Below are 51,930 nucleotides of genomic sequence, written 5' to 3'. Positions count from 1 at the left end.
GGATCTTGGACCCGGCCGCGGTCATGGACCCTGCACAGGCATTCACGCCGCCACCCGCCGACGAACCGGCCGAGTCGCGCGCCGGCGCGTGACGCCGGTGCGCGCGGCGGCGGTCAGTCGCGCCGTGCGCCGCGATGGTGGAACCAGCCGGCGAGCGCGGTAAACAGCAGTCCGGCCGCGCACATGCCGATCCAGCCGAATGCATGCCACGCGGCGACGCCGACCGACGAGCCGAGCGCGCCGCCGATGAAGTAGCACACCATGTACACGGTGTTCACGCGGCTGCGCGCGTCGGGCTTCAGCGCGTAGATACGCGACTGGTTCGAGATCTGCGCGGCCTGCACGCCGACATCCAGCACGATCACGCCGATCACGAGCCCGACGAGGCTCGTCCCCGACAGCGCAAAAATCACGAACGACGCCGCGAGCAGGGCGATCGCGAGCGAGATGATCGCGCGCGGGCCGCGCTTGTCGGCGAAACGGCCCGCGTAAGGCGCGGCCAGCGCACCGGCCGCGCCGACGATGCCGAACAGACCCGCGGCCTGCGGGCCGAGATGGAACGGCGCGCCGGCGAGCAGCAGTGTGAGCACCGGCCAGAACGCGCTGAACGCGGCGAACAGCGCGGCGCCCGTCAGCGACGCCTCGCGCAGCCCGCGCAGTTCGACCGCCAGATGCCACATCGAGCCGAGCAGCTTGCCGTACGACAGCGTCGACGTCGGCGAACTGCGCGGCAGTCGCAGCACGATCACCGCGGCCAGCGCGGCGAGCGCCGCGACCGACGCACCGAATACCGCCCGCCAGCCGAAATATTCGGCGACGAAGCCGGCCGCCGTGCGCGCCAGCAGGATGCCCAGCAGCAGGCCGCTCATCACGGTGCCGACCGCATGCCCGCGCTCGGCGGGCGGCGCGATCTCGGCCGCGAACGGCACGGCCTGCTGCGCGATCGTCGCGAGCACGCCGATCGCGAGGCTCGCCGCGGCGAGCACTGCCAGCGACGGCGCGGCCGCGGCCACGATCAGCGCGATCGACAGGCCCGCGATCTGCAGCAGGATCAGCCCGCGGCGATCGAAACGGTCGCCGAGCGGGGCGAGCAGGAACATGCCGGCCGCATAGCCGAGCTGGGTCGCGGTCGGCACCGCGCCGATCCACGACGCGCTGTCGGGAAAGGCCGAGCGGAAGCTGTCGAGCAGCGGCTGGTTGTAGTAGATGTTCGCGACCGACACGCCCGCGATCGTCGCGAGCAGCAACAGCAGGCTGCGCGAGTAGTGGGGCGAGGCGGCGTCGGTCGGACGGTCGGTGGAGGCGGCGGACATGGCGGCAACGGAACGGAGTGGGACGGCGTGGCGCGCGGCGCGGCGCGGCGTGGGCTGCGTAGGCGGCCGGGCGCCGATCGAGCGTGCCGATCATACCGGAGCACTGTGAATCATGCCGGGAGGGCGGCCAAGCGACCAAGCGGCCAAGTGGCCAAGTGGCCAAGTGGCCAAGTGGCCGGCAGGATCGGAGCTCGACGGCCCGCTATCGGCGCCGCTCGACCGCAACGGGCGCCGACGGGCCGCCGCCCGTCATGCGCGCGCGATGCGCGTCGTCAGTCGACGAGTTCCCCGCTCGGTTCATAGAACGGATAAGGCCCGTCGCCTTCGTCCACGTACACGTGATGGGACGTCATCCCCGTCTCCGGCGTATGGAGGTGCACCGCGAACGCGGGCGGCTCGAGCCGGAACGCCGACGGCGCGTCCGCGCGCAGGTCGAACGCAACCTGGTGCGCGGGCGCCGGCACGGCAGACGCGAGCGTGCCGCCGAAGCGCGTGAACATCGTCCGGTGCACGTGGCCGCACAGCACGCGTTCGACGTTCGGATAGCCGCGCAGCAGCGCATCGAGCTTCGCGGCGGCGTCGGGCGCGAGGCGCAGCGCGTCCATGTGCCCGATTCCGGACACGAACGGCGGATGATGCAGCGCGACGATCACCGGCCGGTCGCGCGCGGCGTCGAGCTGAGCAGTGAGCCACGCGAGCCGCGCGTCGCACAGGTCGCCGTGGCTCGCGCCGGGCACCTGCGAGTCGAGCGCGAGCACGCGCACCGCGCCGACGTCGAGCGCGTATTGCACGAACTCGCCGTCCTGCAATTCGGGGCGATCGGCGAACGCGCGGCGCAGCCCCGCGCGATCGTCGTGATTGCCGACCATCAGGTAATACGGAATCTCGAGCGGCGCGAGCAGGTCGCGCAGATGGCGGTATTCGTCGTCGTGGCCGAAATCGGTCAGGTCGCCCGTGACGAGCACCGCGTCGGGGCGCGGCACCAGCGCGTTCAGCTTCGCGATGCAGCGCGCGAGCGCGGCGGCCGTGTCGACGCGCCGGTACGCGAGCTGGCCCGGACGCTTGATGTGGAGATCGCTGATTTGAGCAAGCAGCATCGTCGTTCCTCGGAATGTCTGGTTATCGTGGGGCGCTGTTACGCGGCGAGCGCGATCAGGCCTTCCGCCGCGATCGTGATGCCGACCGCCGTGCCGCGTGCGAGCTCGATGCGGCCCGGCACGTCGATCACGAGCGCGTCGGGCGCCGCATGCTCGATCGTGAGCCGCGTGCGCTCGCCGAGGAACGCGCACGCGCCGATCGCACCGCGCAGCGGCGCATGCGCGGGATCGGCGAGCTGCGCGTCTTCCGGGCGGAAGAACCACTCGTCGGCGGCGTGCGGCGTGACGATCGCGCCACCCGTCGTCACGAGCGCGCCGTCACGCCATTGTCCCGCAAGCCGGTTCAACGTGCCGATGAACTGCGCGACCGTGCGGTTCGCCGGCCGGTAGTAGATGTCGCGCGGCGTGCCGATCTGTTCGATGCGGCCCGCGCCCATCACGACGATCCGGTCGCCGAGCTCCATCGCCTCGGCCTGGTCGTGCGTCACGTACACGGTCGTCACGCCGAGCTCGCGCAACAGCGCATTCATCTCGCGGCGCAGCACGTCGCGCAGCTTCGCGTCGAGCGCGGTCAGCGGTTCGTCGAGCAGCAGCACGCGCGGGCGCACCGCGAGCGCGCGCGCCAGCGCGACACGCTGGCGCTGGCCGCCCGACAGCTGATCGACCGGTTTGTCCGCGTGCGCGTCGAGCCGCATCATCGCGAGCAGTTCGTCGACGCGTTCGCGCAGCGCGCGCGGCTCGGTCTTGCGGATCTTCAGTCCATAGCCGACGTTGCCGCGCACCGTCAGGTTCGGAAACAGCGCGTAGTTCTGGAACACCATGCCGACCTGGCGGCGCTCGATCGGAAGCGGGGTCACGTCGTCGCCGCCGAATGCGATCGTGCCGCCGGCGTCCGGCGTGTCGAGGCCGGCGATCAGGCGCAGCGTCGTCGTCTTGCCGCAGCCCGACGGGCCGAGCAGCACGAGCGTCTCGCCCGCGCCGATCGACAGATCGAGCGGTTCGAGCACGCGCGTGCCGCGGAACGTCTTCGCGCAGCGGGTCAGGGTGATGGGCGTGGAATCGAGTTTCATGGGATCGGTAAAGTCAGCACAGGGTCAGCGCGGGCGGCGCTTCAGCGCGCGCGTGCCGGACGGATCGACGCCGAGCCACTGCATCGCGACGAGGAGCGGCAGCGTCATCAGCAGGAACACGATCGTGTAGGCGCTGCCGACTTCGAGACGCAGCGACGCATAGGTATCGGCGAGTCCGACGGGCAGCGTCTTCGTGTCGGGCGTGTGCAGCATCCACGTCAGGTTGAATTCGCCGATCGACAGCGTGAGCACCGCGAGCGCGCCCGCGACGATGCCGGGGCGCAGGTTCGGCAGCACGATCGTGACGAAGCGCGTGACGAACGACGCGCCGAGGCTCGCCGCGCCTTCCTCGAGCGTGCGCAGATCGGCACCCGCCGCGACGGCCGCGACCGCGCGCACCATGAACGGCAGCGTGAACACGACGTGGCCGACGACGATGAACCACAGGCTCATCCGGAAGGTGGTGAAGCCGCCGTACACGACCAGCAGCGCGAGCGCCGACGCGAGGCCCGGCAGCGCGACCGGCAGCACCAGCGCTTCCTCGATCGCGCGGGCGACGCGGCTCTTGCTGCGCGCGAGCGCATAGCCGGCCGGCACGCCGACGGCGAGCACGATCGCGAGCGTCGCGAATGCGACGCCGAGCGACAGCGCGACCGAGCCCTGGTATTGCTGCCACACCTGTTCGATCCAGCGCAGCGTGAGGCCGCTCGACAGCCCGCGGAAATAGTTGACGGTGAGGCCCGCGAGCACCGACATCACGACGGGCACGATCAGGAACGCGCACAGCAGCAGCGTGACGCTCCATTGCAGCGCGGCGATCGCGCGCGCGCCCGTGACGCGCGGCGCGCGTCGTGCGACGCCGTTCGCATGCGACGGAGCGGGCGCCGGCGACGGCGCGGACGAACCGGAAAGCGATTGCATGATGGAATCCTCAGGCCGCGGCGGCGGCGGTATGGCCGGTGAACCGGCGCGCGAGCGCGAGCACGGCCCACGTGACGATGCCGAGCACGATCGACAGGCCGGCCGCCGTCGCGATGTTCGCGTTCAGCGTGAACTCGGTGTAGATCGTCATCGGCAGCACGTTCAGGTCGGTCGCGAGCGTAAACGCGGTGCCGAACGCGCCCATCGCGGTCGCGAAGCAGATCGCACCGGCCGCGATCAGGCCCGGTGCGAGCGCCGGCAGCACGATGTCGACGAAGATGCGCCACGGCGACGCGCCGAGCGAGCGTGCGGCTTCCTCGAGCGACGCATCGAGCTTCGACGCGGCCGCGATCACGGTGACGATCACGCGCGGAATCGAGAAGTACAGGTAGCCGACGAACAGCCCGGCAACCGAATACGCGAACACCCACTTGTCGCCGGTCAGCTTCGCGGACAGCATGCCGATCAGCCCCTGCCGCCCGGCGAGCATGATCACCATGAAGCCGACCACGACGCCCGGGAACGCGAGCGGAAACGTGAGCAGCGCGAGCAGCACGCGCTTGCCCGCGAATTCGCGGCGCGCGAGCAGCAGGCCCGAGATCGTCGACAGCGCGAGCGTCGCGAGCGTGACGCCGGCCGACAACGCAACCGTTTCGCCGAGGCTCTTCATGTAGCGCGCGTTGCCGAGCAGCGTCGCGTACTGCGTGAAGAACGCGCCGTCGGCGGACACGTGCACGAGCGCCGCCATCGGCAGCAGCCAGAACGCGGCGAACACCGCGAGCGCCGGCGCGACGAGTGCGACGCGCCAGCGCAGCGGGAAAGTCAGATCGAGCATCGCGTGGTTCCGGCCGCTTACTGCATCACCTGCAGGTATTGCAGGCCGAACGCTTGCTGGCCGGCCGCCATCTTGCCGAAGTCGACCGGTTTCGCCCGTGCGTATTCGCTCGCCGGCAGGAACTTCGCGGCGACGTCGGCGCCGAGCGTCTGGGCGCGCACCGGACGCAGATACGCGTTGGCCCACAGTTTCTGGCCTTCGTCGGACAGCACGAAGTCGAGCACCTTCTTGCCGTTCGCGTCGTGCGGCGCGCCCTTCACGAGGCTCATCACGTACGGCACCGCGATCGTGCCTTCCTGCGGGATCACGAATTCGACGTTCGCGTGATCCTTGTACTTCGCGCGATACGCGTCGAAGTCGTAGTCGAGCAGGATCGGAATCTCGCCGGACAGCACGCGCGCATACGCGGTCTGTTTCGGCACGATCGGCGCGTTCGCCTTCAGCTTGTGGAACCAGTCGAGCGCCGGCTTGAAGTTTTCGAGGCTGCCGCCGAGCGCCTGGTTCACGGCGACCGCACCCGCATAGCCGACGAACGCGCTCGACGGATCGAGGTAGCCGACCATGCCCTTGTATTCGGGCTTCAGCAGATCGGCCCACGAGCGCGGCACCGGCTTGCCGTCGAGCGCGTCCTTGTTCACGAAGAAGCCGAGCGTGCCCGAGTGGATCGCGAACCAGTAGCCTTGCGGGTCCTTCAGGTTCGCGGGGATGTCGTTCCAGTGCGCGGGCTTGTACGGCGCAATCACGCCCTTGTCCTTCGCCTGGAACGCCGACGACACGCCAAGATAGACGACGTCGGCGACCGGGCTCTTCTGTTCGGCGATCAGCTGCGCGATCGCCTGCCCCGAGTTCTTGTTGTCGAACGGCACGCGGATACCGGTTTTCTGCTTGATCGCCGCGATTTGCGCGGCCCAGTCGGCCCATTCGGGCGGGCAGTTGTAGCAGATTGCGGATTCGTCGGCATGGGCGGCGGGCGCGAACGCGACGAGCGCGGCGCAGGCGATGGGCGCGGCGAGCACGCGCAGCAGCGAGGTCAGGCGAAAGGACACGGTGGGTCTCCGGGCGGGGTAAGGGTATTTCGCCGCGCGCGCTCGCGCGGCACACGCATTCAGGCTTGGTGCAACTGCAGGTTGGCGGCCGGCGGCGCGACCGTCGCGCCGTCGCGCACCGTGTGCGGCAGGATCAGCGAGGTGCGCTCGATCGTCGCGCCGCCGATGCATTCGACGAGGCGTCGCCATGCATGACGGCCGATGTCCTGGTTCGGCGTCGCGACGCTCGCGAGCGGCGGCGCGAGCAGCTCGCCGATCGCGATGCCGTCGAAGCCGAGCACCGACAAATCGTCGGGAATCGAGAAGCCCGCGCGGCGCAGGCCGCGCATCACGACCATCGCGAGGAGGTCGTTGCTGCAGAACAGGGCGGTGGGGCGCGTGGCGTGCGCCGTGAGGTGCGCGAGCACCGCGTCGGGCAGCTCGGCCGCGTTGAAGTCGACTTCGACCGGCGGCAGTGTCGCGACGCCCGCTTCCTCGAGCGCTTGCGCGTAGCCGAGATGACGCTGGCGGGCGCGATCCGACGCGGCGAGCGAGCCGGCCAGCATCAGCACGCGGCGATGGCCGCGCGCGGTCAGCAGACGGACGCCGTCGTAGGCGGCGCGCCGGTTGTCGACCGACACCGACGGGCGGCGTTGCGTGTCGTTGTGCATCAGCACGTAGTGCGGGCCATCGCGGTCGAGCATGTCGAGCAGCGGATGCGTGTCCGCGTCGGCAACCGTCAGGATCAGTCCTTCGACGCGCTGCTCGCGCAGCGTCTCGATCGCGTGGCGCTCGCGTGCCTCGTCGTATTCGGTCGTCATCAGGATCAGCTTGAAGCCGGCCGCGGTCGCGAGTTCGTCGATGCCCTGCAGGCAGTCGGCGAACACCGGGTTCGACAGCGTCGGCACGACGACGCCGATGAGGCGCGTGCGCTCGCCGCGCAACTGCCGGCCGAGCGGGCTCGGGCGGAACTGCAGCGTGTCGATGGCGGTGCGGATCGTCGTCAGCGTGGCGGGGCTGACGGTATGCGGCGCGTTGATCGCGCGCGAGACGGTGGCGATCGAAAAGCCGGCGAGCGCGGCGACATCCTTGATGGTGGGGGTCATGAAGTTACGCGATGTAAACGTTTTCGACCGAAGGATTATCGAAAATGTTTGTGACTTCGCGATGACTCACCAGACATCTGTTTCGTCAAAAATACGATACAAACATCAGACGTTTTGCGCCCGGCGAGCGGGGCGCAGTGATTGTATCGGGGGATGCTGCGGCGCGGGACGAAATCGATGACGGTGTCGCGTCGACGTCGTTGACTGGGTATTAATTCGGCCGCGGATGATGCAGGCAATCATGCTGCGTCAGCGATGCTGACGCGTGAATCAGGGAACGCATGCGCGAAGCAATGGTAGAATCGCGTCCGCCCTTTTGCCGGGGTGATGAAATTGGTAAACATAGCGGACTTAAACGATTGAGTGCCCGACCGGAAACGGTCGGTGCAGAACCCTTCAAATTCGGCGAAACCCCTGATGCGCGCATCGAGGCAACGCCGAGCCAAGCCTCGCGGTGAGATTGCTGCGAGGAAGGTGTAGAGACTAGACGGGGGGCGCCTAAGGCGCACGGGCGGCGATCACGCCCGCGCGCGACGGTGAAGGCATAGTCCAGCGCACGAACGGCATCGTTTCGACGACGTCGACTTCGAAAGAAGCAGTGTGACGAAAATCCGCCGCCTTAATTGGCTTGCCGGTTCAAGTCCGGTCCCCGGCACCAACATCGCTTTCGTTGTGATTCCACGAAGTTCCAAAGACCCGCGAGAAATAAGCGTCTCTCGCGGGTTTTTTGTTTTCATGGCGCTCCGTCGGGTGCATTTGCTGTCCGGGGCTACCGTGCTGATCCCGCGCAAGCGCAGTTCCTGGACCAACCGATCCTGCAACGTCAGATGTGCTCGCCCGCCATGCCTGTTCGCCGAGCTGCTGTTCGCGCAGAACGTGTCGATGTTCAACTCCACCGATGATCGCAACCATCGATCTCGATCAACTCGCCCAGGCATGCTCGCCATGCTCGCGGCTGATACACCTTCGGCGGACGCTGTCGGCGCGCCATTCATGGCCCAGCGTCGGTCATCAGCTTCCTGACCGTCTCCTTGGCCAGCCGGATACCGTGACATTCCCAGCGCTTCTCGCAGGCCAGCATGGTGGTGGCGGCCCGTCGCGTTGATGCAAGGAAGGTACCAACGAACGGGCGCATCTTGCGCAGCGCGCGCCGTGCCGACTCGGGCGGGGAAACACGTAGAGAACACGCGCGCTTGTTTCAGCGCGGATACACCGAAGTCGGTCCCGGTGCGTTGCGCGGCCGCGCGTATCGCAGTCCGCATGTCGGGCGGCATCCGACGCGTGCGTGTGCAACGGTTGTGGACGAGAGTCGGTTATCGGCTCTGCCGTCCGTTGCACCGGCCCGTTCGCCGCCCCGAGCCGCGCGCGCAAACGGCCCCGTCCGGTCCGGAAATCGGTGCGCGCTTGACGCGGCGCGCGTAGCAGATTTGAAACGAAAACGCGCTTTTTTGCCTCGCGATCCTCGTGCGCGCCGCCCTGTGTCCCTCAAACGGACTGGATTTCCGATGGGTGGCACGCTTCTCGCTGGCGCTCGAGGGTAATGCCACCGCCAGCGCCGACGCCTATGAGCGCTGTGCCTGCATGGCAGCGGTCCGCCCACCGAAAGGTGAGCGCTCACGCGTCCGCACTGCATTTCGCGGAACGCTGCGACCCTTGCGATCGTATGAATGGTCGGTGCTCGCATACACGCAACCTCGGCAGTGGTGCCCGTGCATTGCTGCCTTGATACGAAAAGGTATGACGCGATGTTACATAATCGACGTGAACGGGCGAAGGCGCCGGGGCTCGAATCCGGCGACAGGACGGCTCCTTGTCGACCAGTGGCCGCCGTGGCAGCGAGCACATCGTGGCTGGCGGTCCTGACCGTGGCGGCGGTCGTGCTGAACGGATGCGCGCTGTCGCCGGGCATGAGCTTCAGCGACAGTTCGGCAGGGGGCGCCGCGGCCACGGCACGGTTTGGCGACGCGTCGCGGGCGGTCCACGATGCCAGAGGCACTGGCGGGACGGGCTCGGGTGCATCCGCACGCGATGCGGCCCCGGCGGGCTCGCTGATCGAGATCAATGACGAGCTCATCCGTACCGAGCGCGCCGCCGTCGAATCGGGCATTCCGACGAAAGTGCGCAAACTGTTTGCCCGGCCCGGCCCCTATACGCTCGGTCCCGGCGATGTGTTGAGCATCGTCGTCTGGGATCATCCGGAGCTCAACATGCCGCCCCCGACGATCGGCGCCGGCATGGACGCAGCCGGATCGAACTCGGTCGTCGCCGGCTATACGATCGATTCCGGTGGCAACGTGCAATTTGCCTATGCAGGCCCGATCAAGCTGAGCGGCCTGACCGAGATGAAAGCGCGCGACCTGCTGGCGTCGAAGATCGCTCGCTACATCCGCAACCCGCAGGTGACGCTGCGCATACAGGCATATCGCAGCAAGCGCGTCTATCTCGACGGAGAAGTGCGCAACCCGGGCATCCAGATCCTCAACGACCTGCCGATGACGTTGCCCGAGGCGATCAACCGGGCTGGCGGCTTTACCGCCAACGGCGATCGTGCGGCGGTCGCGGTGACGCGCGGCGACGATACCGCCGTCGTCGACATCGCCGCGATGATCGAAAAGGGCATCAATCCGGACAAGATCCTGCTGCGCGACGGCGACCTCGTGCGCGTGTACTCCGTGAACGACCGAAAGGTGTTCGTGCTGGGCGAGGTGGGGCGCGCGACCTCGCTGCCGCTCAACAACGGACGGCTGTCGCTGAACGAGGCCCTCGGGTCCGCCGGCGGGGTCAGCCAATACTCGGGCGATGCCGGGCAGGTGTATGTCGTGCGCAGCAAGCGTCCTGGCAAACCGCAAATTTTCCATCTCGACGCTCGATCGCCGGTTGCAATGGCGCTGGCCAACGACTTCGAACTGAAGCCGAACGATGTCGTGTTCGTCGATGCGTCGCCGCTCGTTCGCTGGAGCCGCGTCATCAACATGCTCCTGCCGAGCGCGCAGACCCTCGCCACCGGTCGAAACGCTGCGTACTGACGGCGGACGGCATCCCGTAACCATTCGTTTTCCGATCATTCAGCGCGCCGCCAGGGCGGCGCGCTGAATGATCGCGTCCATCCCATCGATCATGTTGTTAGAACGACGAAGCGTACGCCTCATGTCATTGGTTGTTCATACACCTATATCGACGAATATCTCAAGACCTGGTCTCGCATCAGCGCTCGTATGCGAGTGTGCTCTAACACACCGTAACGGAGGCAACGTGCGCATAACCTTCTTCATTGAGATGCGTCACCTGATTCGATTCATCGAGTCCGGGCCATTTGCCCATGCGCACGAAGGCGTTTCCCCGTCGACCGATGCGCATGCCGGACTTTGACGGAACACGAAAGGGTGCCGACGGGATTCGGCGTATGAAAGACACAATCGATGGAGATGTTTCCATGTCGCACGGATACGATTCTGACCAGAAGGTCGCGGTTGTCGTGGTCGGCTGCTCGCTCAACGGGCTGGGCGTTGTCCGCTCGCTAGCCCGCGAGCGGGTGCCGATCGTCGCAGTGGACTGCAAACGAATCGGGCCGGCCTTATGGTCGCGCCATGTCCGCGGGCATTTGATCCGAAGCTTCGTGGGGCGGAAGTTTGTCGACGACATGGCCCGTCTCGGCGCGACGTTCGAGCGTCCCCCGGTGCTCCTGCTGACGGATGAGGATGCCGTTCATTCTGTTTCCGAGAACCGCGACGAGCTGGCGAAATGGTTCTGCTTCTGTCTACCCGAGGATCGCAACGTCAAGCTCCTGAGCAGCAAGTCGTCGTTTCATGAATTTGCGTTGCAGCACGGCTTCCCGGTTCCGCGCTCCGTCATTCTGCAGACTCACGCCGACCTCGGCCTGCTCGCCGAGCTGCGCTTTCCGTGCGTGCTGAAGCCCGACGACAAGCGCTACGTGCTGACGGGGAAGAAAGAGCGGGCGGTGCGCGTGCGGACTTTGAGCGAGGCGCGTGAACACGCGATCGTCATGCTCAGTTCACCGGGCGGCATCGTCGCACAGGAATGGGTCGAGGGGCCAGGCAGCAATATCCATTTCACGCTCTTCTATCGCGGAGCGGGCGGCGAAGTCGTCAGCGTGTTCACCGGCCGCAAGATCCTGAGCGATCCCCCCGACGTCGGCAATACGGCGATTTGCGTCGCCGCTGATGAAGCGCGCGACGTCCTCGAGCCAATGACGTTGGACTTCGCGGACTGCGCTGGCATGGTGGGCATGGGCAGCATGGAATACAAATGGGACGACAACTACAAGGAATTCGTGATGATCGAGCCGACCGTCGGAAGGACGGACTGGCAGGAGGAAATTGCGACGCTGTGCGGAGTCAATATTCCCGCGGCGGCGTATCGATATGAACTCGGCTTTCCGCCATTGCCCGATGAAACGAATCACGCAGCGGTCGCGTGGCGCGCGACATTCCTCGACCGGCCTCCGCCTCGCCTGATGGGTGCCGATACGAGGATGTTCGATGGCTACTTCCGATGGAACGATCCATTGCCGGCGTTGCAGTTTTACTGCGCGATCGCTCCTCTGCGCCGAGTAGTCAAGGGATGGCGGGAAAAAAGGCGTACCCGGATTGCGCGCCAGATACTCAGGGAGGCAAAGAATGCCATCGACTGACACGGTAATTATTGGCGCAGGTCCGTACGGCTTGTCGCTCGCGACGCATCTGAAGGCCGCCGGCGTGCCGCATCAAATCCTCGGTCAGCCGATGTGCGCCTGGCGAAACTACATGCCGCCCGGCATGCTCATGCGCTCGGAGGCATTTGCTTCGAATCTGTCTGCGCCACAACGCGGCTATACGCTGAAGGACTATTGCCGAGTGAAGGGCATCCAATATCAGCCGGTGGGCATGAAGCTGACATTGGAAACCTTCGTGGACTACGGGCTTTGGTTCCAATCGAACCTGGCCGCCGAGACTCGGCCGGTCGAAGTCGTCGACCTGCGCCGCAGCGACGATGGCTTCAACCTGAGTCTGAGCGACGGCAGTACGCTGGACGCGCGCAGGGTGGTGATGGCGCTGGGCCTCAAGGGATTTGCCCACACACCGCCGGTGCTGCAGGGATTGCCGGACACCTACGTGTCTCACTCCGAAAAGTACGGCAGCCTGACGTGGGCCGCCGGACGGGACATCGTCATCGTCGGTGGCGGGCAATCGGCGCTCGGGCTGGCTGCACTCCTGAACGAAGTTGGCGCAAGCGTTCGCGTGCTGGTGCGAGATCAGTCGGTGGAGTGGAATCCGACGCCGGAAACCGAGCGCTCGTTCGTGTCGAAAATGCTGAGTCCGGACGCGGGCCTGGGCCGTGGCTGGCGAACGCATGTGCTCTGCGAATATCCGTACGTCTTTCACGCGCTGAGCCAGCGATTGCGCAAGGACCTCATCGAACGATTGCATGGCCCGTCCGGCGCGTGGTGGCTGCATGATCGCGTCGTCGACAAAATCCCGATTGCCTTCGACGCCGAAGTGCGAAGCGCGGCAATCGATGACGACAAGGTGGCGCTGCGGGTCGCGAACGGGAACGGCGAGTCGACCGTCACGGCTTCGCATGTCATTGTCGCCACCGGATTCAAGACCGACATGACGCGGCACACTTTCATTTCGAAAGAAATCATGGATTCGATTTCACTCTTCAGCGGCGGGCCGGAGCTGACGCGTCACTTCGAGACGACGGTGCGCGGGCTTTACGTGATCGGGCCGGCTTCCGCGCAATCCTTTGGTCCGGTGATGCGTTTTGTCTACGGGGCAAAACACGCCGCTCCGCACGTGGCATGGCACATCGGCAAGGCGCACCGCAGAGAGACGGCGAAGATCGGATGGCGCGGCACGGCAGGCCAGCTCCTCGAGCCGACGAGCGAGCGAGACGGTTCGTTATAGGAAACCGGCACCAGCGCAACGTTGTTGAACGGAACCGTTCGAATCGGGTGCTCGAATGCGCAACGACACGGAGAGTCGACGATGATCTCGGGTAAAGCGATATTGAAAGAGATCCTTTCGCGATGTGTAATGATGTTCGGCATCGACCATATGGTTCGCGCTTTGCTATGGCGCGATCGCGTGGCGATCCTGCTCTACCACGACCCCGATCCGGCGACGCTGGATCGACACCTCACCTACCTGAGAACCATATGCGATCTCGTGCCGCTCGACGCACGAGGTTTGCCGGGGAACGGGCGTCCGCGCGCGGCCATCACGCTTGACGATGGACTTGCGGGGAATGCCCGCCTGCTGCCTATCTTCATCAAGCACAAGGTGCGGCCGACGATTTTCCTGTGCAGCCGTATTGTCTGCCGGCCGCGCAGACACTGGTGGTTGCATCCAGCCGCGGAGCGGCTTGGCGTCGAGCGCCTGAAGCGACTCGCGAATGATCAACGCCTCGCCGAGCTACGTGTCCACGGCTATGACCAGGATGGCGACGACGAGCCGACGGGGCTGAGCATGCAACAGCTCGAAGCGATGCGCCCATATGTGGATTTTCAGGCGCATACGCGCTTTCACCCGATACTGACGCGCTGCGGCGATAGCGAATGCAAAGAGGAAATCGTCGAATCCCGGCACGAAGTCGAGGCGTTGACCGGAAACCGTTGCGAACACTTCGCCTATCCGAACGGCAATTACGGCAAGCGGGAAATCAATCTCCTGAAAGCGGCGGGCTACAAGAGCGCGCGAACCTGCGATGTCGGCTGGAACGATCACCGTAGCGACGCGTTTCGTCTGAAAACCATCATCATCGACGATCACGCATCGCTCAGGTGGTTCATCTGCAATTTGACGGGCATCCCGCTGTTTTTGGGTTATCTGCGCAAGGGGGGCGGCTTGCGCGGGCATTTTCCCCAGTTCTGATCCGGCCGCGACCATGTCGATACGCCGGCGCGCCCGCGATATGGAACGTGCAATGTGCGCTGGTGAACATACACGGCGCCAGCCGATGACAGACTACGGATATCGCAAGACGAACAACTGTGGCTTGCAGATATTTCGGATATCGAAAAAGTCGTGCATAAGGAGTCTTCGACATGATTGCTCGACAGCTTGAAATGGGGACGATCGATGCCAGCGATGAAAACGGCGGTTCGTCTCCGAAGGAGATGATGCGTTTCGTCATCGACAACATCTGGACCGTCATCCTTATCACCGCGGCGGTTACGATAGCGGCGAGCCTTTACTGCGTGTTGGCCACGCGCGTTTACTCTGCCGATGCGGTTCTGCAGGTCGATCGATCGAATTCCGGCGGGCTGAGCATCGCTGCGCAGCCGAACCCGCAGACGCAGCAGCCCGCCACGCCGATGGCGCAGCTGAGCCAGACCGAAATACAAATTATCCGCAGCCGCTCGGTGCTGACGCCGATCATCGAGCAATACCGGTTGTTCGTGTCCGTTACGCCGCGTGTCGTGCCGGTGCTCGGCCAGATTGCCGAGCGATTTGCGACGCCCGGCCATCTCGCGGCGCCCTGGCTGGGACTGAGCGACTACGGGTGGGGCGGAGAGCGAGCCGATATTGCCGTCCTGGATGTGCCGCCCAGTCTCGAGAGCAAGGAACTGGAATTGATCGCGCTGCAACATGGCGGCTATCGGCTTGCCGATCCGAATGGGCGTGTGCTGGTGGAAGGGGCGGTGGGCAAGGAAGCGTCCGGCAATGGCGTGCGGATCCTGATTACGCAACTGGTGGCGCGGTCGGGGATGCGCTTTGGGGTCACCCGTTATAACGACATCGACGCCATGCAGCGCTTCTTGCGCGATCTGCGGGTGAGCGAGCAGGGCGCGGATACCGGCCTCATCAAGGTTTCCTACGAGAGTGCCGATCCCGCGCGTGCCACCGCGGTCGCCAACGCTATCGCGCAGAACTACATGGCCTCGCATGTTGCATACCGTCAGGACGAGGCCACCCGGATGCTGGCATTCGTCAACGGCGAGCTGCCGCGCCTGCGTACCGAGATGAAGGTGGCGGAAGACAAGCTCACCCAGCATCAGGCGACGACCGCTTCGCTGCAGCCGGCCAGCGAGAGCCAAGTCTACCTGCAAGGGATCATGGACTTCGACCGACAGATCGCGACGCTCACGATTCAGCGCACGCAAATGCTCGAGCGCTTCACGCCGGAGAGCACGCAAGTCCGGACTATCGATCAGCAGCTCGGCCAGCTCAACATGGCGAAGCGGAATTTCGAGGCCCGCTTTGCCAGCATGCCTGCCGCCGCGCGCCAGTCGGCCGATCTGACACGCGATGCGAAAGTGGCCGAGCAGATCTACGTGGCAATGGTCGGCAAGGCAAACGAGTTGTCGGTCACGCGTGCCGGCACGATCGGCAACGCGCACATCCTCGATGCCGCCGTGCGACCCGCGGCGCCGATCAAGCCGCAGAGCGCCTTCATCATCCCCATCGGCAGCGCGCTGGGGCTCATGTGCGGCGTGCTGTTCGTCACCGTTCCGCGCCGGTTCTCGTCGAAGATCGAAGATCCGGTTGCCGTCGAGCGGCGCTTCCGGCTGTCCGGTCTGGGCGTGATCCCGTTCAGCGAAGAACAGGTCAGGCTCTCGCGTTGCCTGCAGCAGGTCGATGCAATGCAACGCGAGCCGGATACGGGCGGCGATGCGCTGGCTCCCCGGATTCCGGACGGACGTGCAGGCGTCCCGGATGAAGCTGCGCAGCCGATGTGCGACTTGCGCTCCACGCTGCTGGCGATGCGGTGCCCTCAGGATGTCTCGGTCGAGGCGCTGCGCTGCGTGCGCACCGCGGTCGTGAGCGAGATGGCGGACGTGCCCGGCAAGGTGCTGGTGATAACGAGCCCGACGCCGTCGACCGGCAAGAGCTTCGTTGCGTCCAACCTTGCCGTGCTCCTGGCGGAAACGGGCAGTCGGGTGCTGTTGATCGACGCCGACTTGCGGCGCGGCAATCTCGCCGCTCGCTTCGGGCAGCCGCGCACATGCGGTCTTGCCGATCTGCTGGCCGGGCACATCGAAGCACGTCAGGCGATTCGGCCGATCATCGACGACCGGTTGTCGTTCATCTCGACGGGGCCGTATACCGCCAATCCGTCGGTATTGCTGTCGACGCCCCGGATGAACGAATTGCTGCACGAGTTCCGTGCCAGTTTCGACTTCGTCATCGTCGATTCGCCGCCGGTGCTGGCCGTCAGCGATGCGTCGATGGCAGCGCGCAGCGCCGACGCGACGATTCTCGTCCTGCGTGCAAACGTGCAGACCGAGCGCGAGATCGAGGAAACGCTGAGCCGGCTCGAGCGGGCAGGCGCGCGCGTGATCGGCCCGGTGTTCAATGCCGTCGCCATCCGGCGCAGCGACAAGCGCCTTTACCAATACACGACCGCCTATATCGACGACGAGCCGGCCAGGTGGCAAATCACGTAACGACGTCGCCGGCGCCCCGAGGGCGCTGGCGAGAACACGATCCGACACCATTCGAGCTGCTTCCCGTGGTCTACATCACGCTCATCGCGCTGCTTTTCAGCGTCACGAACTTCATCCCGGTCAGTGCGATCGGCTTCGCGCCGATTTGCCTCTGCGCGTGGCGCTTGTTCGACCGGCGCTATCCGCCGTTCGTGACATGTTTATCCGTCTTCGGGCTGTTGGCGTTGGGGTCGACGCTGCTTTACGACCCGCAAGCGTTGCTGTCGTACGATTTCTACCGCCACGACGGCAACTTCTTCGTGTCTTATGCGCCGATTCTTGCCGGTTGCCTGTATTCGCATGAGCTGGATCTCGACAAGGCGCTGAGACGCTTCTTCATGTTTGCCGTTCTCGCGAACCTGCCGCCCTATGCCGTCTATGTCGCGCAAAACGGCCTGTTGGCGATATTTTCGAACGCAAACGACTCGTTCGGCAGCTACTTCATTGCCCGTAACGCCGCCGGCGGTTTCCTCGCGATGCTGTTCTGTCTCGGCCTGTCCTGTTACGTGAAGCGCCCCGACAGGCTCGTGCTCGGGTTGCTCGTCCTCAACGCGATGTTCGTGTTTTCCACCTACAGCCGTGGATCGATGCTGGGGGTGGCGACCGCCATCGCGTACCTGTTGCTGGGCCGCAAGCGTTGGTTGGTGGCGGTGCTGATGGCCGGGGTAGTGGCGTTCTCCTTCGGCGCGGCCTGGAACAACACGCAACCGGCAGTCGACTACATGGCCCACGAGCACACGGTGCGGGATGCGGACGCAAAAACGGCCAATGTGGACGTGCGCTTCGGATGGCTCTGGCCGCGGGCATTGGCGTATTTCGAAGCAAGCCCGATCATCGGGATGGGTGTCGGGTCGTTCGACGACGAAGTGCATGACGTCGTGAACTATTTCGGTGTTGTTGGCCAGCCGCGGGACGTCACCGTGTTCCATACCGATGCGCATGCGCACAATTCCTACCTGCATATCGCCGCGGAGCTGGGCGTGATCGGTCTCGCGCTGATGCTGGCCTTCTATTGGTATCTCGTCAAATGGGCAGTGGAAGGCGCCGCATCGACGCTGCCTGCCCGCCGCAGCAGTGTCGGCGCGTATACGTTCGTCGAGTTGTCGTCGGTGTGCCTGCTCGCGATGGGCGTGACAGAGCACCGCCTGACCACGCCGTCGAATGTCCTGATCCTTGCGCTGGTCGTGTCGTTGCTGCTGTCCTGGCGCGTGCGGCGCGCGGGTGGGGGTGGCAAAAGTGGCGCGTCCCGCGACGCGCGGCGTGGCGCTTACGGCAGCGGCGTCACGACGAGATAGCCAAGACACGGGCACGGTTTGTCGTCGGCGCCGGGCCGCGGCTCCGGTACGTAGAAGCTGATCGAAAGGTGGCCGCCGGCCCAGGACGAGACGAGACGCGGTTCCGGAATCGGCGTGCCCAGGATGGCATCGACGTAATCGATGCGAAACCGGCCCGATGCCGGTGCCGGCAGGCCGTCGACCGAAAGCCATCTGCGCCCGGGCGTACCGCCGACCTGGAACACGATGCGTTCGCCGGAGATCAGCGCGTTGCCCGATAGTTCGGGGCTGAATTCGATCCGGTGATGAAACGGAGCGAGCGGGCCCGACAAGACGGACCTGAGCGTGATCAGCGAGCGCCCGGACGGGTTATAGACGCGGGTCGACCCGCGGTGCGTCAGCCGGTACGGCTCGCTGCCATCCCAGTGATAGATCATCGACACGTACTTGTCGGGGTCGTCCCAATTCCGGTCGAGCGCCCAGGCGGCAAGATCGAAAAAGTACGTTGGCAGGTAATTCGGATTGTCGATGTAGGTATCGCCCATCTCGGTCTGCCACAAGCCGCGCACCTTGCCGGTGGCGACGTAGCGCTGGTAAAGCCGGTCGAGGCTGTCGATGCCGAGATAATGTACGTCGAGATAGTCGACCCAATCGAGCATTCGGGCGTGAGCGGTGGGGCTGGTGTATTCGAGCCAGCGCATGTAGTTGTCGAGGCCGCCCTGGTCGGGCCAGCCGCCGTAGACGACGTACGCGTGATACTTGCGGATGATTCTGGCTGCCGGTATGTGAATCCGCTCGACATAGTCGCGCATCGCGTCGGCGTACGGGCGGGCCAGCGCCGGATTGCGGTTGTTGCCCGGTCCATGCCAGAACGACGCTTGAGGCGAGCCGCCCGAAAGCGGGCCGGCCGCCTCGTTCCAGATCTGGAAGTACTTGACGTTGTACGGCGGTGCCGAATACTTCTTCACGACGGCCTCGACATACCGTTCCCACACCGCGACGTCCTTCGGCGCGGAAAACCCGTCTCCGGGCGCGGACGCATTCCATGTCGGGGTATAGCCGACGAAGAGCAGGGACTTGATGCCGTTGCGGTTGTTGCGCAATATGATCGGTGGCAATTCCAGGCCGTAGCTTGGGCCCGTCCGGTCGATATCGATCCGGCCGTCGTGCGGGCCGGGCTGACCCGGGCCGACGGAATCGCGTCCCCAGCCAAGGCCCATGCGTTGCCAGTACGGAATATCTTCGTCCGAGCTCGGCCATCCATTGGCGCCGATCAGCTCCGTGATTCGGTGTCGCGCCGGCGACGTGCGCGACGCAGGATTCGTTTCGGCGCCGCTCCATGCCGGCAGGGCGTTTCCCAGTACCGCCAGCGCAAACGCAACGCACGCGCCGCGCGCTGCGCGCGTCATTTCAATGGGATGGCACATGGGCGGGCGCTCCGTTCGCGACCGGGTCGCGCGCTTCGGGGGGCAGCTCGGTGTTCGGCTCGCCGAGCGACAAGTGACGCATCACCTCGCCCGCGTAACGCGACTTCATGTACAAGCCAACGTCGTACGACAGCTGCGCGTTCGCGAGATGATCGGCGAGCGCATCCAGTGCTGCCGTGAGGCTGGCCGGGTTCGCCGAATATTTGATCTTGTTGCCGATTTCGTCACCGAAGGTCGACATGCTGCCGAGATCATGAACCAGGATCGGCATGCCGAGCGCGGCCGCTTCGACGATCACCAGCGGTGCGTTCTCGCCGCAAATCGACGGGAGCACCAGTGCGTCGAGCCCGCGCGCACGCGGAAACAGCTCGGCGTGCGGCAGACTGCCCGCGAACGAGACACGTCCTGCGTCGATCAGCGAAGCGTATTGGTTTTCCAGCCGGCGTCTGTCGGGGCCGTCGCCGAAAAGCGTGATCCGCCGCACGCCGTGAAATTGCGTGGCCGCCAGTAGCTCGAGGAACTGGCCAATGCCCTTTTCCGCCGAAATTCGCCCGATGAACGCGAGCTGCAGGCCTGAATCCCGTCGGCCAGCGCGCCGTGGATGACATTCCGGAATCGCAACGGGGTTGGGGAAGAACACGCTGTTCGTGATGCCGCGCCGGCGCAACGCTTCCCGCATGAACACGCTCGGGCACAGGAACAGATCGAAGGCGCTGCGCGGATTGGTAAGCCGGTCCATGGCCAGCCAGTGCATTTTCCTGAGCGTGTCGTAGACGAAGCCGCGCGGGCTGGAGCGTGTCATCAGCGGACGCAGCGTGCCGATATCATCGAGCGCGACCGGCACCACGCGCCCCCGTGGGTAATAGAGCATCAGTGGGTTATGAAACACGAGGTGGTAGTCGTGGCAGGTCAGATAGGTCCTGTAGCCGAACCGCTGCCTGTTTCGCCTGATTACGCCGAAAATCGACGAAGACATGTAGCCGTGATAGTTGTGGATCCAGATGCGATCCGGCATGAACCGCTGAATCGTCTTGTCCAGCGCCAGCGCGGCACGAACGTTCCATACGGGATTGGCGGCCAGGCTGACCTCCGCGACATCGCCCTTGTCGAATTTCTCGACCACGACATCGGGCATCTCCCGCAACGTCTCCACCGACAATCGATAGACCTGCTCGGCCCCGCCGAAGGCATCGTAGTCGTTCACGATCAGCACGCGATTGCTTTGCATAAGAGGCCTCGGAGCGTGCCGTTCCGCCATAGGATCAGGAAGCGATGATTTCGGGCGAATGGCGATGGATGAATGGAATGGCTTCGATCCGGAACGGATCAATTGCGCGTGGTGCCGCTATCGATTCACGAATACGCCGTGGATTTTCTCGATCCATATCTCAGCATGCGGTATGCCAGCAGTGAGAGAAACGAGGCGTGCCAAGGGTAAGCGTGGAGAGGAGGCATTTTTAAATGCCGAATTCGATGAAAAACGTTACAGGAATGAATCGTCAGCGCGTGGAATCAGGGGGTGGGGGGAATCTGTCGTTTCAAGGGGGAAACATAGCGTGGGATGACGGCGCAATCGCTCATTCCATGAGCGTATGAGAAATCAACGCGAACGAATTTCGCCCGCCCGATTCGGTATGAATATTTCAATTAATTGAAACGAGCGTTCCAGAGACGCTTTGCGGAATTACGGTATTCCTTTGTGTGGTTCATAACAGAGCCCGCCTGCTTCCTTCAGTACGATGGGTCATGGGCTTCAGACAGTCGGGTGCCACGCAGTGCAAGCATCCGCCAGCATGATCGCCCGTTCAATATGAATTCGGCAATCCGCAAGGACGCGACCTGATCATCAAGTTCGGCGCGCAATGTCGGTCGTGCAAAGAGGCACGCGATCCACGATCGCGCGTCCAGCAGTGTCACTTGTATCGGGGTGGCGTGCGACAGACGCCGAGTATCGAAGGGACGGGGCCAGCGGCCATTTCCGGTCCTCGATCGGTGCTGTCGTCATAAGCGGAAGGACCGGCTACGTCGGCGGTTTCGCGTCACGACCGTCGCGGTGGCTGCCATGCTGGGGGAAGCTGAAATGCCTGGATATTTCCACAGAGCGATCGACGTCACGTTGATCGTGTTGGGCGCGGTCGGAACGTCCCATGTCGGTATGACCGACATGGGCAGTCCACACCGACTGGATCCCTCGTTGGTCGCATTCGTCGCCGCGCTTGCACTGTCGGTATTCCCCGCTTGCGGAACCTACTCGGCGCGATGCATGAAGTCGCTCGCAAGCGCGATCAGCCGCACGACGCTCGCGTGGTTCGTCGTGCAGATGTGCGGCCTTGTATTGCTGTTCATGATTCATCGCAGCGCGCCTCCGTTGTTGCCATGGTTCATCCACTGGACCCTGGTGAGCGGGATTTCGCTTCTCGTTTCACATACGGCCACCCTCGTCGCATTCTCTGTCGCGCGGCCGGCATGGCTCGGGAATCGGCAGACGGCACATGGTTACGGAATCGGCGGCGCCGCCCCGGCATCGGCCGGCGCAGCGCGCCCGTCCGTGCCGGCGTGGCAGATCGTGAAGCGCTGTTTCGACGTGTTCGGCGGTGCCTTGCTGATCGTCGTGCTGTCGCCGCTGCTGATCACGCTTGCGGTCGTCATATGGTGTGACGGCGGGCCGGTGTTCTACGGACACCTTCGCGTCGGGCAGCATGGCCGCAAATTTCGATGCATGAAGTTCCGCTCGATGGTCGTGAACGCGGACCAGATGCTCAAGCAGCTTCTGGACACGGATCCTCAGGCTCGCGCCGAGTGGGAGAGTGGATTCAAGCTCAAGAACGATGTCCGCGTGACCCGTATCGGCCGCTTTCTGCGCCGCACGAGCCTGGACGAGCTGCCGCAGCTCTGGAACGTGATGCGCGGAGAGATGAGTCTGGTGGGGCCGCGGCCGATCGTCGATGAAGAGCTCGTGCGTTACGGCGCCGACGTCAAGTACTACCTGCAGGTCAGGCCCGGCATGACGGGGCTTTGGCAGGTCAGCGGCCGCAGCAATACCGACTATGCGACGCGCGTGTCGCTGGATGTGGCCTATGTGAGGAACTGGTCGCTCCTTCGGGATGTGGTGATCCTGTTCAGGACGATCAAGGTGGTCGTCAAGGGCCATGGCGCGTACTGATCACCCGGGCGCGATCCTGTCGCCGGGATCGATTACCTCACGCACATACTGAAGAGATGTCGACATGGCTCATGTGACGCAAAGCGATACGACCGTCAGCGATTCGAGGCGCTTCGGCCGGGTGGCGATCGTGCACGACTGGCTGACGACGTATGCCGGATCGGAACGCGTGCTGGAGCAGATCATCCGGATCTGGCCTGACGCGGACTTGTTCAGCATCGTCGACTTCTTCCCCGAAGAGCATCGCGCCGCGCTGGGCGGCAAGCATGCGAAGACCTCGTTCATCCAGCATCTGCCTCGTGCGAGAACGGCTTTTCGCACGTACTTGCCGCTCATGCCCCTGGCCGTCGAACAGTTCGACCTCTCCGCATACGACCTCGTGATTTCGTCGAGCCATGCGGTCGCGAAGGGGGTCATTACCGGGCCCGACCAGGTCCATGTCAGCTATGTGCATTCGCCTATCCGCTACGCGTGGGATCTTCAGCACCAGTACCTGATCCAGGCGGGCGTGACGAAGGGACCGAAGAGCTGGCTCGCACGCAGCGTGCTGCATTACATGCGGATCTGGGATCATCGCACGGCGCATGGTGTCGATGCGTTCATCGCGAACTCGGACTTTATCGGCCGCCGGATTCGCAAGATCTATGGAGTCGGCTCGACCGTCGTCTATCCGCCGGTAGACGTCGAGCGTTTCGACATCGGCACACATCGTGAGGATTTCTATCTGATCGCCTCGCGGATGGTGCCTTACAAGCGTATCCCGCTGATCGTCGAGGCGTTCGCGAGCCTCCCCAATCGACGTCTGATCGTCGTCGGCGACGGGCCCGACTTCAAGCGGGCGAAGGCGCTGGCGGGGCCGAACGTCACCTTGCTCGGGTATCAGCCGACACACGTGTTGATCGACCTGATGCGGCGGACGCGCGCGTTCGTGTTCGCCGCGGAAGAGGATTTCGGCATCACGATCGTGGAGGCGCAGGCCTGCGGCGCGCCGGTCATCGCGTACGGCCGGGGCGGGGCGCTCGAAACGGTCATCGAGTCGCACGATCCGAACTACGGCACGGGCCTGTTTTTCATGCAGCAGAGCGTACCGGCGATCGTCGATGCGATCACGCGCTTCGAAGCGCATGAGCCGATGCGTCCGGAGGTGTGTCGAGGCAATGCGGTTCGCTTTACCGCGGAGCGCTTCAGAACCGAGTTTCTGCGGGTGGTCGACAACGCCATATGCGAGGCGCGCGGGCGATCCGTCGCGGTAGGGAGTTGAGGGCGTGCTGGAGGGCCGCAGGGCACGAACCGCGCGTTCGCGGCGCGACTTTCGCCGGGTACCGGCCGCGCGCGCGATGTTCGCCACACGGTGCATTCGAGGGGGCGTGAATTGATTGCACAGATTGCAGCGTGGCGGAGCCGCCTGTCTCGGGTTCACCCCGACCATCTGCGGATCGCGCGGGGCGCGATCTGGGTTTCGACGTTTGTCTTGCTCGGCAAAGCCGCGGCCGCGCTGCGGGAAATGGCGATCGCCTATCACTACGGCATCAGCCCGGTCGTCGATGCCTACCAGCTCACGTTCAGTCTGATTACATTTCTGCCAGCGGCATTCGTCGTCGGGCTTCAGATCGTGCTGGTGCCCACGCTGGTCGGATTACGCACGCAGCCCGTGGGCGAGCAGGCTCGCTTTCTGGGCGAATTGCAGATGGTGGCGCTGGTGTTCGGTAGCGTCTGCGCAACGGTGTTGCTTGTTGCGTGGCCCTGGCTGCTCGGATTGTTCGAGCGCAACCTGTCCGGCGAGACGCGCGAGATGTCTCGCGCGATGATGATGACGATGAGCCCGATCGGCATCCTGATGATGACGATCTGCGTGTTCGCGGCGCGCCTGCAGGCGCGCGAGCGGCACATCAACACCTTGCTGGAGGCCCTGCCTGCCGTCGTGGTGCTGCTCTTCCTGGTCGTCTCGCAGAAAGGGAGTTCGCCCGCGCCGCTGATGTGGGGCTCGACGATCGGTTTCCTGCTGCAAGCGGCGTGGCTCGGCACGCTGGCGCGCGCGACCGACGGTGTGCAAACCCGATTCTTTTTTTCGCTGCGTTCGCCGCAATGGTCGCGCAACTATCGCACGGTCGGCATGTTCATGCTGTGCCAGCTCGTCTTGAGCCTTGCGGTGCCCCTTGATCAGTATTTCGTCGCGGGCCTGGGCGATGGCGCGATCGCGACGCTCTCCTATTCGAGCCGGTTGATCGCGCTGCTCGAGGGCGTCGGCGCGATGGCCATCGGCCGCGCGACATTGCCGGTGTTCTCGGATATCCAGAGCAGCGGCGAGCCGGCGAGGGCACGCGAGATGGCGCTCAAGTGGTCGTTCCTGATGCTGGGCGTTGGCGTGCTGGTGACGGCGATCGTCTGGCCGCTCGCGCCGTCCGTCATCAAGCTGATTTTTCAACACGGCGCGTTCACGGATGCGGACACGGCCACCGTCGCCCGTCTGGTGCGCTGGACTCTCGTGAAGTTGCCGTTTTATTTCGCACAACTGGTGCTGCTGCAGCTTTTCGCGAGCGAAGGGCGCCTGAAGGCGTTGGCCGGCATGGCCATCGTGTGCTTCATCGTCAAGGCGCTCGCCAATGTCGTGTTGGTCCAATGGCTCGGCATCGTCGGTATCGTGCTCGCATCGGCGGCATCCGCCGCGAGTGCGTTCGCGTACCATCTATCGCTCATGGGTTGGGATCGGCACGTTCGAACGCTGACCAGGAGCGGGAAACGAAAGTCATGATCGTCGCCCATTCTCTGCTCGGCCGCGGCGTGGAGCGGGTGGCGGCGACATGATGAACCGGGCATGTCGCGAATCGAACGTCCAATGTGTCGTTACGCACGGTCTGCGAAATCGACGCGACTTAGAGTGAATGCGTGAAAGGGCGGGCGCGATCGTCCGGAAGGCATCGCGCGTCTGAATGCGCTTCAGTCGCGGGAGACGGCGGCGCGTTCCTCGACAGCGGAGCGATACCATGTCTTCACTGCAAGTAGAGAGGTGCGACATCGACGAAGGCCGGCAGCCGGCGTCCCGTCCGGTCGTCGATCAGTCGACGGCGCCGGCGCGTACGCGGATTCTGCCGGTCATCCTGGCCGGCGGTTCGGGCACACGCCTATGGCCGGTTTCGCGCGAGCATTATCCCAAGCAACTGATCGACGTCGTCGGATCGGATTCGTTGCTGCAAGCCACCGCAAGGCGAATGACCGACCTCCCGGCCGGCTGGCAGGTGTCGGACTCACCTGTCGTCGTGTGCGGCGCCGATCTTCAATTCCTGATTGCCGAGCAACTGCGCGTGGGCGGGATCGACGCGCGGTTCATCGTCGAGCCCGTGCGGCGGGATACCGCGCCCGCGTTGACACTGGCGGCCGCGCTCGCATGCGCCGCCGGCGACGACGCGATCCTGGTCGTCATGCCGTCCGACCAGTTGATCAAGGACACGCCGGCGCTCAAGCGAGCAGTTGCCCTGGCCGCGCGCCATGCGGAGGGGGGAGCGATCGCGACGCTCGGTGTGCCGCCGACCCGCGCCGCGACTGCTTTCGGGTACATCTGCGTCGGTGCCGCGATTGGCGACGGCGCGCACCGGATCGAACGGTTCGTCGAGAAGCCATCGGCGGACCGCGCCGCCGAGTACCTCGCAACGGGCGGCTACTGGTGGAACAGCGGCATCTTCGTGTTGCGCGCGTCGGTCTGGCTCGCGACGTTGCAACGCCTGCAGCCGGACATGCACGAGACGTGTCTTGCTGCGTTCGTCGCAGGCGCGGCCAGCGCCAGCGTCTTCAATCCCGAGCCGGGCGCGTTCGCCCGCGTCGACGCGAACTCGATCGATTATGCGGTCATGGAGCGCCTCGGCATGCCCGAATCGCCGTGCGACGGGGTTGTCGTACCACTGGAAGCCGGCTGGTCGGACCTCGGTTCGTGGGATGGCGTCTGGGACGCGCTCGACAAGGACGATTGCGGCAATGTGGCGCGCGGACGCGTCGTGTTCGAAGGCGCGGCTTCCACGTACGCTCATTCGAACGGACGCCTCGTGGCATGCGTGGGTACCGCCAATATCGTCGTGGTGGAAACGGCCGATGCGGTGCTCGTTGCCGACCGGGCGCACGTGCAGGACGTGAAGCGGCTTGTGGCGCGCATCAAGGCGGAGCGGGCGCCCGAGGCCGATTCGCATCGCAAGGTGCATCGCCCATGGGGCTTCTATGATTCGATCGATCGCGGCGAGCGTTTTCAGGTGAAGCATATTGTCGTATTGCCCGGTGGGCGGCTGTCGTTGCAGATGCATCACCACCGTGCGGAGCATTGGGTCGTCGTGCGTGGCACCGCGCTCGTCACGCGCGGTGACGAGCAGGTGCTGCTCACCGAAAACGAGTCGACCTTCATCCCGGTCGGCGTGCGTCACCGGCTCGAGAATCCGGGTAAAGTCCCGCTCGAGATCATCGAGGTTCAATCGGGCACGTATCTGGGTGAAGACGACATCGTTCGTTTCGACGACAGCTATGGGCGCTGCGACTCGCACGCGTGATGCCGAATGAAGCGCTTGCGACATCCGCCGCATCGGCGGCGCGCGCCTTGGCCTGGTGCCACGCCTGCCGGGCCGTCGGTTTGTCGCGGCACGGTAATGCCGCGCCGACGCGCGTGCGCGGCCCGGCGCATCGCTGCCGCATTTCGCGTGCGGGTTAGAGAGAGGGGCTATGCAACGGGGTGAGTCTGCAAATCGCTTCGCCCTCCGGCCGCTCAAGCGTACCTGCCTCGGGCAGGGCCGGGCGGTGCCGATGCGGCAACAAGCGGTCGAACTCCCGCTTGACGAGGCCATAGCATTCGCAGGCGCTCGCTTCGAGACCGTGGCGGTCCAGCACCCGAATATGGCCGCGGCTATGGAGGATGAGGCCTTCGCGATGCAGCTTCCCGGCCGCTTCGGTGACGCCCTCGCGCCGCACGCCCAGCATTTCCGAGATCAGTTGCTGGGTGACCGCCAGTTCGTACGAATCGACTCGGTCGACCTCGATCAGCAGCCACCGGCAAAGTTGCTTGTTCAATGAATGGTGCCGGTTGCACGCGGCCATCTGCGCGATCTGGGTAAGCAGTGCGTGCATATAGAGCAGCATCAGGCGCTGCATGCGTTCGGATCGCGCGAAATGGAGCTTGAGCGCCTGCGCGCTCATCCGATACGCGAAGCCGGCGTACTGCACCTGGACGCGGTTCGGCATCGCTTCTCCGCCGGTCAGGACGGGCACGCCGGTCATGCCCTCGCGGCCGACTGCGGCAACCTCGACGGAGCCGCCGTTTTCCATCATGTAGAGTAGGGAGATGACCGCCGTGGTCGGGAAGTACACGTGATGGATCCGCTGCCCCGAGTCATATAGCAACTGTTCCGCGCGCAAACGAACGAGTTCGAGGTGCGGTGCGAGCGCCTGCCATTCATCGTATGGCAGTGCGCTGAGGAGGTGGTTGCCGTGAAGATCCGATTGCAGGGCCAACATGTCAAGTTCTCCAGCCGTAGCCGCATGTGACGCAGCTTGTTGCATCCACATCCGGTTTGCACGGCTAGCCCTGATCTGCCGGATGACCAGCGAGCAGGGGCAATACCGGCGTGTCGATTCAAGGCTATGCGCTCAGATGCAGATGCTGAATTTATTGAGCAACTGACAACATTTAAAGCTAGAAACATGCCAACCGAGCGGAAAGTGAGCGCTGATATGGTGCAACGAGTCGTCAGTGCGAGCGCTTGCGGAAAATGCGTACATCGACGATTGAGATACGTTTCAATTTCGAACGCCGCTTTCCGGCGAGCGGCGCGGCGGTCTTCCCAATGGTTCAACCGAGGTGCTTGATTGGATTGGGTTTTCATGTAGGCGAAGCCGGGGGCACGTCCGCTGCGCAACGCACGTCAGGCGGTTGCATGTGCAGCGAATCGACGTCCGGCCGAGATCGAATTGTTTCAGAAGTGTTCACGGTGCTTTCCGTATGGCGGACCGCAAGAGATCGCTGAACGTCAGCCTCTCTCGCGGGTTTTTGTTTTCATGGCGTTCCGTTGGTGCGTTCGTGGCCACCTTGCTAGGCGATACCCCCAATGCCTTTCACCGATGCCTCAACGCACACTGGTTCTCGTCGCTCGAGGAGCGCTAGCGGCCCCGTCCAGTACCAGATTCGATTCGCGTGAGGTTCGTTCAACCGTCCAGCATCCGGGTTCAGCTCAGGTGGGGAGGCCAAATGGGACAGTGCCGTCGCATCTATTCACGTTTCGTCGTCACTAGCTCGATCGCCGGTCTGGCGATTCTGGCAGGCGTTGGCCACGCGCACGCCGAGGACAGTCCAGCGAGCTCACCGACCGCGTTCAAGCCATCGGAAAGAACGATCAACGCTTATGCGGTGTATGGCGACGGACGCGCGACCGAGGGCGGCGACATGCATTGGCGTGCCTACGAAGTCGGCTTCGGCGACGTCTTGAACGACTACTTCTCGATCTACCTCGCCTATTTGAACGAGGGGCATCCGGTGGATCACCACCGTGACGGCTTCGCCGCGCTGGGTTCGTTTCGTTGGCCGCTCGGCAATCGCGTGTCGGTCGAATTGTCGGCGGGGCCGTATTTCAGCATCGACACGACCCATGTCGACAACCAGGCGCGCAATGAAAAGCGCTGGGGCGTGCGCGCGTCAGCAGCCGTGCGGTATTACGTCGTTCCCGACCGCTTCTTCCTCAAGCTGCAGTACAACCACGTCCAGATGATTGGCGGATTCAATTCCGACGCGGTGCTGTTCGGCATCGGTTCGGATTTTGGCGGTGATCCGGGCCCGGCGTTTTCAGATGGCAAGACGCAGGTTAGCGTTTGGGCCGGGACGTCGCAGACGAACCGTCCGCAAGTGCCGATCGAAAAGGGCTATATGGTCGAAGTCAAGCGGCCGCTTGGCAATGCGTGGGCCTATTCGGCGAGCTTCGTCTACGAAGGCAACAATGGCGTCGCCGGCCGACGAGGTGTGGCAGCACAACTCTGGTACGTCGCGCCGATCAAGAGCAAATGGACGCTTTCGGCAGGTGCCGGTCCGTATCTCTCGCACGATCGGGACGAAGTCTCAAGCAAAACCAGAGTCAATGCGTTGCTCAGCGCGCAAGTGAGTTATCAGGTCACGAATGATTGGGCGGCGAGCTTGCGCTTCAATCGTGTCGCAACCGGCAACGACAAGGACCAGGACATGTTCATGGTCGGCTTGGCACGCAATTTCTAGGGCTTCATTCTCACGAGCATTCTCGCGGCGCAACTTGAAATTCATGAGCGGTGCGGCACAAGCGTGGCACCTCGAGTGATGTCGCCGGATTCCAGCGTGCCGGCGGGACCGGCAACACGCGCGGAGGGCAGGCACGAAAATCGCTGCGACATGCAAACAAACGTTGCACTGACAACCGGTCGGGGTTCCGGTTGCCTGCGTCGGTAAAAATCTCCCACCCATCACGGAATCGCATGCAGCGTTGAAAGGGAGCGGCTACGAAGCACAGGGTCGTGCAATACGGTTTCGAGGCGCTCCAGTTGGCGATTTCGCGATCTATTGTTAAGGGGCAACGCCATGCACGTATTCACTAATTTGAGCCCATTGGTCTCGCTCATTGCTGGGATTCTGATTCTGGTGGTGCCGCGCCTGCTGAATTACATCGTTGCGATCTACCTGATCATCATAGGATTGCTCGGACTTTTCGCAGGACATATACACTGACGAGCCCTGTTCCGCCTCCGTCCCGGTTCAACGGCCACCGATCGCTTCAATGCGATTCAATGAAGATTTGAAAAAACCGCGAGAACATGAATGAAGCGCTCGCGGTTTTTTTATTTTGCGTGGCGCATGCATTGGCGCTGCAACGTCGCTCGCGACTGCGCCTTTACTGCAACGAAACCGACCCCATGTGATACTTGCCGCGCACATCGCACCGCACACCGTTGCCGCCCTCGGCAGACGCGCGCCGGTCGATGGACTTCAACGCAGTTTGCCTGCCTCGACACCACCCGCCATGACCGACTCGAGCCATCACTATTACGAACCGTCGCAAGGCCACGGCCTCCCGCATGATCCGCTGAACGCCATCGTGGGCCCGCGCCCGATCGGCTGGATCTCTTCCCGCGGCAGCGACGGCACGATCAACCTCGCGCCGTACAGCTTCTTCAACGCATTCAACTATCGTCCGCCGATCATCGGCTTTTCGAGCACGGCCGCGAAGGACAGCCTGCGCAACGTGCAGGAGACCGGCGAGTTCGTCTGGAACCTCGCGACGCGCGATCTCGCCGACAGGATGAACCAGACCTGTGCGGCCGTGCCGTACGGCGTCGATGAATTCGAACTCGGCGGCCTGACCGCGATCCCGTCGCGCCTCGTCAATGTGCCGCGCGTCGCGGAAAGCGGCGTCAACTTCGAATGCAAGGTGACCGACGTGATCCCGCTGCGCGATCACCATGGCGTCGACACGCCGGCCACGCTGGTGCTGGGTGAGGTCGTCGCCGTGCATATTCGCCACGCCCTGCTGAAGGACGGCATCTTCGACACGTTCGGCGCGGGCATCATTCTTCGCGCGGGCGGCCCGTCGGCCTACGTGCACGTCAAGCCCGACAGCCGCTTCGACATCGCGCGCCCCGACGCGTAACGCATCGCGCCGGCACGACCCGGCAAGCGGGCGCGCCAGCGCCCGGACCCACCGAGACCCCGCCGAGATCCTGGATTTCGCGGGGTCTCGTACTTCGTATCGTCCGACATGACCGACACGCAGCGACCGGTGCGGCCTCGATTCGCAAGCTCCCCGGCCGTTGACGCATCGCAGCACACGCGGCTTTCATTCACCGCGCCGGCGGCCCCGATCGCCCGCCGGCGCCCGCCATGGCAAATCTGCTCACCGCAATCGAGCGGCTTGGTCATCGACGTCCCGCGCCGGGAGGCATAGATTTCCAAGGTTGGCGTGCTTATCCGTGCGCCAGCCCGCGCGTGAGCCGGCAACCGGCCGCGCGTTTCCAACAGCGTGAGACACAATCGAGCGTGGAGACGACACGATGAGCCTGTCAGAGCCATTGCGTCTGCATGTGCCGGAGCCCACCGGGCGTCCGGGCTGCAAGACGGATTTTTCCTATCTGCATCTATCGCCGGCCGGCGCGGTTCGCCGCCCGCCGATCGACGTAGCCCCCGCGGACACCGCCCATCTCGCCCGCAGCCTCGTGCGTGTGCTCGACGACCACGGCGCAGCCCTCGGCCCGTGGGCGCCGGACCTCGACGATGCGCGCCTGATCGCCGGGATGCGCGCGATGCTGAAGACCCGCATCTTCGACGCGCGCATGATGATCGCGCAGCGTCAGAAGAAAATCTCCTTCTACATGTTGAGCCTCGGCGAAGAGGCGATCGGCACCGCGCACGCGATGGCGCTGCGTCACGGCGACATGTGCTTCCCGACCTACCGCCAGCAAAGCATCCTGATCGCGCGGAACGTGCCGCTCGAACGGATGATCTGCCAGCTGATGTCGAACGAAGGCGACCCGCTGAAGGGGCGCCAGCTCCCGGTGATGTACTCGGACCGCGAAGCCGGCTTCTTCTCGATCTCCGGCAATCTCGCGACGCAGTTCATCCAGGCGGTCGGCTGGGCGATGGCGTCGGCGATCAAGGGCGACACGAAGATTGCGTCCGCCTGGATCGGCGACGGCGCGACCGCGGAAGCCGACTTCCACACCGCGCTGACGTTCGCGCACGTGTATCGCGCGCCGGTCGTGCTGAACGTCGTCAACAACCAGTGGGCGATCTCGACGTTCCAGGCGATCGCGGGCGGCGAGGGGACCACCTTCGCCGGGCGCGGCGTCGGCTGCGGCATCGCTTCGCTGCGCGTCGACGGCAACGACTTCCTCGCGATCTACGCGGCCTCGACCTGGGCCGCCGAACGCGCGCGCCGCAATCTCGGCCCGACGCTGATCGAATGGGTCACCTACCGCGCGGGCGCGCATTCGACGTCGGACGATCCGACGAAATACCGGCCGAGCGACGACTGGGCCCATTTCCCGCTCGGCGATCCGATCGCCCGCTTCAAGCAGCACCTGATCGCGAAAGGCATCTGGTCGGACAGCGCGCACGATGCGCTCACGGCCGAGCTGGAAGCCGAAGTGATCGCCGCGCAGAAGGAAGCGGAGAAGTTCGGGACGCTGGCCGACGACCGGATTCCGTCGCCGGCCTCGATGTTCGACGATGTGTACAAGGAGCTGCCCGCGCACCTGCGCCGTCAGCGCCAGGAACTGGGAGCGTGATCATGGCGCAACATGAAACGACGACGGCATCGGAGCAGCCGATGACGATGATCCAGGCGCTGCGCTCGGCGATGGACGTGATGCTCGAGCGTGACGACGACGTGGTCGTGTTCGGGCAGGACGTCGGCTACTTCGGCGGCGTGTTCCGCTGCACCGAAGGGCTGCAGGCCAAGTACGGCAAGTCGCGCGTGTTCGATGCGCCGATCTCGGAAGGCGGGATCGTCGGCGCGGCGGTCGGGATGGGCGCGTATGGATTGCGGCCGGTCTGCGAGATCCAGTTCGCGGACTACTTCTACCCGGCGTCCGACCAGATCGTGTCGGAAGGCGCACGGCTGCGCTATCGCTCCGCGGGCCAGTTCACCGCGCCGATGACGATCCGGATGCCGTGCGGCGGCGGCATCTACGGCGGCCAGACGCACAGCCAGAGCCCGGAAGCGATGTTCACGCAGGTCTGCGGACTGCGCACGGTGATGCCGTCGAATCCGTACGACGCGAAAGGGCTGCTGATCGCGTCGATCGAGAACGACGATCCGGTGATCTTCCTCGAGCCGAAACGCCTGTACAACGGGCCGTTCGACGGCCATCACGAGCGTCCGGTCACGTCGTGGCTCAAGCATCCGGGCAGCGCGGTGCCGGACGGCTATTACACGGTGCCGCTCGATACGGCGGCCGTCGTGCGGCCCGGCAACGACTTGACGGTGCTGACGTACGGCACGACCGTCCACGTGTCGCTCGCCGCGGCCGAGGAGACCGGCATCGATGCGGAAGTGATCGATCTGCGCACGCTGTGGCCGGTCGACCTCGACACGATCGTCGCGTCGGTGCGCAAGACCGGCCGCTGCGTGGTGGTGCACGAAGCGACGCGCACCTGCGGCTACGGCGCGGAACTGGTATCGCTCGTCCAGGAGCACTGCTTCTATCATCTGGAAGCACCGGTCGAGCGGACGACGGGCTGGGACACGCCGTATCCGCACGCGCAGGAATGGGCATATTTCCCCGGCCCGGCCCGGGTTGGCGAAGCATTGCGACGCGTGATGGAGGCCTGAGATGGGGATTCATGTGATCAAGATGCCGGATATCGGCGAAGGGATCGCCGAGGTCGAGCTGGTGGCCTGGCACGTGGAAGTCGGGCAGACGATCAAGGAAGACCAGCCGCTCGCCGACGTGATGACCGACAAGGCGGCGGTGGAGATTCCGTCGCCGGTGGCGGGCAAGGTGCTGGCGCTCGGCGGCCGGATCGGCGAGATGATGGCGGTCGGCAGCGAGCTGATTCGTGTCGAAGTCGAAGGCGACGGCAACCTGAAGCCGGGCGCGAAGGCACACGATGCCGGTGCGGATGCGACGTCGCGTCCGGCGGCGGTCGACGCGCCTGCCAGGTCATCGAAAGTCACCGGAGCAGCCGGAGCAGCCGAAGCGCACGACGCGTCGAAGGCAGTGCGCCACACCGCTGATCGTGCGCCGGCCGAGCCGCGTCGCGCGGAACACGCGGCGCCGCCGCGCGCGGCACGCGCGCCGGGCGAACGGCCGCTTGCGTCGCCGGCGGTGCGCCAGCGCGCCTGGGACATGGGCATCGAGTTGCGCTACGTGCGCGGCACCGGCGAGGCCGGCCGGATCCTGCATGCGGACCTCGATGCCTACGCACGCACGGGCGGGACGGCGGCGCGTGGCTCGCAAGCGCGCGGCTACGACGAGCGCAACGATGAAACCGAGGTGCCGGTGATCGGCCTGCGGCGGGCGATCGCGCGCAAGATGCAGGAAGCGAAGCGCCGCATTCCGCACTTCAGCTATGTCGAGGAGATCGACGTCACCGAGCTCGAATCGCTGCGCGCCGAGCTGAACCAACGCCACGGCGACGCGCGTGGCCGGCTCACGCCGCTGCCGCTGCTGATCCGCGCGATGGTGATTGCGCTGCGCGACTTCCCGCAGATCAACGCGCGCTACGACGACGAAGCCGGCGTCGTCACGCGTTACGGTGCGGTGCACATGGGCGTCGCGACGCAGACGGAGAGCGGCCTCACGGTGCCGGTGCTGCGTCATGCGGAAGCGCGCGACGTGTGGTCGATCTCGGCGGAAATCGCGCGGCTCGCCGACGCGGTGCGCGCGAACCGCGCGCAGCGCGACGAGCTGACCGGCTCGACGATCACGATCTCGAGCCTCGGCGCGCTCGGCGGCATCGTGTCGACGCCGGTCATCAACCATCCCGAGGTCGGCATCGTCGGCGTGAACCGGATCGTCGAGCGGCCGATGATCCGCGACGGCGCGATCGTCGCGCGCAAGATGATGAACCTGTCGTCGTCGTTCGACCATCGCGTCGTCGACGGCGCGGACGCGGCCGAATTCATTCAGGCCGTGCGCGGGTTGCTCGAGCGCCCGGCGCTGCTGTTCGTGGAGTGAGTGCGATGCCGAACGAACACACCACGCTGCTCGTGATCGGCGGCGGTCCGGGCGGTTACGTCGCCGCGATTCGCGCGGGGCAGCTCGGCATTCCGACGGTGCTGGTCGAGCGCGAACGGCTCGGCGGCACGTGCCTGAACATCGGCTGCATTCCGTCGAAGGCGCTGATCCATGTCGCCGACGCGTTCGAGCAGGCGTGCGCGCAGGCCGGTGAAGGCATGCTCGGGATTCGCGTGCGCACGCCGGAGATCGACATCGCGAAAAGCGTCGCGTGGAAGGACGGGATCATCGAGCGACTCACGCGCGGCGTCGGCGCGCTGCTGAAGAAGCACGGCGTGCGCGTGCTGCAGGGCGACGCGCGCGTCGTCGACGGCAAGACGGTCGATATCGTCGCCGGTGACCACACGACGCGCATCGCATGCGAACATCTGTTGCTCGCGACCGGTTCGGAACCGGTCGCGCTGCCGTCGATGCCGTTCGGCGGGCACGTCGTATCGTTGACCGACGCACTGTCGCCCACGTCGTTGCCGACGCGGCTGGTCGTGGTCGGCGCCGGATACATCGGGCTCGAACTCGGGACCGTCTATCGCAAGCTCGGCGTCGAGGTCAGCATCGTCGAAGCAGCGGAGCGCGTGCTGCCCGCGTACGACGCGGAACTCGCGAAGCCGGTCGCCGATTCGCTCGCGCGGCTCGGCGTCGGCTTGTGGCTGGGCCACACGGTGCTCGGTCTCGCGAGCGACGGCGCGGTGCGCGTGCAGGCGCCCGACGGCGCGCAGAAGACGCTGCCGGCCGATCGCGTGCTGGTCGCGGTTGGCCGCCGGCCGCGCGTGGACGGCTTCGGGCTCGAAGCGTTGCCGCTCGATCGCAACGGCCGCGCGCTGCGCATCGACGACGAATGCCGGACCTCGATGCGCAACGTGTGGGCGATCGGCGACGTCACAGGCGAGCCGATGCTCGCGCATCGCGCGATGGCGCAGGGCGAGATGGTGGCCGAGCTGATCGCGGGACGGCGCCGCAAGTTCACGCCCGCATCGATCCCGGCCGTGTGCTTTACCGATCCCGAGGTCGTCACGTCCGGCTGGTCGCCCGACGACGCGAAGGCGGCCGGCGTCGACTGCATCAGCGCGTCGTTCCCGTTCGCGGCGAACGGGCGCGCGATGACGCTGCAGGCGACCGACGGTTTCGTGCGCGTCGTCGCGCGGCGCGACACGCATCTGATCGTCGGCTGGCAGGCGGTCGGGCGCGGCGTGTCGGAACTGGCCGCGGCGTTCTCGCAGTCGCTCGAGATGGGCGCGCGGCTCGAGGACATCGGCGGCACGATCCACGGGCATCCGACGCTCGGCGAAGCGGTGCAGGAGGCGGCATTGCGCGCGCTGGGGCATGCGTTGCACGTGTGAACGCGCGTTGCCATCTGTCGGCATCCGTCGCCGGACGAAGCCACGCTGCGGCGCCGATCCGGACGGCCGGTGCGATCGCGTTCGAGCATGCGCACCTCGCGTGTCGCTGTTGACCCTCTTGCGCGAACCGTTCATCGTGTCGGTATCCCGTCCGATTCATCGGCTTCGAACGGGCGGCTCCGGCGCGATGCGGCATGGCGATGTGCAGCGTCGCACGGCTGCCGCTCACGGCCGGCCTGCACCGGCTTGCACCGGCCATACACGGAACAACCGCACTTGACGTCCTCACCCGCCTAAAGGCAGGTGATTCCCACACCTGGCGATGCACGTCCGCATCGGAGAATGTTCACAGCAGCGTTGGTATCTCGATCATGCTCGACACCACAGTCACTGCAGGCCCACTCTCTTACTCGCAGTCCCGCGATACCTTTCGGCCGCGTCGTGCTGTCTTTCGATCCGCACGACGAACAGGACTGGGTGGAACCGCTTTCGTCGACTTCCTCGAACGTTGCCCCGTGCGCCATCGCCTTGTAACGGAGCTTTTCTCGGAAGGACGACCAGGACGCGTCGTAGACGCTCTTCGCCATCCGGGTTCTGGCGAGCTTCGCGGCCGACACGTTGCCGACCGCGATGTAATCGAAACGCCGCACCAGATCGAGCGCGAGCTTATGCTGGAAATCGGCACGGGCATTCGCCACCTTGGCGTGCAGCTTCACGATATGCCGCTTGTGCTTTCGCGCCCGTTGCGCTTTCGCCAGCTTTTCCGCCGCTCGTCGACCGAACTGGTCATTGGGCAGCTTCTCGCCGGTCGAAAGTGTGGCGAAGTCTTTCAGGCCGAGATCGATGCCGACGCCGGAACGGATCGGGCGGGCCTGCACATCGGGCATCTCGATTGCGATGTTGAGAAACCAGTTGCCGCGTGCATCCTGCGCAAAGTTGGTCCCGTCCTTGATCTTGCCTTCGGGAAGCGGTCGGCTGTTGAACACGCGAAACGTGTTGCCGGCGAAACGGAACGCGTCACCTTCGCGCTTCAGGTCACGCCCCTTCAGCGGCACCCAGCCCAGCGATTTCCTGCCGCGATAGCGCAGGTAGGGCCGACGGTGTTGACTGCGCGACTTCGCATATTGCTCGCACGTCGCGTTGATCGTGCCGGAGTGGATGCCGAGCGCCTTGCTGCTCCCCGTCGTCAGCACGTTCAGATCGAATCCCGTCGGCCACTTCTTGCTCCACTTGAGCGCGTGCTTCTGCGTGTCATTGCAGAAGTTCCAGACGTAGTTCACCGCACGGCTCTGCTTGTTGAGCAGTCCGTTGAGCGACTTCACCCGGTAGCGGTAGACAAGAATCATGCAGGTGATCCTAACCCGTGGAAGAAGCTGCCTGTCAACAGCACGCCTTTCCTTCCCGCCATCCGCCCCGAAGGAAGTCCCCTTGGGGGAAATGGCGGGGTTTCTCGGAGCAAATTCTGATGAAACTGCTGCTCGTCGGCGCGACCGGACTCGTCGGGCGCCACGTCCTTGACATCGCGCTGGCCGACGCGCGGGTCGACCAGGTCGTCGTGCTCGCGCGCCGGCCGTTGTCCCCGCATCCGAAGATGCGCGCCGTGACGGTCGACTTCGATCACCTGCCCGAGGTGGCCGACTGGTGGCAGGCCGGTGCGGTGATCTGCACGCTCGGCACCACGATGCGGGTCGCGGGCTCGCAGGCCGCATTCCGCCGCGTCGATCACGACTATCCGCTCGCGGTCGCGCGCCTCGCGCACCGGTCCGGCACGCCGACCTATGTGCTGAATTCCGCGCTCGGCGCGGACCCGGCGTCGCGCATCTTCTACAACCGCGTGAAGGGCGAAGTCGAGCGCGCGCTCGCGGACATCGGGTTTGCGTCGCTCACCTACGTGCGGCCGGGCCTGATCGGCGGCAGCCGCGACGAGTTCCGGTTCGGCGAACGGATGATGGTGCTGGCGCTCGGTGCGGCCGGGCCGCTGTTGCCGCCGAAGTGGCGTATGAATCCCGCGCCGCGCATCGCCCGCGCGCTGCTCGATGCCGCGCTCGATGCGCGCCCGGGCGTGCATGTCATCGGATCGGAACGGCTCGCCTGAACCGGAACGGGCGACGTGCTGCCGACACACGTGGGCGGCGCGGATGAGCGAAAGCGGAACGCGCCCAGTGCTTCATCGCCGCTGTTGCGCGGCGTCTCGAGCTGGAATTCGACCGTATGGCTCAGCTTGTTCGCGAGCAGCGTGCGCATCTTGCTGATGGCAAGTGGAAGCAATGAACGGTCGACGATCCGATCCACTGGCGCGCGTAAGACTGTTTCGTCATACCAGCCGATTGCGCAAACACGGCGGGCACGCTGTCCTACGATGAAGACATCGCGTCCATCGTCTGCCGAACCGTGTGCACCCACTACCGCGCTCCCGATGAAGACCCGGGCATCAGCGAGCTGAAGCTCGGCATCGGCGACCTGTTTCGCCGCGATCCGTGGCAACCCGACGTGTATCCCGATTACGCGGCGCCCATCGCGCGCGCCGACGGCGACGGCCTCGCGGTCGTCAGCGCGGTGTTCGGCTTCTGGCCGAAGTTCATGCAGCCCGCGCGTCTCGACGAGAACGGCCGCAAGCGAAAGAAGCTCGATACGGTGAACGCGCGCGCGGAAACGGTCGGCTCGTCGCGGCTCTACGGCACCGCCTGGCGCAACGGCCAGCGTTGCCTGATTCCGGTGCGCTGGATCTTCGAGCCGTGCTACGAGACGGGCCGCAACGTGTGGCACCGGATCGGCGTCGACGGCTGGCAACCGTGCTGCGTCGCCGGCATCTGGCGCAGCTTCGTCACCGCCGACGGCCGCGAGCGGATCGGCATGACGATGCTCACGGTCAATGCCGACGATCACCCCGTGTTCGCGCGCATGCATCGACCGGGCGACGAGAAGCGGGGCGTCGTGATCCTGCGCCGCGCCGACTACGACGAATGGCTGCACGCACGCGACGTCGAGGCCGTGCGGCGCTTGCTGACGCTCCTTCCTGCCGACGACTTGGTCGCCGCGCCCGAGCAGGCGCCGCCGGCCGGCACGTGAGCTTTCATTTTTCATACGCCCGACCGGTGACTCCGCAGGTCGAACGTGTGCCGTATTCCCACACGATTTCATAAATCGTGGGACACCCGGGTAATCACCGATACCTCCAAAGTTGTATATACAAGATCATCCGCTGGCAATGTCGGCACACGTCGTGCCGGTTGCGCGCCCGCGTGCAGACCGTGCGTGCGTGGCGCATGCCGGCGATCCACGGCGCACCGCATCCCACGAGCCGAAAGGGCATCCCGTCAAAACCATTTGTGATCCTCAGTATCTTGGAGATTTTCCCGTGTCAACGAATCCCAGTGGAAAAGCCGGCGGTTTGATCGAGGTACGCTCGATCGATTTCATTCCCGACGCCGAACGCCACGGCGGCCTGCTGAGCCAGTTCACGCTGTGGCTGTCGGCGAACATGCAGATCACGGCCATCGTCACCGGGGCGCTCGCGGTCGTGCTCGGCGGCGACGTGTTCTGGTCGTTGGTCGCGCTGCTGCTCGGCCAGTTCGTCGGCGGCGCGGTGATGGCGCTGCACGGCGCGCAGGGGCCGCAGCTCGGGCTGCCGCAGATGATCTCGAGCCGCGTGCAGTTCGGCGTCTACGGCGCGATGATCCCGATCGTGCTCGTGTGCCTGATGTACATCGGCTTTTCCGCCAGCGGCTCGGTGCTCGCCGGGCAGGCCGTCGCGCAACTGCTGCACGTCGACGACGCGGCCGGCATCCTGCTGTTCGCGGCCGTGATCGTCGTGCTGACGGTGTTCGGCTATCGCGCGATCCACTTCGTCGGCCGGATCGCGAGCGTGGTCGGCATCATCGCGTTCGTCTACATGTTCACGCAGCTGTTCGCGAACCACGACGTCGGCGCGCTGCTCGCGAACAGGCACTTCTCGCTCGCGAGCTTCCTGCTGTCGATGTCGCTGTCCGCGTCGTGGCAGATCGCGTTCGGCCCGTACGTCGCCGACTATTCGCGCTACCTGCCGCGCTCGACGTCGTCGGTCGCCACGTTCCTCGCGGTCGGCCTCGGCTCGGTGATCGGCGCGCAAGCCGCGATGGTGTTCGGCGTGTTCGCGGCCGCGCTGGCCGGCAGCCAGTTCGCGCACCACGAGGTGTCGTACATCGTCGGTCTCGGCTCGACGGGCGCGGTTGCCGCACTGCTGTACTTGAGCATCGCGTTCGGCAAGGTGACGGTGACCGCGCTCAACGCCTACGGCAGCTTCATGTCGATGGCGACGATCGTCAGCGGTTTCCGCGGCAAGGGCGCGGTGTCGTCGAAGAGCCGTCTCGTCTACATCTTCGGGATGATCTGCGTGTCGACGCTGATCGCGCTCGCGGGCCGTCATTCGTTCCTGAAGGAATTCACGGCGTTCATCCTGTTCCTGCTCGCGTTCTTCACGCCGTGGAGCGCGATCAACCTGGTCGACTATTACTGCTTCACGCGTTCGCGCTACGACGTGCCGGCGCTGTCCGATCCGGATGGCCGCTACGGCCGCTGGAACGTGATGGCGATCACGATCTACGTGGTCGGCATCCTGGTGCAGGTGCCGTTCATGTCGACGCACATCTACACGGGCGCGCTCGTCGACGCGCTCGGCGGCACCGACATCTCGTGGATCCTCGGTCTCGTCGTGCCGGCCGTGCTGTACTACATCGGCGCGCGTGCGTCGCGACGCAGCATCCCCGAGCGCCTGATCCTGCCGCTCGAGCGCGGCGAGGTTCACCACTGACGCATCGCGTCGCGCGTCGGGCCGGCCTGCCGTCGGCCTGAACGGCCCGCCGCGCCAAACCCCGCGCGATCGGCAGCCTCGCTGCACACACCTTCGTTATCCGCGATGCCGGCATGGCAGACCACCGTGCCGGCATCGTTCCATTCTCTTTCAATTGAATAGTATGACTAAGCAAATGAACGCACGGGGCAATCGTTCCCGGGCGCGATCGGCGCATGCCGGTCTTCGCATGGCCGTCGCGGCCGCATGCGTGGGCGGGTCGGGTGCCGCGCTCGCGCAGGACGGCGTCACGCTGTACGGCGTGATCGACGAATTCGCGCAGTACGTGAATACCGGCAACGGCTATACCGCGGCGATCGGCTCGGGTGGACAGTGGGGCAGCCGCTTCGGGATGAAGGGCGGCGAGGACCTCGGCGGCGGCCAGAAGATCGAGTTCGCGCTCGAAAACGGCTTCAACCCGAACGACGGTTCGCTCGCGAGTTCGGGCAGCATGTTCAATCGCCAGGCGTGGGTCGGCATCGCGGGGCAGTGGGGCAAGGTGCGCGCAGGCCGCCAGAATTCGCCGTTGTTCAACGACCAGAGCGGGCAGGATGCGTTCGGCGGCGTCACGCAGGCGTCCGGCATGGACAACCTGACCGTGTTCGCGTTCCGCACGAGCAATACGCTGTCGTACCAGAGCCCCGAGATCGCCGGCTTCCAGGCCGGCCTGTACTTCGGGTTCGGCGAGGCGGGCGGCGTGCGCTCCGCGGGGTCGAGCCAGCAGTTCGACGTGACCTACGAGCATGGGCCGTTCGCGGCGTTCGTCGCGGGCCAGTGGCTGAAGAACACGACGGCGACCACGACCGATCGCACGCTCATGGCCGGTGCATCGTACGCGATCGGCAAGGCGACCGTGTACGGCGGCTTCTCCGCGGTGAAATGGGCCGACCTCGGCATCGATTCGCGTGTGTACGGGCTGTCGGTCAAGTACCAGCTCAACCCGGCGAACTACGTCGCGCTCGGCTATGCGTACCTGCACGACCAGACGTCGCAAGGCGACAACGCGGACCAGTTCGGGCTGATGTACGAATACGACCTATCGAAGCGCACGAGCTTCTACGGCGCGCTTTCGTACCTGCGCAACCGCAACCAGGCCGGCTACACGCTCGCGGGCGCGGCGAACCCGGGCCTGCCGCTCGCGTATCCGGGCGCGAACGCGCGCGGCGTGCAACTCGGCATCGTGCATCGCTTCTGACGATGCATCGGGCGCCGGGCCGTATGGGCCGGCGCCTGCTTCCTTGTCGCGGATGCGCGCATTCGCGCCTACGTCCCCAGCCGTTCCGCGAGCGAATGGCGCTGCATGCAACGCTCCATCGCGTCGAGGAACGCGTGCTCGGCCGCGTTCATCTTGCGGTCGCGATGCCACAGCAGGAACACGTCGACGTCGACGAGGCCGTCGTCGGGCGGCAGCCGCCACAGCCGTTGCTGCGCGATGTCGTCGCGCACGATGTGCTCGGGCAGGCAGCCGATCCCGTAACCGGCGAAGATCAGCCGCCGCACTTCCTCGAGGCTCGGCGACGACGCGACGATGCGCCCGGTGAAGCCCTTCTGGTCGCGGAACACGGTGAGCGGCGACAGGCTGTCGCCGATCTGGTCGCTCGTGAACGACACGAAATTCTCCGCGAGCAGATCGTCCATCCGCAATTGCGTCTGCCCGAACAGCCGGTGATGGCGGCCGCAGTAGATCGCGTAGCGCTGGCGCAGGAAGCAGCGCATCTCCAGCTTGTCGTGCGGCGTGCGGCACAGGCCGAGCCCGGCGGTGGCCGTCTTCTGCAGCAGCGACGACAGGATGTCCGACGAGCGCATCACTTCGATCTGCAGGTCGATGCGCGGATACGCGCGATGGAAGTCGGCGAGGAATGCGTCGTAGACGGGCGACTCGATGCGGCTCACCGTCAGCAGCCGGATCGAACCGGTGAGGTCGGCCGTGCTGTCGTCGAGTTCCGTTTCGAGCCGCGACACGCCGCCGTAGATGTCGCTCGCGATCCGGTACACGGCTTCGCCTGCCGGCGTCGGCGCGAAATGCGCGCCGCGCCGCTCGATCAGCTTTCGCTCCAGCGTGTCCTCGAGCCGCCGCAGCGCCTGGCTCACGGCCGGCTGCGTCACGTGCAGGCGCGCGGCCGCCCGGCTCACGCTGCGCTCCTGCATGATCACCAGGTAGGTGCGCAGCAGGTTCCAGTCGAGGCGGTCGTTGAGGAAGGGGGTGAGGTCGGCACGCATCGGGTCTCCGGGCGAAGCATTGGATCAGTCATTAGTTGAATTTATACGAGAAATAATAACTTGAAATTTGACTAATGATTTGCGGTCGCCGATAAAGGAGGGGCGCCGCACCGTGCGGCGCGAGGCCGCGACAGACGGCCGGCCACCACGATATAGCGCGTGCCGCGGCGCGCGTCAGGAGCCCGCATGACCCAGTCCCTTCCTTCCGCCCGCCAGCCGGCGCGTGCCGCGACGGCCGCGTTCGTCGGCACGATGATCGAGTGGTACGACTTCTACATCTACGCGACCGCCGCCGCGCTCGTGTTCGGCGAACTCTATTTTCCGTCGCATGACCGCTTCGTCAGCACGATGGCGTCGTTCGCGACGTTCGCGGTCGGCTTCTTCGCGCGCCCGCTCGGCGGCATCGTGTTCGGCCACCTCGGCGACCGCATCGGCCGCAAGAAGGCGCTGATGACGACGCTGATGATGATGGGCGTCGCGACCGTATGCGTCGGGCTGCTGCCCGACTATTCGCAGGTCGGCATGCTCGCGCCGGTGCTGCTGATCGTGCTGCGCGTCGTGCAGGGGATCGCCGTCGGCGGCGAGTGGGGCGGCGCGGTGCTGATGGCGGGCGAGCACGCGCCGCAGGGCCGCCGCACGTTCTTCGCGTCGTTCGCGCAGCTCGGCAGCCCGGCCGGGCTGATCCTGTCGCTGGTCGCGTTTCGCGCGGTCACGTCGATGGACAAGGCCGATTTCCTCGCATGGGGCTGGCGCCTGCCGTTTCTCGCGAGCTCGGCGCTGCTCGTCGTCGGCATCCTGATCCGGCTCGGCGTGAACGAGTCGCCGGAATTCGCGCGCGTGAAGGAAGCGAACCGCACCGTGAAGCTGCCGGTGGCCGAAGTGTTGCGCTCCGCGTCGGGGCTCGTGCTGCTCTGCATCGGCGCGAACACGATCGGGATCGCGGGCGTCTATTTCACCAACACGTTCATGATCGCGTACACCACGCAGTATGTCGGCGTGTCGCGCTCGCTGATCCTCGACAGCCTGTTCGCGGTCGCGATCATCCAGTTCATCGCGCAGCCGCTCGCCGCGTGGATCGCCGAACGTATCGGCGGCGCGCGTTTCCTGAAGATCGCCGCGCTGCTCGCGATGCTGTCGCCGTACCCGATGTTCATGCTCGTGCAGGGCGGCACCGCCGCGTCACTCGTCGCCGGCATCGCGCTCGCGGTCGTGTGCATGGCCGGCTTCTATTCGGTGATCGCCGGCTTCGTGAGCGGCGTGTTTCCCGCGCACGTGCGCTATTCGGCGATCTCGCTCGCGTACCAGGTTTGCGGCGCGATCGCGGGCGGCCTGACGCCGCTCGTCGGCACCTGGCTCGCGCATCGCTTCGCGGGCCAGTGGTGGCCGCTCGCGGTGTTCTACACGTGTCTCGCCGGCATCTCGCTGCTTTGCATCGTCGCGCTCGACGCGCGACGCGCGGCCCGGCCCGCCGCGGCCGAAGCGCTCGGCTCGCACTGACCCTCGACGAATGAATTCATCGGAGTGCAAATGAAAGACCTGCTGGAAATCGACGGTGCCCGCCTGTGGCGGAGCCTGGCCGACATGGCGCGCGTCGGCGCGACGCCGCGCGGCGGCGTGCGGCGCCTCGCGCTGACGGACGACGACCGGCGCGGGCGCGACCTGTTCGCGCAGTGGTGCCGCGAAGCGGGGATGACGGTGAGCGTCGACGCGGTCGGCAACCTGTTCGCGCGGCGCGGCGGCACCGATGCGCAAGCCGCGCCGGTGCTGATCGGCAGCCATCTCGACACGCAGCCCGAAGGCGGGCGCTTCGACGGCGTGTACGGCGTGCTGGCCGGGCTCGAAGTCGTGCGCACGCTGAACGATGCGGGCATCGTGACCGGCAAGCCGCTCGAGATCGTGTCGTGGACCAACGAGGAGGGCGCGCGTTTCGCGCCGGCGATGCTCGGCTCGGCCGTGTTCACGGGCGCGCTGCCGATCGACGACGCGCTCGCGAAGCAGGACGCCGACGGCATCACGCTCGGCGCCGCGCTGGACGCGTGCGGCTGTCGCGGCACGCGTGCGCCGGGCGGCGCGGTCGACGCGTATTTCGAAGCGCATATCGAACAGGGGCCCGTGCTCGAGGCGAACGGCACGACGATCGGCATCGTCACGGGCGGGCAGGCGATCCGCTGGCTCGACGTGCGCGTGACGGGCGTGGCCGCGCATGCGGGCACGACGCCGATGCCGTATCGCAAGGACGCGTATTTCGCGAGCGCGCAGATCGCGCTCGAACTGGAACGCATCGTTGCCGGCTACGCGCCGCGCGGGCTCGCGACGATCGGGCAGGTCGGCATCCGCAACGCGTCGCGCAACACGATCGCCGGCGACGTGACGTTCACCGTCGACCTGCGCCATCACGACGATGCGCAAGTCGATGCGATGGAGCGCGCCCTGCGCGACGCATGCGCGCGCGTGGCCGCCGCGCGCGGCGTGCAGGTCGCGATCGATACCTGCTGGCGCAGCCCCGCGACGCCGTTCGACGGCGGCTGCGTCGACCTGGTCGCGCAGGCCGCGGAGGCATTCGGCTATACGAACGAACGGATCGTCAGCGGCGCCGGTCACGATGCGATCCTGCTCGCGCGCCGCGTGCCGACCGCGATGGTGTTCATCCCGTGCGTCGACGGGCTGTCGCATAACGAGGCCGAGGACGCGCTGCCCGACGACGTGACGCGCGGCACGAACGTGCTGCTCAACGCGGTGCTCGCGCGGGCGGGCATCGCGACGCGCGTGGCTGCGGCCGCGCACGAAGCATGACCCGGCGAATCGACGAGGACGAACGATGAGAACCTACTTCCACCCCGAACAGTTGCTGCACCATCCGCGCACCTACCTGTCGCGCGGCAGGATGCGCGAGCCGCAGGAAGTGCCCGAGCGCGCGGCGCGGCTGGTCGCGGCAGTGCGTTCGCTCGACTTCGACGTGCGCGAGCCGGCCGACCGCGGCACCGCGCCGATCGCGGCCGTGCACGACATGAACTACCTGCGCTTTCTGGAGGAAGCGCACCGTGACTGGAAACGGATGGCCGACGACTGGGGCGACGAAGTAATGTCGAACGTGTTCGTGCGCGATCCGAACCCGCTGCGCGGCGTGCTCGCGAAAGCCGCGCGCTATCTCGCCGACGGCAGTTGCCCGGTCGGTGCGAACACGTGGCGCGCCGCGTACTGGTCGGCACAGAGCGCGCTTGCGGCCGCGGCGGACGTCAACGACGGCGTGCGCGAAGCGTACGCGCTGTGCCGCCCGCCCGGCCATCATGCGCGCCGCGATGCGGCCGGCGGCTTCTGCTACCTGAACAACGCGGCGATCGCCGCGCAGGCGCTGCTCGGCCGCCATCGGCGGGTCGCGATCCTCGACACCGACATGCATCACGGGCAGGGCGTGCAGGAGATCTTCTACGGCCGCGACGACGTGCTGTACGTGTCGATCCATGGCGACCCGACCAATTTCTATCCGGTCGTCGCCGGTTACGAGGAAGAGACGGGCGCGGGGCCCGGCGACGGCTACAACCTGAACCTGCCGATGCCGCACGGGGCGCCCGAGTCGACCTTCTTCGAACGGCTCGACGACGCGCTGCGCGCGCTCGCGCGGTTCCAGCCGGATGCGCTCGTGCTCGCGCTCGGCTTCGACATCTACAAGGACGACCCGCAATCGCAGGTGGCCGTCACGACCGACGGGTTCGGCCGGCTCGGCGGTGCGATCGGCGCGCTCGGCTTGCCGACGGTGATCGTGCAGGAGGGCGGTTATCACCTCGAGAGCCTCGATGCGAACGCACGTGCGTTCTTCGGTGGGTTCGCCGCCGCGCGCTGATACGTCGACCAGGCGGCCGCGATGCGCGGCTCTTCAGCGACAACGCCCGCGACGGCATCCCGGCGCGGGCGTTGTTCAATTGCGGTGCCGTGGATCGGCACCATGCGGGTCGCGGTGCGCTTACGAGTTCGCGGCGACCGGCGCGCGGCGGCGTTGCACCGTTTGCAGTGCGACCAGCGCGAGCCCGGCCGCAGCAATCAGCCCGCCGACGAGCGGCACCGCCGCGTAGCCGAAGCCGGCCGAGATCGCCGCACCGCCGGCTGCCGCGCCGACTGCATTGCCGAGGTTGAACGCGCCGATGTTCACGGCCGATGCGAGGCCCGGCGCTTCGTGTGCGGCACGCATCACGCGCATCTGCAGCGGCGGGACCACCGCGAACGTCGCGACACCCCACACCAGCAGCGTGGCCGCCGCGCCGACATGCGTGCGGGCGAGCAGCGGGAACCCGGCCATCGTCACGATCAGCAGCACCAGGAAGCCGATCAGCGTGGCGTCGAGCGAGCGGTCGGCGAGGCGGCCGCCGGCGATGTTGCCGATCGAGAAGCCGACGCCGATCAGCACGAGCATCGCGGTCACGAAACCGGGCGTCGCGCCGGTGACGTGTTCGAGCGTCGGGGCGACGTACGTATAGAGCGTGAACATCGCGCCGGCGCCGAGCACCGTGGTCGCGAGCGCGCCGAGCACGACGGGGCGCGTGAGCACCGACAGTTCGGCACGCAGGTTCGGCATCTTGCCGGCCTCGCCCTTCGGCAGCGCGGCGAACAGGCCGGCGATCGCGATCAGGCCGAGCGCGGCGGTCGCCGCGAACGACATGCGCCAGCCGATCATCTGGCCGAGCCAGGTCGCGGCCGGCACGCCGCCGACGTTCGCGATCGTGAGGCCCATGAACATCGTCGCGACCGCGCTGGCCTGCCGTTCACGCGGCACGAGGCCGGCCGCGACCACCGAGCCGAGCCCGAAGAACGCACCGTGGTTGAGGCTCGTGACAAGTCGTGCGAGCAACAGCGTCGTGTAGTCCGGCGCGATGGCCGACAGCAGGTTGCCGATCGTGAAGATCGACATCAGCGCGATCAGCGCCGAGCGGCGCGACCAGCGTGCGAGCAGCAGCGTCATCAGCGGTGCGCCGACCATCACGCCGATCGCATACGCGCTGATCAGCATGCCGGCCTGCGGAATCGACACGTGTACGCCGTCGGCGATCACGGGCAGCAGGCCCATCGGCGAGAACTCGGTCGTGCCGATGCCGAACGCACCGGCGGCGAGCGCCAGCAGCGGCAGCGCGGCGCTGCCGCCCGGGCGGGAAGGAGAAGAAGTCGTGCTGTTCACGCGATGTGCTCCTGTAAGCGTGGGGCAACGGCATCGGCCGTTGTGGACAGGGTGAAGTGTGCCTGCATGACTTTTGCGAAAAAAGCCGTATCCGGGCGAAATTATCTTGATTTCATGTCAACAATGCGGGGCTGGTGGCCGCGTGCGTGCGCGGCCGGTGGCTTCGGGCTGCTCGGACGTCGGGACAGGACAGCCGGCCCGTGGTGGCGCAACCGCGTCATCCTTCCCGTCAATCCCGCACCGGCGCGGCTCGCAGACAAAAAAAGCCCCGGTCACAGGGGGACCGTGACCGGGGCGGGAAGGCATCCTCTCTTTGGCACGAGGGTGGGATGCGGGCGCAGTATATTTCGGGGCATAACGATTCGAAATGACGTTAAACGGCCGTTTTTGGTGTCAATTTAAAAAATGACGACGAGCCAGCGCCGATTGTCATGAATCTGAAAGAATTTTCGTGCGTTCCAGCGATGTTTACGTGCGATGACGGCGAAGCCGGCTGTTGTCACGTGACGCGGTCCCGCAGGCAGCCGGATCTGCGGCCAGCGATGCTACGGAATCCGTCGCAAGCGCGCGCGGGTTGAGCTCGCCGGCGCTCGGTCAATCCGCATGGCCGGCCGCCTCGCGCACGGCGTCGAGAAACCGCGCGACGACGGGGGAAGCGGGCGCCGCCGCGCCGTCGAACACGAACTCGATGTCGAAGCGGCTCGCGAGTTCGTCGAGCGCGACGAGCCGGACCGTGTGCGGGCACGTCGGCGACGCGCTTTCCGGCACGAACGCGCAACCCATGCCGGCCGCGACGAGCCCGATCAGCGTCGGGATGTCGCTGCCGACCTGCGCGATGCGCGGCGTGAAGCCCGCGCGTTCGCACTGTGCCATCAGGAAGCGATGGTGCGCGGCGGAGCGCTGCGCGTCGAACCACACGAACGGTTCGTGCGCGACGTCGGCGAGCGTGCGCGGCGCGAGGAAGCGCCCGCCGGGCGGCGCGGGCATCGCCAGCACGAATCGGTCGCTCAGCAGCCGCACGCCGGACAGATGCGGTGCCTCGTCGCGGCGCCAGGCCATGATGCCGCCGTCGAGCTGGCCGCGCATCAGCGCCGTCGCCTGCTCGGCCGACAGCATCGGCGCGATCGACAGCTTCACGTCCGGACACGCGTCGCGAAACGTCTTGAGCACGTTCGCGACGACCGGCAGCGGCAGGCAGTTCGGCAGCGCGCCGAGCCGCAGTTGGCCGAGCTGGCCGGCCGCGCTGCGCAACGCGCGTTCGCGGCTGTCCTGCAACGTCGCGAGCAGGCCCGCCGCATCCTGCAGGAAACTCGCGCCGGCCGCCGTGAGCGTGACGCCCGTCGTGCGGCGGATCAGCAGCGGCGTACCGATCGCGTCCTCGAGCTCGCGGATCTGCCGCGACAGCGCAGGCTGGACGATGCCGGCTGCGCGGGCGCCGGCCATCACGCTGCCGGCTTGCGCGACCGCCACGAAGTAACGCAGGTGACGCAGTTCGATCTGGCGCATGCGGGGTGGGCTCCGGTTTCGATTCAGTGGATATGCCCGTCAAGCATAGCAAGGGTCATTCGATGGTATTGGAAAGCATGGCTGGCGTGCCGTACGATGGGTGCGGTTGCCGGGCCTGTTCGCAGGCCACGTGCGTTTCCCTGGTCCCGCTGTCCCCACCGTGTCCCGCGCCATGCCGCTTCATATCCCGACCCCCTATATCCGTTCGCAAATCGCGTCGCGCCGCCTCGGCACGAACATCCGGCTGAAGCTCGACGCGCTGCAGCCGTGCGGTTCGTTCAAGTTGCGCGGCATCGGCGCGGTGTGCGAAGCGCGGCATGCGGCCGGCGCGCGCCGGTTCATGTCGTCGTCGGGCGGCAATGCGGGCATCGCGGTGGCGTATTGCGGTCGCGAACTCGGCGTGCCGGTGCTCGTCGTCGTGCCGGAAACCGCGTCGGCCCGCGCGCGCGAGCTGATTCGTGTGGAAGGCGCGGAGGTGGTCGTGCACGGCGCGAGCTGGGCCGAGGCGAACGCGTTCGCGCTGTCGGCCGTCGGCGCGCAGGATGCATTCGTGCATCCGTTCGACGACCCCGTGCTGTGGCAAGGGCACGCGACGATGATCGACGAGATGGCAGTGACCGGCCCGAAGCCCGACGCGGTCGTGCTTGCAGTCGGCGGCGGCGGGCTGCTGTGCGGCGTGCTGGAGGGGCTCGCGCGCAACGGCTGGCACGACGTGCCGGTCGTCGCGGTCGAGACGGAGGGCGCCGACAGCTATGCGCGCTCGGTCGCGCAGGGGCGCCCGGTCGAATTGCCGGCGATCACGAGCATCGCGACGTCGCTTGGCGCGAAGCGGCCGTGCGACGCGGCGGTCGAATGGGCGACGCGGCATGCGATTCATCCGGTCGTCGTGTCGGATGCGCAGGCGGTGGCGGCGTCGTTGCGGTTCCTGGACGAGCATCGGATCGTCGTCGAGCCGGCGTGCGGCGCGGCGCTGGCCGCGCTCGAACGGTCGGTGCCGGTGCTTGCGTCGGCGTCGGACATCGCGGTGATCGTGTGCGGCGGCGTGACGGCGACGGTCGAGCAACTGCAGACGTTGAACGCGACGCTGCGGTAACGTGCCGACGCCCGTCATACGGCGCAGCCGGCCGACGTTGCAGACGAAGCCGTAACGGCGCTCGCGCAGTCAGTTCGCGGCGGGCGCGCTGGCGCTGGTCGGCGCGGACGAAGTAACGGGTGCAGCCGCCGGCGCAGGCGCAGGCGGCTTGTCGGCCGCTGTCGGAGCGGCGCTTGACGCCGCAGGTGCGGATGCCGCGGATGCGGGCGTGGCCGATACCGGCGTTGCAGCCGCCGTCGTGGCTGCCACAGCCGTCGATGCGGCCGGCGTCGACGCCGAAGCGGGCGTCGGAGCAGCAGAGGCAGGTGCCGAAGCCGGCAGCGGAGCCGACGCCGGCGCCGCCCCCCCACCGGCCCCCGGCACGACCCCGCGCATCGTCCCCGGCGCGACCACGGCCGACG

General features: G+C 65.9%; 39 protein-coding genes and 1 pseudogene. 25 read left to right on the top strand and 15 right to left on the bottom strand.

Annotation, left to right across the window (positions count from 1 at the left end):
- Window positions 1-113: 113 nt before the first annotated feature.
- The 8 genes and pseudogenes from F3J14_RS13335 to F3J14_RS35660 all read right to left on the bottom strand — a co-directional run.
- Window positions 114-1,313, bottom strand: a complete 1,200-nt coding sequence (locus F3J14_RS13335) for an MFS transporter (protein ID WP_166723380.1) — start codon at window positions 1,311-1,313, stop codon at window positions 114-116.
- 272 nt (window positions 1,314-1,585) lie between these two features.
- Window positions 1,586-2,410, bottom strand: coding sequence for a phosphodiesterase (locus F3J14_RS13330; protein WP_166723379.1), 825 nt, complete (start codon window positions 2,408-2,410; stop codon window positions 1,586-1,588).
- Between the two features lie 38 nt (window positions 2,411-2,448).
- Window positions 2,449-3,480, bottom strand: coding sequence for an ABC transporter ATP-binding protein (locus F3J14_RS13325; RefSeq protein WP_166723378.1), 1,032 nt, complete (start codon window positions 3,478-3,480; stop codon window positions 2,449-2,451).
- Between the two features lie 24 nt (window positions 3,481-3,504).
- A complete protein-coding gene (locus tag F3J14_RS13320; protein WP_166723377.1) occupies window positions 3,505-4,401 on the bottom strand; it encodes an ABC transporter permease subunit in 897 nt (298 codons plus the stop codon).
- 10 nt (window positions 4,402-4,411) lie between these two features.
- Window positions 4,412-5,236: an ABC transporter permease gene (locus F3J14_RS13315; protein WP_166723376.1), complete on the bottom strand. Its 825-nt coding sequence runs from the start codon at window positions 5,234-5,236 to the stop codon at window positions 4,412-4,414.
- 17 nt (window positions 5,237-5,253) lie between these two features.
- Entirely contained in the window at window positions 5,254-6,282 is a 1,029-nt protein-coding gene (locus tag F3J14_RS13310; protein WP_166723375.1) for an ABC transporter substrate-binding protein, read from the bottom strand.
- A gap of 59 nt (window positions 6,283-6,341) precedes the next feature.
- Complete coding sequence (locus F3J14_RS13305) at window positions 6,342-7,367, bottom strand: substrate-binding domain-containing protein (RefSeq protein WP_166723374.1); 1,026 nt, start codon at window positions 7,365-7,367, stop codon at window positions 6,342-6,344.
- Between the two features lie 767 nt (window positions 7,368-8,134).
- Window positions 8,135-8,445, bottom strand: a pseudogene (locus tag F3J14_RS35660) (hypothetical protein); the annotation flags it as partial.
- 667 nt (window positions 8,446-9,112) lie between these two features.
- Between F3J14_RS35660 and F3J14_RS13290 the strand changes: the two are divergent.
- The 6 genes from F3J14_RS13290 (at window position 9,113) to F3J14_RS13265 (ending at window position 18,089) form a co-directional block, all read left to right on the top strand.
- Complete coding sequence (locus tag F3J14_RS13290) at window positions 9,113-10,393, top strand: polysaccharide biosynthesis/export family protein (RefSeq protein ID WP_166723372.1); 1,281 nt, start codon at window positions 9,113-9,115, stop codon at window positions 10,391-10,393.
- 407 nt (window positions 10,394-10,800) lie between these two features.
- Window positions 10,801-12,018, top strand: coding sequence for a carboxylate--amine ligase (locus F3J14_RS13285; protein ID WP_166723383.1), 1,218 nt, complete (start codon window positions 10,801-10,803; stop codon window positions 12,016-12,018).
- Complete coding sequence (locus F3J14_RS13280; protein WP_166723371.1) at window positions 12,005-13,273, top strand: NAD(P)-binding domain-containing protein; 1,269 nt, start codon at window positions 12,005-12,007, stop codon at window positions 13,271-13,273. Before F3J14_RS13285 ends, F3J14_RS13280 begins: the two co-directional genes overlap by 14 nt.
- 81 nt (window positions 13,274-13,354) lie before the next feature.
- The gene (locus F3J14_RS13275; protein WP_166723370.1) at window positions 13,355-14,239 is read left to right on the top strand and encodes a polysaccharide deacetylase family protein; all 885 of its coding nucleotides are present in this window, start codon (window positions 13,355-13,357) and stop codon (window positions 14,237-14,239) included.
- A 173-nt stretch (window positions 14,240-14,412) separates the two neighbouring features.
- On the top strand, window positions 14,413-16,755 hold the full coding sequence (locus F3J14_RS13270) for a polysaccharide biosynthesis tyrosine autokinase (protein WP_166723369.1): 2,343 nt from the start codon (window positions 14,413-14,415) through the stop codon (window positions 16,753-16,755).
- A gap of 65 nt (window positions 16,756-16,820) precedes the next feature.
- A complete protein-coding gene (locus F3J14_RS13265) occupies window positions 16,821-18,089 on the top strand; it encodes an O-antigen ligase family protein (RefSeq protein ID WP_166723368.1) in 1,269 nt (422 codons plus the stop codon).
- On the opposite strand, the gene F3J14_RS13260 is transcribed toward F3J14_RS13265, so the two are convergent.
- Both F3J14_RS13260 and F3J14_RS13255 read right to left on the bottom strand, forming a co-directional pair.
- Window positions 18,062-19,495, bottom strand: coding sequence for a hypothetical protein (locus tag F3J14_RS13260; protein WP_166723367.1), 1,434 nt, complete (start codon window positions 19,493-19,495; stop codon window positions 18,062-18,064). The two genes, F3J14_RS13265 and F3J14_RS13260, sit on opposite strands and share 28 nt — an antisense overlap.
- Entirely contained in the window at window positions 19,479-20,723 is a 1,245-nt protein-coding gene (locus F3J14_RS13255) for a glycosyltransferase family 4 protein (protein ID WP_166723366.1), read from the bottom strand. Before F3J14_RS13255 ends, F3J14_RS13260 begins: the two co-directional genes overlap by 17 nt.
- An 852-nt stretch (window positions 20,724-21,575) precedes the next feature.
- Here F3J14_RS13255 and F3J14_RS13250 point away from each other — a divergent pair.
- The 4 genes from F3J14_RS13250 (at window position 21,576) to F3J14_RS13235 (ending at window position 27,187) form a co-directional block, all read left to right on the top strand.
- Window positions 21,576-22,658, top strand: a complete 1,083-nt coding sequence (locus tag F3J14_RS13250) for a sugar transferase (RefSeq protein ID WP_166723382.1) — start codon at window positions 21,576-21,578, stop codon at window positions 22,656-22,658.
- Between the two features lie 64 nt (window positions 22,659-22,722).
- Window positions 22,723-23,919 (top strand): glycosyltransferase family 4 protein, encoded by a 1,197-nt coding sequence (locus tag F3J14_RS13245; RefSeq protein ID WP_166723365.1) that lies wholly within the window; start codon window positions 22,723-22,725, stop codon window positions 23,917-23,919.
- A gap of 111 nt (window positions 23,920-24,030) precedes the next feature.
- Complete coding sequence (locus tag F3J14_RS13240) at window positions 24,031-25,410, top strand: lipid II flippase MurJ (RefSeq protein WP_166723364.1); 1,380 nt, start codon at window positions 24,031-24,033, stop codon at window positions 25,408-25,410.
- A gap of 232 nt (window positions 25,411-25,642) precedes the next feature.
- Window positions 25,643-27,187 (top strand): mannose-1-phosphate guanylyltransferase/mannose-6-phosphate isomerase, encoded by a 1,545-nt coding sequence (locus F3J14_RS13235; protein ID WP_166723363.1) that lies wholly within the window; start codon window positions 25,643-25,645, stop codon window positions 27,185-27,187.
- A gap of 154 nt (window positions 27,188-27,341) precedes the next feature.
- Here F3J14_RS13235 and F3J14_RS13230 read toward each other — a convergent pair whose 3' ends face one another.
- Entirely contained in the window at window positions 27,342-28,145 is an 804-nt protein-coding gene (locus F3J14_RS13230; protein WP_166723362.1) for a Crp/Fnr family transcriptional regulator, read from the bottom strand.
- A 730-nt stretch (window positions 28,146-28,875) separates the two neighbouring features.
- Between F3J14_RS13230 and F3J14_RS13225 the strand changes: the two genes are divergently transcribed.
- The 7 genes from F3J14_RS13225 to lpdA all read left to right on the top strand — a co-directional run bounded on the left by F3J14_RS13225 (window position 28,876) and on the right by lpdA (window position 36,715).
- Window positions 28,876-29,889, top strand: coding sequence for a hypothetical protein (locus F3J14_RS13225; protein ID WP_166723361.1), 1,014 nt, complete (start codon window positions 28,876-28,878; stop codon window positions 29,887-29,889).
- A 336-nt stretch (window positions 29,890-30,225) separates the two neighbouring features.
- A complete protein-coding gene (locus F3J14_RS13220) occupies window positions 30,226-30,372 on the top strand; it encodes a DUF3096 domain-containing protein (RefSeq protein WP_006751684.1) in 147 nt (48 codons plus the stop codon).
- Window positions 30,373-30,664: 292 nt separating this feature from the next.
- Window positions 30,665-31,291 (top strand): flavin reductase family protein, encoded by a 627-nt coding sequence (locus tag F3J14_RS13215; RefSeq protein WP_166723360.1) that lies wholly within the window; start codon window positions 30,665-30,667, stop codon window positions 31,289-31,291.
- A gap of 400 nt (window positions 31,292-31,691) precedes the next feature.
- On the top strand, window positions 31,692-32,924 hold the full coding sequence (locus F3J14_RS13210) for a 3-methyl-2-oxobutanoate dehydrogenase (2-methylpropanoyl-transferring) subunit alpha (protein ID WP_166723359.1): 1,233 nt from the start codon (window positions 31,692-31,694) through the stop codon (window positions 32,922-32,924).
- A gap of 2 nt (window positions 32,925-32,926) precedes the next feature.
- The gene (locus F3J14_RS13205; RefSeq protein WP_166723358.1) at window positions 32,927-33,970 is read left to right on the top strand and encodes an alpha-ketoacid dehydrogenase subunit beta; all 1,044 of its coding nucleotides are present in this window, start codon (window positions 32,927-32,929) and stop codon (window positions 33,968-33,970) included.
- Window position 33,971: 1 nt separating this feature from the next.
- Window positions 33,972-35,318: a dihydrolipoamide acetyltransferase family protein gene (locus F3J14_RS13200; protein WP_166723357.1), complete on the top strand. Its 1,347-nt coding sequence runs from the start codon at window positions 33,972-33,974 to the stop codon at window positions 35,316-35,318.
- Between the two features lie 5 nt (window positions 35,319-35,323).
- Window positions 35,324-36,715 carry a dihydrolipoyl dehydrogenase gene (gene lpdA, locus F3J14_RS13195; protein WP_166723356.1) on the top strand — a complete coding sequence of 464 codons (1,392 nt, stop codon included), beginning with the start codon at window positions 35,324-35,326 and terminating at the stop codon, window positions 36,713-36,715.
- Between the two features lie 293 nt (window positions 36,716-37,008).
- Here lpdA and F3J14_RS13190 read toward each other — a convergent pair whose 3' ends face one another.
- Window positions 37,009-38,061: an RNA-guided endonuclease TnpB family protein gene (locus tag F3J14_RS13190; protein ID WP_166723355.1), complete on the bottom strand. Its 1,053-nt coding sequence runs from the start codon at window positions 38,059-38,061 to the stop codon at window positions 37,009-37,011.
- Window positions 38,062-38,180: 119 nt separating this feature from the next.
- Between F3J14_RS13190 and F3J14_RS13185 the strand changes: the two genes are divergently transcribed.
- The 4 genes from F3J14_RS13185 (at window position 38,181) to F3J14_RS13170 (ending at window position 42,738) form a co-directional block, all read left to right on the top strand.
- Entirely contained in the window at window positions 38,181-38,810 is a 630-nt protein-coding gene (locus tag F3J14_RS13185; protein ID WP_166723381.1) for an NAD(P)H-binding protein, read from the top strand.
- 296 nt (window positions 38,811-39,106) lie between these two features.
- Window positions 39,107-39,784 (top strand): SOS response-associated peptidase family protein, encoded by a 678-nt coding sequence (locus F3J14_RS13180; protein WP_166723354.1) that lies wholly within the window; start codon window positions 39,107-39,109, stop codon window positions 39,782-39,784.
- Window positions 39,785-40,073: 289 nt separating this feature from the next.
- Window positions 40,074-41,504 carry a cytosine permease gene (locus tag F3J14_RS13175; protein WP_166723353.1) on the top strand — a complete coding sequence of 477 codons (1,431 nt, stop codon included), beginning with the start codon at window positions 40,074-40,076 and terminating at the stop codon, window positions 41,502-41,504.
- Between the two features lie 163 nt (window positions 41,505-41,667).
- Window positions 41,668-42,738 (top strand): porin, encoded by a 1,071-nt coding sequence (locus tag F3J14_RS13170; RefSeq protein ID WP_166723352.1) that lies wholly within the window; start codon window positions 41,668-41,670, stop codon window positions 42,736-42,738.
- Window positions 42,739-42,806: 68 nt separating this feature from the next.
- Here the strand turns inward: F3J14_RS13170 and F3J14_RS13165 are convergent, their stop codons facing one another.
- Window positions 42,807-43,763 carry a LysR family transcriptional regulator gene (locus F3J14_RS13165; protein ID WP_166723351.1) on the bottom strand — a complete coding sequence of 319 codons (957 nt, stop codon included), beginning with the start codon at window positions 43,761-43,763 and terminating at the stop codon, window positions 42,807-42,809.
- Between the two features lie 186 nt (window positions 43,764-43,949).
- Between F3J14_RS13165 and F3J14_RS13160 the strand changes: the two genes are divergently transcribed.
- From F3J14_RS13160 to F3J14_RS13150, 3 genes are read left to right on the top strand one after another with little or no spacing between them, the layout of a single operon-like run.
- Window positions 43,950-45,260, top strand: a complete 1,311-nt coding sequence (locus tag F3J14_RS13160; RefSeq protein WP_166723350.1) for an MFS transporter — start codon at window positions 43,950-43,952, stop codon at window positions 45,258-45,260.
- A gap of 30 nt (window positions 45,261-45,290) precedes the next feature.
- Window positions 45,291-46,556 carry a Zn-dependent hydrolase gene (locus F3J14_RS13155; RefSeq protein ID WP_166723349.1) on the top strand — a complete coding sequence of 422 codons (1,266 nt, stop codon included), beginning with the start codon at window positions 45,291-45,293 and terminating at the stop codon, window positions 46,554-46,556.
- 25 nt (window positions 46,557-46,581) lie between these two features.
- Window positions 46,582-47,604: a histone deacetylase family protein gene (locus F3J14_RS13150; protein ID WP_166723348.1), complete on the top strand. Its 1,023-nt coding sequence runs from the start codon at window positions 46,582-46,584 to the stop codon at window positions 47,602-47,604.
- A gap of 120 nt (window positions 47,605-47,724) precedes the next feature.
- Here the strand turns inward: F3J14_RS13150 and F3J14_RS13145 are convergent, their stop codons facing one another.
- Window positions 47,725-48,930, bottom strand: a complete 1,206-nt coding sequence (locus F3J14_RS13145) for an MFS transporter (RefSeq protein WP_166723347.1) — start codon at window positions 48,928-48,930, stop codon at window positions 47,725-47,727.
- 594 nt (window positions 48,931-49,524) lie between these two features.
- Window positions 49,525-50,436, bottom strand: coding sequence for a LysR family transcriptional regulator (locus F3J14_RS13140; protein ID WP_166723346.1), 912 nt, complete (start codon window positions 50,434-50,436; stop codon window positions 49,525-49,527).
- Window positions 50,437-50,608: 172 nt separating this feature from the next.
- Here F3J14_RS13140 and F3J14_RS13135 point away from each other — a divergent pair, with 172 nt between their 5' ends.
- Window positions 50,609-51,529: a pyridoxal-phosphate dependent enzyme gene (locus F3J14_RS13135; RefSeq protein WP_166723345.1), complete on the top strand. Its 921-nt coding sequence runs from the start codon at window positions 50,609-50,611 to the stop codon at window positions 51,527-51,529.
- The last annotated feature ends 401 nt before the right edge of the window (window positions 51,530-51,930 follow it).

Origin of the sequence: Burkholderia sp. Tr-862 (assembly GCF_011753085.1) — a bacterium.
Lineage (GTDB): Bacteria > Pseudomonadota > Gammaproteobacteria > Burkholderiales > Burkholderiaceae > Burkholderia > Burkholderia ambifaria.
The sequence above is the reverse complement of the archived record's forward strand: the minus strand, read 5'-3'. Positions and strand labels throughout refer to the sequence as shown.

Coding starts and splice junctions, on each gene's coding strand:
- F3J14_RS13270 (WP_166723369.1), top strand. CDS start 14,413: ATGATTGCTCGACAGCTTGAAATGGGGACGATCGATGCCAGCGATGAA.
- F3J14_RS13250 (WP_166723382.1), top strand. CDS start 21,576: ATGCCTGGATATTTCCACAGAGCGATCGACGTCACGTTGATCGTGTTG.
- F3J14_RS13170 (WP_166723352.1), top strand. CDS start 41,668: ATGACTAAGCAAATGAACGCACGGGGCAATCGTTCCCGGGCGCGATCG.
- F3J14_RS13225 (WP_166723361.1), top strand. CDS start 28,876: ATGGGACAGTGCCGTCGCATCTATTCACGTTTCGTCGTCACTAGCTCG.
- F3J14_RS13285 (WP_166723383.1), top strand. CDS start 10,801: ATGTCGCACGGATACGATTCTGACCAGAAGGTCGCGGTTGTCGTGGTC.
- F3J14_RS13200 (WP_166723357.1), top strand. CDS start 33,972: ATGGGGATTCATGTGATCAAGATGCCGGATATCGGCGAAGGGATCGCC.
- F3J14_RS13335 (WP_166723380.1), bottom strand. CDS start 1,313: ATGTCCGCCGCCTCCACCGACCGTCCGACCGACGCCGCCTCGCCCCAC.
- F3J14_RS13320 (WP_166723377.1), bottom strand. CDS start 4,401: ATGCAATCGCTTTCCGGTTCGTCCGCGCCGTCGCCGGCGCCCGCTCCG.
- F3J14_RS13215 (WP_166723360.1), top strand. CDS start 30,665: ATGACCGACTCGAGCCATCACTATTACGAACCGTCGCAAGGCCACGGC.
- F3J14_RS13290 (WP_166723372.1), top strand. CDS start 9,113: ATGTTACATAATCGACGTGAACGGGCGAAGGCGCCGGGGCTCGAATCC.
- F3J14_RS13160 (WP_166723350.1), top strand. CDS start 43,950: ATGACCCAGTCCCTTCCTTCCGCCCGCCAGCCGGCGCGTGCCGCGACG.
- F3J14_RS13280 (WP_166723371.1), top strand. CDS start 12,005: ATGCCATCGACTGACACGGTAATTATTGGCGCAGGTCCGTACGGCTTG.
- F3J14_RS13150 (WP_166723348.1), top strand. CDS start 46,582: ATGAGAACCTACTTCCACCCCGAACAGTTGCTGCACCATCCGCGCACC.
- F3J14_RS13235 (WP_166723363.1), top strand. CDS start 25,643: ATGTCTTCACTGCAAGTAGAGAGGTGCGACATCGACGAAGGCCGGCAG.
- F3J14_RS13305 (WP_166723374.1), bottom strand. CDS start 7,367: ATGACCCCCACCATCAAGGATGTCGCCGCGCTCGCCGGCTTTTCGATC.
- F3J14_RS13315 (WP_166723376.1), bottom strand. CDS start 5,236: ATGCTCGATCTGACTTTCCCGCTGCGCTGGCGCGTCGCACTCGTCGCG.
- lpdA (WP_166723356.1), top strand. CDS start 35,324: ATGCCGAACGAACACACCACGCTGCTCGTGATCGGCGGCGGTCCGGGC.
- F3J14_RS13275 (WP_166723370.1), top strand. CDS start 13,355: ATGATCTCGGGTAAAGCGATATTGAAAGAGATCCTTTCGCGATGTGTA.
- F3J14_RS13220 (WP_006751684.1), top strand. CDS start 30,226: ATGCACGTATTCACTAATTTGAGCCCATTGGTCTCGCTCATTGCTGGG.
- F3J14_RS13230 (WP_166723362.1), bottom strand. CDS start 28,145: ATGTTGGCCCTGCAATCGGATCTTCACGGCAACCACCTCCTCAGCGCA.
- F3J14_RS13325 (WP_166723378.1), bottom strand. CDS start 3,480: ATGAAACTCGATTCCACGCCCATCACCCTGACCCGCTGCGCGAAGACG.
- F3J14_RS13205 (WP_166723358.1), top strand. CDS start 32,927: ATGGCGCAACATGAAACGACGACGGCATCGGAGCAGCCGATGACGATG.
- F3J14_RS13255 (WP_166723366.1), bottom strand. CDS start 20,723: ATGCAAAGCAATCGCGTGCTGATCGTGAACGACTACGATGCCTTCGGC.
- F3J14_RS13210 (WP_166723359.1), top strand. CDS start 31,692: ATGAGCCTGTCAGAGCCATTGCGTCTGCATGTGCCGGAGCCCACCGGG.
- F3J14_RS13165 (WP_166723351.1), bottom strand. CDS start 43,763: ATGCGTGCCGACCTCACCCCCTTCCTCAACGACCGCCTCGACTGGAAC.
- F3J14_RS13140 (WP_166723346.1), bottom strand. CDS start 50,436: ATGCGCCAGATCGAACTGCGTCACCTGCGTTACTTCGTGGCGGTCGCG.
- F3J14_RS13330 (WP_166723379.1), bottom strand. CDS start 2,410: ATGCTGCTTGCTCAAATCAGCGATCTCCACATCAAGCGTCCGGGCCAG.
- F3J14_RS13245 (WP_166723365.1), top strand. CDS start 22,723: ATGGCTCATGTGACGCAAAGCGATACGACCGTCAGCGATTCGAGGCGC.
- F3J14_RS13135 (WP_166723345.1), top strand. CDS start 50,609: ATGCCGCTTCATATCCCGACCCCCTATATCCGTTCGCAAATCGCGTCG.
- F3J14_RS13190 (WP_166723355.1), bottom strand. CDS start 38,061: ATGATTCTTGTCTACCGCTACCGGGTGAAGTCGCTCAACGGACTGCTC.
- F3J14_RS13155 (WP_166723349.1), top strand. CDS start 45,291: ATGAAAGACCTGCTGGAAATCGACGGTGCCCGCCTGTGGCGGAGCCTG.
- F3J14_RS13185 (WP_166723381.1), top strand. CDS start 38,181: ATGAAACTGCTGCTCGTCGGCGCGACCGGACTCGTCGGGCGCCACGTC.
- F3J14_RS13260 (WP_166723367.1), bottom strand. CDS start 19,495: ATGTGCCATCCCATTGAAATGACGCGCGCAGCGCGCGGCGCGTGCGTT.